At 68.8% G+C, this 57,548-nt stretch carries 45 protein-coding genes, 2 tRNA genes and 2 pseudogenes (2 of these 49 running past the window's edge); 21 read left to right on the plus strand and 28 right to left on the minus strand.

The genetic code is table 11. The features are described 5' to 3' along the window. Positions 1-86 carry the 5' portion of an ABC transporter ATP-binding protein gene (locus EIK80_RS24200; protein ID WP_125159570.1) on the minus strand. The gene continues 793 nt to the left of window position 1, outside the view, so only the first 86 of its 879 coding nucleotides appear in the window; its start codon is at positions 84-86; the stop codon falls past the left edge of the window. 209 nt (positions 87-295) lie between these two features. On the opposite strand from EIK80_RS24200, the gene EIK80_RS24205 reads away from it, so the two are divergent. Genes EIK80_RS24205 through EIK80_RS24215 form a run of 3 tightly spaced genes read left to right on the plus strand, consistent with a single transcriptional unit; the run spans position 296 to position 2,254 of the window. Next, on the plus strand, positions 296-976 hold the full coding sequence (locus tag EIK80_RS24205) for a fumarylacetoacetate hydrolase family protein (RefSeq protein WP_125159571.1): 681 nt from the start codon (positions 296-298) through the stop codon (positions 974-976). 12 nt (positions 977-988) lie between these two features. Next, the gene (maiA, locus tag EIK80_RS24210) at positions 989-1,621 is read left to right on the plus strand and encodes a maleylacetoacetate isomerase (RefSeq protein ID WP_125159572.1); all 633 of its coding nucleotides are present in this window, start codon (positions 989-991) and stop codon (positions 1,619-1,621) included. Beyond that, entirely contained in the window at positions 1,622-2,254 is a 633-nt protein-coding gene (locus EIK80_RS24215; protein WP_125159573.1) for a carbonic anhydrase, read from the plus strand. Here the strand turns inward: EIK80_RS24215 and pbpC are convergent. The 4 genes and pseudogenes from pbpC to EIK80_RS24235 form a co-directional block, all read right to left on the minus strand. Further along, a pseudogene (pbpC, locus tag EIK80_RS24220) lies at positions 2,241-4,354 on the minus strand (penicillin-binding protein 1C). The gene EIK80_RS24215 and the pseudogene pbpC sit on opposite strands and share 14 nt — an antisense overlap. An 87-nt stretch (positions 4,355-4,441) precedes the next feature. Further along, the gene (locus EIK80_RS24225; RefSeq protein ID WP_125159575.1) at positions 4,442-9,508 is read right to left on the minus strand and encodes an alpha-2-macroglobulin; all 5,067 of its coding nucleotides are present in this window, start codon (positions 9,506-9,508) and stop codon (positions 4,442-4,444) included. Between the two features lie 156 nt (positions 9,509-9,664). After that, a complete protein-coding gene (locus EIK80_RS24230) occupies positions 9,665-10,498 on the minus strand; it encodes a carbonic anhydrase (RefSeq protein WP_125159576.1) in 834 nt (277 codons plus the stop codon). A gap of 80 nt (positions 10,499-10,578) precedes the next feature. Beyond that, positions 10,579-11,052 carry an Lrp/AsnC family transcriptional regulator gene (locus tag EIK80_RS24235; protein WP_125159577.1) on the minus strand — a complete coding sequence of 158 codons (474 nt, stop codon included), beginning with the start codon at positions 11,050-11,052 and terminating at the stop codon, positions 10,579-10,581. Positions 11,053-11,172: 120 nt separating this feature from the next. Here EIK80_RS24235 and ald point away from each other — a divergent pair, with 120 nt between their 5' ends. Then, positions 11,173-12,285, plus strand: coding sequence for an alanine dehydrogenase (gene ald / locus EIK80_RS24240; RefSeq protein WP_125159578.1), 1,113 nt, complete (start codon positions 11,173-11,175; stop codon positions 12,283-12,285). A gap of 64 nt (positions 12,286-12,349) precedes the next feature. Here ald and EIK80_RS24245 read toward each other — a convergent pair whose 3' ends face one another. Both EIK80_RS24245 and EIK80_RS24250 read right to left on the minus strand, forming a co-directional pair. Further along, a complete protein-coding gene (locus EIK80_RS24245) occupies positions 12,350-13,054 on the minus strand; it encodes a glycosyltransferase family protein (RefSeq protein WP_125159579.1) in 705 nt (234 codons plus the stop codon). Between the two features lie 166 nt (positions 13,055-13,220). Then, positions 13,221-14,099, minus strand: a complete 879-nt coding sequence (locus tag EIK80_RS24250; RefSeq protein ID WP_125159580.1) for a bifunctional regulator KidO — start codon at positions 14,097-14,099, stop codon at positions 13,221-13,223. Here EIK80_RS24250 and EIK80_RS24255 point away from each other — a divergent pair. Then, positions 14,092-15,185 (plus strand): annotated as a pseudogene (locus tag EIK80_RS24255) (XdhC family protein). The gene EIK80_RS24250 and the pseudogene EIK80_RS24255 overlap by 8 nt on opposite strands. Here the strand turns inward: EIK80_RS24255 and EIK80_RS24260 are convergent. Next, positions 15,182-15,937 carry a creatininase family protein gene (locus tag EIK80_RS24260; protein WP_125159582.1) on the minus strand — a complete coding sequence of 252 codons (756 nt, stop codon included), beginning with the start codon at positions 15,935-15,937 and terminating at the stop codon, positions 15,182-15,184. The pseudogene EIK80_RS24255 and the gene EIK80_RS24260 overlap by 4 nt on opposite strands. A 198-nt stretch (positions 15,938-16,135) precedes the next feature. Between EIK80_RS24260 and EIK80_RS24265 the strand changes: the two genes are divergently transcribed. The 5 genes from EIK80_RS24265 to EIK80_RS24285 all read left to right on the plus strand — a co-directional run bounded on the left by EIK80_RS24265 (position 16,136) and on the right by EIK80_RS24285 (position 21,843). Continuing rightward, complete coding sequence (locus tag EIK80_RS24265) at positions 16,136-17,095, plus strand: GAF domain-containing protein (RefSeq protein WP_125159583.1); 960 nt, start codon at positions 16,136-16,138, stop codon at positions 17,093-17,095. Positions 17,096-17,209: 114 nt separating this feature from the next. After that, positions 17,210-18,730 (plus strand): aldehyde dehydrogenase, encoded by a 1,521-nt coding sequence (gene adh / locus EIK80_RS24270; RefSeq protein WP_125159584.1) that lies wholly within the window; start codon positions 17,210-17,212, stop codon positions 18,728-18,730. A 113-nt stretch (positions 18,731-18,843) separates the two neighbouring features. Next, positions 18,844-20,787 (plus strand): acetate--CoA ligase, encoded by a 1,944-nt coding sequence (gene acs, locus EIK80_RS24275; protein ID WP_125159632.1) that lies wholly within the window; start codon positions 18,844-18,846, stop codon positions 20,785-20,787. A gap of 70 nt (positions 20,788-20,857) precedes the next feature. Then, positions 20,858-21,418 carry an SRPBCC family protein gene (locus EIK80_RS24280; protein WP_370450258.1) on the plus strand — a complete coding sequence of 187 codons (561 nt, stop codon included), beginning with the start codon at positions 20,858-20,860 and terminating at the stop codon, positions 21,416-21,418. Then, positions 21,415-21,843, plus strand: a complete 429-nt coding sequence (locus EIK80_RS24285; RefSeq protein WP_125159585.1) for a thiol-disulfide oxidoreductase DCC family protein — start codon at positions 21,415-21,417, stop codon at positions 21,841-21,843. The genes EIK80_RS24280 and EIK80_RS24285 overlap by 4 nt, the downstream gene beginning before the upstream one ends. Here EIK80_RS24285 and EIK80_RS24290 read toward each other — a convergent pair. The 3 genes from EIK80_RS24290 to EIK80_RS24300 form a co-directional block, all read right to left on the minus strand. Then, positions 21,840-23,345: a serine hydrolase gene (locus EIK80_RS24290; RefSeq protein WP_125159586.1), complete on the minus strand. Its 1,506-nt coding sequence runs from the start codon at positions 23,343-23,345 to the stop codon at positions 21,840-21,842. The genes EIK80_RS24285 and EIK80_RS24290 overlap by 4 nt on opposite strands. A gap of 157 nt (positions 23,346-23,502) precedes the next feature. Next, positions 23,503-26,037 carry an HWE histidine kinase domain-containing protein gene (locus tag EIK80_RS24295; RefSeq protein WP_125159587.1) on the minus strand — a complete coding sequence of 845 codons (2,535 nt, stop codon included), beginning with the start codon at positions 26,035-26,037 and terminating at the stop codon, positions 23,503-23,505. Continuing rightward, a complete protein-coding gene (locus tag EIK80_RS24300; protein WP_125159588.1) occupies positions 26,006-26,593 on the minus strand; it encodes a biliverdin-producing heme oxygenase in 588 nt (195 codons plus the stop codon). Before EIK80_RS24300 ends, EIK80_RS24295 begins: the two co-directional genes overlap by 32 nt. Before the next feature lie 161 nt (positions 26,594-26,754). On the opposite strand from EIK80_RS24300, the gene EIK80_RS24305 reads away from it, so the two are divergent. After that, on the plus strand, positions 26,755-29,634 hold the full coding sequence (locus EIK80_RS24305) for a pitrilysin family protein (RefSeq protein WP_125159589.1): 2,880 nt from the start codon (positions 26,755-26,757) through the stop codon (positions 29,632-29,634). Positions 29,635-29,669: 35 nt separating this feature from the next. Further along, on the plus strand, positions 29,670-30,902 hold the full coding sequence (locus EIK80_RS24310; RefSeq protein WP_125159590.1) for an NAD(P)/FAD-dependent oxidoreductase: 1,233 nt from the start codon (positions 29,670-29,672) through the stop codon (positions 30,900-30,902). On the opposite strand, the gene mscL is transcribed toward EIK80_RS24310, so the two are convergent. From mscL to aroA, 5 genes are all read right to left on the minus strand, one after another. Further along, positions 30,892-31,314, minus strand: a complete 423-nt coding sequence (gene mscL / locus EIK80_RS24315; RefSeq protein ID WP_125159591.1) for a large-conductance mechanosensitive channel protein MscL — start codon at positions 31,312-31,314, stop codon at positions 30,892-30,894. The two genes, EIK80_RS24310 and mscL, sit on opposite strands and share 11 nt — an antisense overlap. 82 nt (positions 31,315-31,396) lie before the next feature. Further along, positions 31,397-31,687, minus strand: coding sequence for an integration host factor subunit beta (locus EIK80_RS24320; protein WP_010921415.1), 291 nt, complete (start codon positions 31,685-31,687; stop codon positions 31,397-31,399). A 224-nt stretch (positions 31,688-31,911) separates the two neighbouring features. Continuing rightward, on the minus strand, positions 31,912-33,621 hold the full coding sequence (gene rpsA, locus EIK80_RS24325) for a 30S ribosomal protein S1 (RefSeq protein ID WP_125159592.1): 1,710 nt from the start codon (positions 33,619-33,621) through the stop codon (positions 31,912-31,914). A 151-nt stretch (positions 33,622-33,772) separates the two neighbouring features. Continuing rightward, on the minus strand, positions 33,773-34,417 hold the full coding sequence (cmk, locus tag EIK80_RS24330; protein ID WP_125159593.1) for a (d)CMP kinase: 645 nt from the start codon (positions 34,415-34,417) through the stop codon (positions 33,773-33,775). Position 34,418: 1 nt separating this feature from the next. After that, positions 34,419-35,750, minus strand: coding sequence for a 3-phosphoshikimate 1-carboxyvinyltransferase (gene aroA / locus EIK80_RS24335; RefSeq protein WP_125159594.1), 1,332 nt, complete (start codon positions 35,748-35,750; stop codon positions 34,419-34,421). 117 nt (positions 35,751-35,867) lie between these two features. On the opposite strand from aroA, the gene EIK80_RS24340 reads away from it, so the two are divergent. The 4 genes from EIK80_RS24340 to EIK80_RS24360 all read left to right on the plus strand — a co-directional run bounded on the left by EIK80_RS24340 (position 35,868) and on the right by EIK80_RS24360 (position 37,600). Then, on the plus strand, positions 35,868-36,332 hold the full coding sequence (locus tag EIK80_RS24340) for a TIGR02300 family protein (RefSeq protein ID WP_125159595.1): 465 nt from the start codon (positions 35,868-35,870) through the stop codon (positions 36,330-36,332). 230 nt (positions 36,333-36,562) lie between these two features. Continuing rightward, a tRNA-Ala gene (locus tag EIK80_RS24350) sits at positions 36,563-36,638 on the plus strand. Positions 36,639-36,814: 176 nt separating this feature from the next. Continuing rightward, positions 36,815-37,243 carry an Hsp20 family protein gene (locus EIK80_RS24355; protein ID WP_125159596.1) on the plus strand — a complete coding sequence of 143 codons (429 nt, stop codon included), beginning with the start codon at positions 36,815-36,817 and terminating at the stop codon, positions 37,241-37,243. 84 nt (positions 37,244-37,327) lie between these two features. Next, on the plus strand, positions 37,328-37,600 hold the full coding sequence (locus tag EIK80_RS24360) for a DUF1150 domain-containing protein (RefSeq protein ID WP_125159597.1): 273 nt from the start codon (positions 37,328-37,330) through the stop codon (positions 37,598-37,600). Between the two features lie 33 nt (positions 37,601-37,633). Here EIK80_RS24360 and ptsN read toward each other — a convergent pair whose 3' ends face one another. The 9 genes from ptsN to EIK80_RS24405 form a co-directional block, all read right to left on the minus strand. Continuing rightward, positions 37,634-38,098 (minus strand): PTS IIA-like nitrogen regulatory protein PtsN, encoded by a 465-nt coding sequence (gene ptsN / locus EIK80_RS24365; RefSeq protein ID WP_125159598.1) that lies wholly within the window; start codon positions 38,096-38,098, stop codon positions 37,634-37,636. An 86-nt stretch (positions 38,099-38,184) separates the two neighbouring features. Continuing rightward, the gene (gene hpf, locus EIK80_RS24370) at positions 38,185-38,817 is read right to left on the minus strand and encodes a ribosome hibernation-promoting factor, HPF/YfiA family (protein ID WP_125159599.1); all 633 of its coding nucleotides are present in this window, start codon (positions 38,815-38,817) and stop codon (positions 38,185-38,187) included. 63 nt (positions 38,818-38,880) lie between these two features. Then, positions 38,881-39,492 (minus strand): exopolysaccharide biosynthesis protein, encoded by a 612-nt coding sequence (locus EIK80_RS24375; RefSeq protein WP_125159600.1) that lies wholly within the window; start codon positions 39,490-39,492, stop codon positions 38,881-38,883. 36 nt (positions 39,493-39,528) lie between these two features. After that, positions 39,529-41,028: an RNA polymerase factor sigma-54 gene (gene rpoN, locus EIK80_RS24380; RefSeq protein ID WP_125159601.1), complete on the minus strand. Its 1,500-nt coding sequence runs from the start codon at positions 41,026-41,028 to the stop codon at positions 39,529-39,531. Between the two features lie 221 nt (positions 41,029-41,249). Further along, complete coding sequence (gene lptB / locus EIK80_RS24385; protein ID WP_125159602.1) at positions 41,250-42,008, minus strand: LPS export ABC transporter ATP-binding protein; 759 nt, start codon at positions 42,006-42,008, stop codon at positions 41,250-41,252. Positions 42,009-42,016: 8 nt separating this feature from the next. Next, positions 42,017-42,586, minus strand: coding sequence for an LptA/OstA family protein (locus EIK80_RS24390; RefSeq protein ID WP_199743614.1), 570 nt, complete (start codon positions 42,584-42,586; stop codon positions 42,017-42,019). Between the two features lie 61 nt (positions 42,587-42,647). After that, positions 42,648-43,310 (minus strand): LPS export ABC transporter periplasmic protein LptC, encoded by a 663-nt coding sequence (gene lptC, locus EIK80_RS24395; protein ID WP_125159604.1) that lies wholly within the window; start codon positions 43,308-43,310, stop codon positions 42,648-42,650. After that, positions 43,277-43,894: a ribonuclease D gene (locus EIK80_RS24400; RefSeq protein ID WP_125159605.1), complete on the minus strand. Its 618-nt coding sequence runs from the start codon at positions 43,892-43,894 to the stop codon at positions 43,277-43,279. The genes lptC and EIK80_RS24400 overlap by 34 nt, the downstream gene beginning before the upstream one ends. A gap of 155 nt (positions 43,895-44,049) precedes the next feature. Further along, positions 44,050-44,136 (minus strand) — tRNA-Leu (locus EIK80_RS24405). A 168-nt stretch (positions 44,137-44,304) separates the two neighbouring features. On the opposite strand from EIK80_RS24405, the gene EIK80_RS24410 reads away from it, so the two are divergent. Then, positions 44,305-45,264, plus strand: coding sequence for a complex I NDUFA9 subunit family protein (locus EIK80_RS24410; protein ID WP_125159635.1), 960 nt, complete (start codon positions 44,305-44,307; stop codon positions 45,262-45,264). Positions 45,265-45,347: 83 nt separating this feature from the next. On the opposite strand, the gene EIK80_RS24415 is transcribed toward EIK80_RS24410, so the two are convergent. Then, entirely contained in the window at positions 45,348-46,151 is an 804-nt protein-coding gene (locus EIK80_RS24415) for an undecaprenyl-diphosphate phosphatase (RefSeq protein ID WP_125159606.1), read from the minus strand. A gap of 229 nt (positions 46,152-46,380) precedes the next feature. Between EIK80_RS24415 and EIK80_RS24420 the strand changes: the two genes are divergently transcribed. Continuing rightward, the gene (locus EIK80_RS24420; RefSeq protein WP_125159607.1) at positions 46,381-47,829 is read left to right on the plus strand and encodes an NAD(P)-dependent oxidoreductase; all 1,449 of its coding nucleotides are present in this window, start codon (positions 46,381-46,383) and stop codon (positions 47,827-47,829) included. A gap of 18 nt (positions 47,830-47,847) precedes the next feature. Continuing rightward, positions 47,848-52,371 (plus strand): glutamate synthase large subunit, encoded by a 4,524-nt coding sequence (gltB, locus tag EIK80_RS24425; protein ID WP_125159608.1) that lies wholly within the window; start codon positions 47,848-47,850, stop codon positions 52,369-52,371. A gap of 62 nt (positions 52,372-52,433) precedes the next feature. Here the strand turns inward: gltB and EIK80_RS24430 are convergent, their stop codons facing one another. Then, entirely contained in the window at positions 52,434-52,865 is a 432-nt protein-coding gene (locus EIK80_RS24430) for a PaaI family thioesterase (RefSeq protein ID WP_125159609.1), read from the minus strand. A 120-nt stretch (positions 52,866-52,985) separates the two neighbouring features. Here EIK80_RS24430 and EIK80_RS24435 point away from each other — a divergent pair, with 120 nt between their 5' ends. Together EIK80_RS24435 and EIK80_RS24440 are read left to right on the plus strand one after the other, a co-directional pair. After that, entirely contained in the window at positions 52,986-54,599 is a 1,614-nt protein-coding gene (locus EIK80_RS24435) for a cisplatin damage response ATP-dependent DNA ligase (RefSeq protein ID WP_125159610.1), read from the plus strand. Positions 54,600-54,657: 58 nt separating this feature from the next. Continuing rightward, positions 54,658-56,412: an ATP-binding protein gene (locus EIK80_RS24440; RefSeq protein WP_125159611.1), complete on the plus strand. Its 1,755-nt coding sequence runs from the start codon at positions 54,658-54,660 to the stop codon at positions 56,410-56,412. On the opposite strand, the gene EIK80_RS24445 is transcribed toward EIK80_RS24440, so the two are convergent. Next, positions 56,413-57,548, minus strand: partial view of a multidrug effflux MFS transporter gene (locus EIK80_RS24445; RefSeq protein ID WP_125159636.1) — the 3' portion only. 82 nt of this gene lie beyond the right edge of the window; 1,136 of the gene's 1,218 nt are visible here — the last part of the coding sequence; its start codon lies off the right edge, out of view — the gene reads right to left on this strand; the stop codon is at positions 56,413-56,415.

Genomic DNA, 57,548 nt, shown 5'->3' on the forward strand with positions numbered 1-57,548 from the left:
ATGCCGCGCGGGATCGTCAGGCTGACCTCGTCCAGGGCCCGCGTGCCGTTGCCATAGACATGGGTCAGGTTCTCGATGATCAGCATGAACAGCCCCCAGAAAAAAAACGCGCCCAATACCCCATCGCCGACATGACTCGACGGCGACGATTGGGGCAAGTGAAAGAACGTTTAGGCCATGGGTTCAACCGCGGGATTTCTGAACAGCGGCCACTTTGCGGCTGTTGGCGCTCATCGGCGTCGTTTGAGCCGCACAGGGGTTTTGGGCAGCGGCTTTTAGGTCTAAACGAGGCGCCATGACGACCTACGCCTTTCCCCCGCACGCCATTCCGACGGTTCCGGTGGAGGGATCGGACGCGGCCTTCCCCGTTCGCCGGATTCTCTGCGTGGGGCGCAACTACGCCGCCCATGCCCGCGAGATGGGCGCTGACAGCCGCGATCCGCCGTTCTTCTTCAGCAAGCCCGCCGACGCGGTGGCCCCGCTGAAGGGCCAGATCGCCTATCCGCCGGCGACCGGCGATCTGCATCACGAGATCGAACTGGTCGTGGCCCTCAAGAGCGGCGGCGCCAACCTTTCGGTCGAGCAGGCGCTCGAGACGGTGTTCGGCTACGCGGTCGGCGTCGACCTGACCCGCCGCGACCTGCAGGGCGCGGCCAAGGCCAAGGGCCAACCCTGGGAGGCCGGCAAGGCCTTCGACGAAAGCGCGCCGATCACCGCCATCCGCGTGATGGACGCCCCGCCGCCCGAGGCCGCCGTCACCCTGTCGGTCAACGGACAGGAACGCCAGCGCGGCGAGGTGGGCGACATGATCTGGAACGTCGGCGAGGTGATCGCCAAGGCCAGCGAACTGTGGACCCTGGCCGCCGGCGACCTGATCTTCACCGGCACCCCCGAAGGCGTCGGCGCCATCGTCCGCGGCGACAAGGTCGTCGGCGAGGTCGAAGGCGTCGGACGTCTTGAGTTCACGCTCGTCTAGGAGAACGCTTCGATGAAGCTGGTCCTGCACAGCGCCAAGCGCGCCAGCGCGCCCTATCGGGTGCGCATCGGCCTTAACCTCAAGGGCCTTCCCTACGAGCTGCGCCCCGTCGACCTGGTGGCCAACGGCCATCACGAGGCCAGCTATCGCGCGCTCAACGCCCAGGCCCTGGTGCCCACGCTCGAGGTCGATGGCCGGCCGCTGACCCAGAGCCTGGCCATCCTGGAGTGGCTGGACGAGGTCTCGCCAGAGCCCGCCCTGCTGCCCCACACGGCCTATGAGCGGGCCATCGTCCGCGGCATGGCTGAGATCATCGCCTGCGACATCCACCCGCTGAACAATCTGCGCGTCCTGCGCCAGCTGACGGCCCTGGAGATCGGCGAGACCGACCGCAACGCCTGGGTCGCCCGCTGGATCAGCGACGGCTTCCGGGCCCTGGAGCCGATGGTCGCCGCGCATTCGGGCGGCTTCGCCTATGGCGACGCGCCGGGCCTCGTCGACTGCCTGCTGGTGCCGCAGGTGTTCAACGCCGGCCGCTTCAACGTCGACCTGTCGCCGTTCCCGGCGATCACCAACGCCGCCGCCCGCGCGGCCAAGCACCCGGCCATCGAAGCCGCCCACCCCGACCACCAACCGGAGCGCTAGATGCTTGAGGACCTGAAAGCCAACAACGCCGCCTGGTCGGAACGCAAGACCCAGGTCGATCCGGACTTCTTCAAGCGCCTGGAAGGTCAGCAGAGCCCGGAATATCTCTGGATCGGCTGCAGCGACAGCCGCGTGCCCGCCAACGAGATCGTCGGCCTGGATCCGGGCGAGCTGTTCGTCCACCGCAACGTCGCCAACCTGGCCCCGCCGCAGGACGCCAACTATCTGTCCGTGCTGCAGTTCGCGGTCGAGGTGCTGAAGGTCAAGCACGTCATGGTCGTCGGCCACTACGGCTGCGGCGGCGTGGCGGCCGCCATCGACGGCCAGCGCCGGGGCCTGGTCGACCACTGGCTGCACCCGATCCGCGAGATCCACGCCGAGCACAAGCACGAACTGGAAGCAATCCCCGAGCAGCGCGCCATGCTCGACCGCCTGACCGAGCTGAACGTCGCCCGGCAGGTGCGCAACGTGGCCGCCGACGTCTTCGTCCAGGACGCCTGGGCGCGCGGCCAGGACCTGTCGGTGCACGGCTGGGTCTATTCGTTGCACGACGGCCTGGTGAACGATCTCAACATCGGCATCAGCAGCCTGGCGGACTACGAGCGGATGATGGCGGACTCTAACCGCCCCTGATCCGCACCCGCGCCTGGGCCTTGCGGCCTTGCGCGTCGACCACCGACAGCTTGTAGAAGCCCGGCGCGGCCGGCCTCCAGATCGCGCGGCCGCTGACCGGATCCAGGCCCAGCGGCCGGCCTTCCACGTACCAGCTCAGGCCCTCACCCTCGGCGGCCAGCACCAGGCCCCGCCCCCGGGCGCCCAGGGCGTCGACCTGCACCGAGGCGCCGTCGGGCGGGAAGATCAGGCGCGGCCCCTCGGCGGCGGCGCGCAACGTCCGCAAGGCGAGCGGGGCGGACTTCGGCGCGATCGGGCGCGGCGCCGAGGACTGGGTTCCGATGGCGTCGGCGACGTCGAACAGCAGCGGCAGGGCGGCGTCGCGTCCCGTCAACCCGCCACGCGCGCCGCCGTCGGCCCGACCCGTCCAGACCAGGATCGCATAGCCGCCGACCACCCCGGCCGCCACGGCGTCGCGGAAGCCGTACGAGGTGCCGGTCTTGAACGCCATCGACGGTCCGCCGCGGGTCAGGGCCGAGGGCGCGCGGCCCCTCGGCGCCGGGGCTTCGCGGAGAATATCGAGCACCTGCCGGGCCGCCTCGGGCCGGACCAGACGCGTCCCGCCGGAGCGCTCGCGAGCCTTGGCCTCGTCCTCGGTCCAGGCCAGCGGCTTGGCGATGCCGCCGTCGCCCAACGCGGCGTACAGCATGACGAGGTCGCGCCAGGTGATCCCTTCTCCGCCGAGCGCCAGGGCCAGGCCTGCTTCCTTCAGCTGCGCCTTGGGTCGCGCCAGATGCGCGCCGGCGGCCTCGATGCGGCCGGCGAAAGCCTCGGGACCCAGCTTCTCCAGGGTGGCGACGGCCGGCACGTTCAGCGAGTGAGCCAGGGCCTCGCGCACCGTCACCTTGTCGTGGAACACCCGGTCGAAGTTCTCGGGCTGGTAGTCGGCGAAGCGGGTGGCGTTGTCCTGCAGCTGGGTGTCGGGCGCGACCAGGCCGTCGTCCATGGCCATGGCGTAGATGAACGGCTTCAGGGCCGAGCCGGGCGAACGCAGCGCCCGTGTCATGTCGACCCAGCCTCCGGCCCGGTCGCGGCCCGCCGAGCCGACCGAGGCGCGGACAGCGCGGTTCTTGATCTCGACCACCAGGATGGCGGCGGTGGCGTCGGGGCCCTGAGCGCCCGCCACGGCGGCGGCCATGGGCTCCAGCCGCGACTGCAGGTCGGCGTCGAGGGTCGAGACCACGCTGGCCTGGCCTTGCGGAGCATCGCGGGCCAACTCGCCCGCCGCGTGCCAGGCCAGGGTCGGGAACGGCGCCCGCCGCGGCAGGGGCTCGTTCTCGGCCTCGAAGGCGGCGGCCTCGGTGATCGTCCCGGCACGGACCATCTTGTCCAACACCCCGCGCCGGGCGGCCTTGGCGGCGTCGGGACGACGGTCGGGACGGCGCGCCTCCGGCGACTGCGGCAGGGCGATCAGCAGGGCCTGCTCGCCGTCGGTCAGGCTGGACGGCTCGTGGCCGAAATAGCTGAGGCTGGCCGCCCGCGCGCCTTCCAGATTGCCGCCGTAGGGGGCCAGGGTCAGGTACAGCGCCAGGATCTCGCGCTTGGACAGTCGCGACTCCAGCTGCACGGCGCGGACCATCTCGATCAGCTTCGAGCCGAGATTGCGCGGGCGGGGCTCCAGCAGGCGCGCGGTCTGCATGGTCAGGGTCGAGGCGCCCGAGGTGGCGTGGCCATGGACCACCGCCGAGCCGACGGCGCGGATCAGCGACAGCGGATCGACGCCCAGGTGCCACCAGAACCGCGCGTCCTCGGTGCGGATCAGGCGCTTCTGGAAGGTGGGATCGGTTCGCGAGAGGTCGGCGCGGATCCGCCAGCGGCCATCCTCGACCGGCAGGGCCCGCAGCCACGCGCCGCGACGGTCCAGGGTGACCGGCGAGGAGTGCCGGGCGCGGGTCATGTCCGGCGGGAACACGGCGCCGAGGGTGGCGAGGACGACCTCGGCGGCGAGGACGCCGACGAGGATTTTGGTCAGGCGGGGGACGTGATCGCCCTTCTTCCCCCTCCGGGGGAAGCGGATGCGCAGCATCCGGAGGGGGCGAGTTAGCGCCCCACCGGAAACATCGGATTCCTGCACCTACTGGCCCCCTCCGGGCCTGGCGGCCCTCCTCCCCCGGAGGGGGAAGAAGGCCTCTCGATAGCTCGACGCCATCACGGCCCCGGCGCGATGGTCGCGCGCGAGGCCTCGGAGCGCGCGTTCACCGCCGGGCGATACATGTCCTTGGCCACGGCGCCGGGCAGGAAGAAGCTCCCCGGCGTCACGGCCCGGGCCACATAGGCCAGGGCGAAGCCCTTGTTCCCTTCCAGGTCCAGCGCGGCGATGAAGCGGTCGTCGCGGCTTTCCTGGACGTCGGCGGCGGTCAGTTCGCCGAGGAACTTGAACGGACCGTTCTGGGCGTCGTCGGCGCCAAGCGTGGTCTCGATCTCGAAACCGGCCGGCAGGGCGTCGTCGACCACCAGGGCGGTCGAGCGGGCCTGCATCGAGCGGCCGGAGACCAGCACGATGATCCGGTCGCCCTGGCGGATGGTCGCCGGATCGATCGCCCCGCCGCCCATCGACAGCAGGCGCTTGGACACCGACAGGCCGCTGGCCGAGGCGCCCGGGGCCGAGACCGGCGTGCCGCGCACGCTGACCGTCCGCCACAGGGCGCCCTTGCCGGCGTTGACGAAGTGGGCGTCGGTCAGCTTGCCCACCGCCCAGCGCGGCGCGCCGCCGGCCGGCGGCAAGGGCGTGGCGCCCGTCGCGGTGATCGAGATCGGACCCGAGGCCCGGATCAGGGCGTTGGCCGCGTGCAGCAGCGCCGCCTGTTCCTGGGTGTTCAGGGCGTCCGGATCCTTGCTGACGTTCTCCAGCCGGCCTTGCAGCTGGCGGGCCACATCCATCATCCCGGACTCGGCGGCGAGCGCCGTCAGCACGGCCGTGTCACGCAGCGGCGTCTGGTACCAGTCCTGCTCGTCCCTGTAGCCGAGGCTCGACACCGCCTGGCGCATAGCCGAGCGGGCGCGGGCGTTGTCGCCCATGCGAGCCAGGCCGGCGGCGACATAGGCCTTGGCGATCGGCTGGCTCTCGTCCTTCATCTGCACGTCATGCCACCAGCGCAGGCGCGCCAGGTCGCCCTTGCCGGCCTTGGCCATCACATAGAGGGCGTAGGCCGAGGCGCGGCGGCGCATGCGCTCCGTCGCCTTCTTCGAGGCGTCCTCGTTGCTCGCCCACCAGCCCGGATATTCCATGCGGTAGGCGACCGACGAGAAGCCCTCGGGCCGGCTGACCTGGCGCATGGCGCCGACCGCCTTGTCGATGGCGTTGTCGGGCACGGCCACGCCCTGCGCCTTCGCCTCCAACAGGAAGTCGACGACATAGGCGCCGAGCCAGGGATCGGCCTCGCCGTCGCCGACCCGCCACAGGCCGAAGGCGCCGTCCAGGGTCTGGCGGTCCAGCAGCTTGCCCACGGCCCCGGCCAGGGCCGCCGGCGTGCGCTTCAGCTTCGGATCGTTCGAGAAGGTCTGGGCGTAGAGCAGCGGATAGGCCGTCGAGACCAGCTGCTCGGTGCAGCCATACGGATAGCGCTGCAAGGCCACCGCGATCGCCGACGGGTCGAAGCCCCGGATCGGCGAGTAGCTGACCTGCAGGGTCACGTCGCCCGCCGCCAGGCCCGCCAGCAGCGGATACGAGGGCGTGAAGCTCTCGCCCGGCTTCTGGATCTCGGTGGTGGTGCGCACGATGTCGCCCCAGCCCAGGCGGGTCTGGATCGGATAGTCCTTCTGGGTCTGGAAGCCCGGGCCGGCGACCTTGAAGCCGATCTTGCCGATCCCGGTCACATCCGGGGCCAGGAAGGGGATCTTCTCGGCGATTCGCTGGCCCAGGATCAGCTGGAACACCTTCTTGAAGGCCACCTTCAGCCCGTTGGTCGAGAAGGCCTCGGCCGTATAGGCGCCCGGCTTGCCCTCGACATTGTGCAGCTCCAGCGTGGCGTAGGCCTGGTCGCCCGGCGCCAGGAAGCGCGGCAGGTTCAGGTCGGCCACCACCGGCTGGCGCACGGTCAGGGGCTTGGAGGCCGAGCCGACGGCCGTGTCGGTCCAGGCCACCGCCTGGATGCGCAGCTCGCCGTTGAAGTCGGCGGCCGGCAGCTTGATCACCGCCTTGCCGTCGAGACCGGTCTCCACGATCCCGGACCACAGGGCCACGGTCTTGATCGGGGTGGTGGTCAAGCCCTCGCCGCCGACCTCGTCGCCGCCGAAATTGACATTGGCCGGCGCGCCCAGGTTCGGGTCGAGCAGGCGGCCGTAGTCGTCGCGATAGTTCAGGGTCAGGGCGCGCTTGCCGAAGTACCACTTCACCGGATCGGGGCTGTCCTGGTGGGTCAGGCGCAGGATGCCCTCGTCCACCGCCGCGATGGTGACCTTGGCCTTCTGGCCAAAGCCAAGGCCGCTGACCTTCACCGGAATCTCGACCGGCGCCTTGCTGTCGATCTTGCTCGGCGTGCCAAGATCGACCGTCAGCTTGCGGTTCTTGGGATCGATCGGGACATAGACCAGGCCCAGGGCGCGACGCGGCTTGGGCGAGGCGACCGGGTCGCGCGGCTGGATGACGCTGACCATGACATAGGCCCCGCCGCCCCAGGCGGCCGAGGTCTTCAGGCGCACGGTCGTCCCTTTTTCGCCGACGCTGACGGTCTTGAGATCGATCAGGCGATCGGTGGCGACCGCGATCTGCGCCTCGCCGGCATAGGGCGGCTTGAGCGTGATCTCGACCGTGTCGCCCTGGGCGTAGGTCTGGGTTCCGGCGGACACCCGGACCACGTCCGGCGCCTCGCCTTCGCGCGCCGGAGCGCCCCAGCCGGCCGAGAAGCGGGTGACGGTCCTGGCGCCGTCCGCGCCCTCGACCTCGAGGCGATAGTCACCCCAGCCCAGGCGGCGGGTGAACCTGGCCGGCGAACCGGCGCCGATATTGACCTGCGCCTTGGCGACGATGGCGTCGCGGCTGCTGCGCCGCCACTGCCAGCGGCCGTTCTGCTGGAACCAGTCATAGTCCCAGCGCTCGGCCACCAGGGTGTAGGTGGCGGTCGCCCCGATGCGCTGGCCGGCGGCGTTGACGGCGATGATGTCGAGGCTGACGGGCGGATCGCCCTTCCCGGCCTCGCCCTGGTCGACCTTGACCCCATAATAGATCGACTTCGGCCGGACCTTCAGCTCCAGCCCCTCGCGGACCGGACGACCGCCCGGCTCGAAGACCGAGGCGGTGACCGAGGCCACCAGCGGCTGGGCGGTGTCGCCGGCTTCGGTGGTGGACACCGACAGGATCGCGTGGCCTTCGCCGTCGGTGACGGTCGAGCCGAGATCCAGATACTTCTCGTCGAACGGCTTCCCCTGGTCGCCCCATTCGAAGCCCTTGTAGGCCGGGAACGGGTCGGTATCGGCGCGTAGGCGGGCCTCGCCTTGAGTCTGCAGGCCAGCGCCCGGCGCGCCGTAGAGGAAGCGGGCCGAGACATCGACCTTGCGGGCCTCGCCGGCGCCGAGGGCGACGGAGTCCTGGCCCGTGGCGGTGACCGCCAGGCGCTGCGGCGCGAAGTCCTCGACCGAGAACGACAGGCTGCCGGTCGCCTCCTCGATGCCCTCGATATGCAGCTCGGCGGTCCAGCGGCCGCGCGGGGCCGAGCGCGGCAAGACGATGTCGGCCGGCACGGCGCCGGCATTGGCCTGGCTGAACGGATAGCGCTTGAACTCGACGCCCGACGGCCGCTTGACGAGGATCTCGCCCTTGCGGTCGCTGACAGCCTTCGCCATCCGATCGCGGACCATGGCTGTCAGGTGGACGGTCTCGCCGGGCCGATAGATACCGCGGTCGGCATAGAGGTAGCCGTCGATATCGGCCGCCACGCTGCGTCCGTCGACGCCGCCCTCGGTGCGGCCGCCCACGCCCTGCTTGGACAGATCGACGGGCGAGCGGTCGAGATCCAGCACGGCCAGGTCGCCTTGCGGACCATAGGCCATGACCATCTTGGCGCGCTCGGCGCCCTGGCCTTTCAGCAGCGGACGCAGGAAGCGCACCCGGCCGTCGGCGTCGCTCTTGGCCTCGGCCAGAGGCTCGCCGTCGGCGGCGACCAGGTTGACGGTCACGCCCGACAGGGTCTTGGCGCTCTTCAGCGAACGGACCACCACATCCAGGCTTTCCGAGCCGTCATAGGCCAGCATGGCCATGTCGGTGAACACGATCCAGCGGCGGGCCTGGGCCGGATTGTTCTCGCTGTCGTCGGGGTCGCGGCCGCCCGAGGCGTCGCGCGCCTTGATGACATAGGCGCCGGCCTTCATCTCCTTCAGCACCGCGCCCAGCGGGAAGACGGTGGTGGCCTTCTGGCCGGTCGCGCCGCCGGTGACCTGCACCACGCCCTTCCAGACCCGGCGGCCGTCGTCGCCCACGGCGTCCTCGCCATAGTCGCCAGCCCAGTCGCCCTCGCCGGTCGGATCCGGAGCGGTGATCGACTTGCGGACCAGATTGCGGTCCGGCACGCGCCAGACTTCGATGGCCAGGGCCTGGACGTTGATCGTCTCGATGCCGACGCCGTCCGACTCCTCGCGCGGCAGGATCACGCCATCGCCGGCGAAGCCCACATACGGAGGCTTCTCGCCGAAGGTGAAGTCGACGTCGGCATTGGCGCCGAGCGTATCGCCGCCCTTGGCGGGCAAGCCCTTGAGCAGGGTGATGCGGTGATCGGTGAAACCGATCCCGCCCAGGCACAGCTCGTCGCCCTTCACCCGCACCGAGGGCTGGCGGCCGAGATCCGGCGAGACCAGCACGAAGTCGGCATAGGCCTTGGACGGGTCCAGGTCCTTGCTCATGCGAATGCAGGCCAGCGGATCGGAACCGCTGCTGTCGACACGGGTCTGCCAGACCGCGAAACCCTCGGGCTTGGGAATCCCGCGACGGGGCGCGTTGGCCGAGCGGGGCTTGCCGAACAGCGACCAGGCCTCGCCCTTGACCGCCGTCGCGCCAGCCGGCTTGCCGCCGCCGAAGAACAGGCCGCCCTTGCCGACCGCGAAGCCGCCGCCGAAACCGAGGACCAGCGCCCCCGCCACGGCGATGGCCACCGGGCCTTTCAGCGCGGCGGGCCAGCGCTCCGACACGGTTCGACGAAAGCCTTCCCAGCGATCGCGCCAGGTGTTTTGCCGGGGACCTTGGATGTCGGGACCGCCTTCCGGCGGCGTCTCGTCCGTCGACATCCGTTGTCTCCCACTGATTTGCGCTTGGTTCAGGCGAATTGAACCTAAGCGCGATCAGGGGTCAACGGCGGTCGAATGACAGTCACGACCGATGCTCAAGCTTGCGGGCGATCGCTCAGCGTCGCTCGCTCCGCCAAAGCGGCGGCCAGCCCCGCTCTAGGCGTCGAACGCCACCACGCCCGTGGACAGGTCGTAGCAGGCCGAGACAACCTTCAGCCGTCCCTCCTCGATCCGCTCGGCCAGGATGCCGTCGGCGACCTTCAGGCGGCCGGCGATGTCGCGGACATTCCGGCGGATGGCGGCGTCCTGCAGATCGACCGGGTGGGTCTCGTCCGCTTCGAGCACGGCCGGGATGATCGGCAGCACCATCTCGTACAGCGCCCCATGCAGGTCGGCGTGCTTCTTGGCGACGTCGACCGCCGCGCCGACCGCGCCGCACTTGGTGTGACCCAGCACGACGATCAGCGGCGCGCCCAGGTGCTCGACGGCGTAGACGATCGAGCCCAGGCCCTCGCGGCCGACGGTCGAGCCGGCCACGCGCACGACGAACAGTTCGCCCAGATTGCAGTCGAAGATCAGCTCCGGCGCGGCGCGGCTGTCGGCGCAGCCGATCACCACCGCGAACGGCTTCTGGCCCTTGGACAGCTCGGCCACGCGCGCCAGGGTCGGCAGCATCAGATTGGCGCCGCCGCGGGCGAAGATGGCGTTGCCTTGCTTGAGGCGACCCAGCGCCTCGTCGGGCGCGATCTCCTGCCCGGGCCCGGCGTGTGCGGCCGGGGCGTGAGCGGGATCGGCCTCCAGCGGCTTGACGCTGGCCATGGCCTTGTCGAGCGCGGCCTTGTCGGCGGCCTGGTGCTTCAGGGCGCTGGAGGTCCGGCGCCCCTTCTTGGTCAGCAGACTGGGATGGGCCGGACCGTCGCCCTCGGCGAAGGCCAGGGCCGGCGCAGCCAAGCCCGCCAGGGCGCCCAGCAGAAGTCGTCTCGAAACCATTTCGTCCCCCCAACGTGGCTTGATGTCGGCGGAGAGCGTATCCGGTTTCGGTTAACCGGGATTAACAGCAGCTCGAAGTCTCACAGCGGCAGTTCGACGCGCTTAACGACCGTTCGCATGGCGATACTGCTGCTGACGCGCACCACGCCCGGGATCCGGGTCAGTTCCTGGGCGTGGACCCGTTCCAGGTCGTCGACGTCGCGCACCACCAGTCGCAACAGGTAGTCCGAGCCGCCGGTCATCAGGTAGCACTCCGCCACCTCGCGAACACTTGCGATGGCCTTCTCGAAGGCGCTCAGCGCGGCCTCCGCCTGCGACGATAGGGTCACCGTGACGAAGACGCTGAGCGGCAGGCCCACCGCCCGCTCGTCGATCACCGCCGCGTAGCGCCCGATGACCCCGGCCTCCTCCAGCGCCCGCACGCGACGCAGGCACGCGGACTCGGAAAGATTCACCGCCTCACCCATTTCCACATAGCTGGCGCGGCCCCGCCGCTGAAGCAGGCGGAGAAGCTTCCGGTCGAAGCCGTCGAGGTTCACAGGAGGTTTCTTCACCTGAACATACCTTTCACGCAGGATTCCTGCATACCACGGTTCTAGTTGCATGAAATCCCCAGGGAACCTGCGGGCCGCGAGGCGTAAACCGGCGTCAAATCGCTTCTGGAGGAAAGCACCATGCGCGTAGGCGTCCCTTCCGAGATCAAACCGGGCGAACACCGGGTGGGCCTGACCCCCACGGCCGTCCGCGAATATGTCGGCCACGGCCACACCGTCCTTGTCCAGTCGGGCGCTGGCCTGGGCGCTGGCTATGCCGACGAAGTCTATGTCAAAGCCGGCGCGGCCATCGCTCCCGACGCTACGGCGGTCTTCGCCGGCGCGGACATGATCGTGAAGGTCAAGGAACCGCAGAAGGTCGAGTGGGAAAAGCTCGAGCCTCGCCACATCCTCTTCACCTACCTGCACCTGGCGCCGGATCCCGCCCAGACCGAAGGCCTGCTGAAGAGCGGCTGCGCGGCCATCGCCTATGAGACCGTCACCGACGCGCGAGGCGGCCTGCCACTACTGGCCCCGATGTCGGAAGTGGCCGGCCGGATCGCCGTGTTCTCGGCGGCCGAGACCTTGCTCAAGCACAATGGCGGCATGGGCCTGCTGCTCTGCGGCGTGCCCGGCGTGCCGCCGGCCCGCGTGGCCGTGCTGGGCGGCGGCGTGGTCGGCAGCAACGCCGCCCGCATGGCCGCCGGCCTGGGCGCCGAGGTCGTGGTGCTGGAACGCTCGATCCCGCGCATGCGCGAACTGGACGACCTGTACCAGGGCCGCATCCTGACCCGCTATTCGACCTTCGCCGCCGTCGAGGACGAGATCCTCAAGGCGGACGTCATCATCGGCGCCGTGCTGACCGCCGGCGCGGCCGCGCCGAAGCTGGTGCGTCGCGAGCACCTGAAGCAGATGAAGCCGGGCTCGGTGCTGGTGGACGTCTCGATCGACCAGGGCGGCTGCTTCGAGACCAGCAAGCCGACCACCCACGCCGAACCGACCTATACGGTCGACGGCGTCGTCCACTACTGCGTGGCCAACATGCCGGGCGCGGCCCCGCGCACCTCGTCGGAAGCCCTGGGCAACGCCACCCTGCCGTTCGGCCTGGCCCTGGCCGACAAGGGCCTGGACGCCCTGAAGGCCAACGTCCATCTGGCGCGCGGTCTCAACGTCCTGAACGGTGAACTGACCCATCCGGCCGTGGCCGAGGCGCTGGGCAAGACCTCGGTCGATCCCTACGGGGCCTGGAAGTAGTCCAGAACGTGAAAGGGCGCCGCGCGGCTTCGCACGGCGCCCTTCCTGTATCCGCGCCTTGGGATCACGCCGCGAAGCGGGCGATGTCCAGGCGGCTCTCGACCATGTCCAACACGTCGGTCATCCGGAAGTCCGGGTCGACCGGGTGCAGGGCGTCGTAGACCGAGCGGGCGAAGGCCAGGTCGGCGGCGGTCTTGACCCGCCAGTCCAGGCGCGACCAGTCCCGTGGGGCCTTCAGGTGGGCCTGGCTCCAGCGCTGGGGCTGGTTGCGGATGGCGGCGGTCGGCGAGATGCGGGCTTGCGGGTCACGTTCCTCGGCGGCGGCGGCGCGCAGCGCGGCGGCCGTGATCACCTCGACCTCGAGACCGGCCGGGAAGGTGCGATGCACGCGGTTGGACGTGTAGTCGGCGCCGCTGGACAGGGCCATGCGGACGGCGTCGTCGATGATTCCCGGGTCCATGAACGGCGCGTCGCCCTTCAGCCGCACCACATGGCTGACCGAACTGATCGCCTCGGCGCAGCGGGCGATGCGGGCCAGAATATCGGCGCCGGCCCCGCGATGGACGGTGTGGCCGCGCGAGACGAGGAAGCCGGCCAGGGCGTCGTCGACCGTCTCGCTGCTGGTCGCCACGATGATCTTGGACAGGCAGCGGGCGCCGCGAAGGCGCTCCAGCTGGCGCACGATCATCGGCTCGCCCCGCAGGGTGGCCATCGACTTGCCCGGCAGTCGGGACGAACCCATGCGGGCCTGAAGCACGGCGAGGATCATGACGCGTCTCCCTTCGTTGAGAGGAAACTAGACCATATTCATAAAACCCCGATGAATCAGAACCTTACGCGAGATTAATCGGCAGGCTTAATCGAAGCTCAACGACGCGCGAAATCGCGCCCGTCCTCGAGCATGACCTATTGTCGGGATTGATTCCGGGTGGGCGTCAGGCGACCCAACGTCGCGGGTCGAGCGCGACGGGATCGTCGATCGCCATCTCGTCCCAGTCGAGGTCCGGCGGCGGGCTGGAGGCGGCGGCGACCACCGCCGAGAGCTCGGCGGCCGAGTTGACGCCGACCAGCACGGCCGAGCCTTCCGGGCGCGACAGGGCGAAGCCCAGAGCGGCCTGGAGCGGATCCGAGCGGCCCTCGGCGATCATCCGGCGTACACGCGACAGGCGGCCCGAGGCGCCCTTCAGCTGGGCCGGAACCCGATCGGGCGGCAGGAACAGCAGGCCATTGAGGAAGATCGAGCGCAGGTGCACCTCGACGCCCATGCCGGCGATGCGTTGCAGCGAGCCATCGGCCAGCAGGCGCTGGTCGAGCAGGCTGGCCGGAGCCTGCAGGATATCGGGCTTGAAGCGGCGCGCGACGCCGACCGGGTCGTCCGTGGCGTGGGCGGCGATGCCGATCTTGGCGAACAGGCCCTGGTCCTTGAGACGCAGCAGGCGGTCCCACAGGGCCGCGCCGTGCGCGCCGAACAGTTCCGAAGGCGAGTGAACGACGATCGAATCGGCGCGCTCGACGCCGATGCGGCGCAGGGCGGCGCGGGCCTCGGCCTCGACATAGTCGGGACCGCGATCGGCGCGGGCCGTGGCCAGGCAGACGCGGAACGGCACCGGACGCGGGATCAGGTCGCCCAGCAGGGTCTCGGCGCGGCCGAACAGACCCGAAGCGTCCAACACCGACAGGCGGGCGCGGGCGGCGATATTGAGAATGTCGCGCGCTTCGGCTTCGGGCGAGCGACCGCGCGGCGCCGACGAGCTACCGCCGTCGAGGCCGAATTGGGCCGCAGCCAGACCGAGTTTTGTGACCGAAATGGACATCGCCATCCGTGCGCGAAAACATCAACAGACGCGAACGGTACGCGCCAAGGTTTGAACATCCGGTTTCTGGAACCTTGCCGAGGGGTTAAAGTCGCCGGGATGACGACCGACCGTTCAGACGACGCCGCCGACTCTCCCTGGCCCATGCACGGCATGGCCGACGACGCCCGCCCCACCTTGGCGGCGGCCCTTTCCAGGGGCCCCGCGGCCCTGGCCACCATCATCGCCCTGGGCGGCGGCGGGCCCCGTCCGGTCGGCGCGCAGATGGTGTTCGGCGAAAATATTCTTTCGGGTTTTTTGTCGGGCGGCTGCATCGAGGCGGACGTCGAGATCCACGCGCGGGCCTGCCTGGCCGACGGCCAGCCGCGCCGCCTCGTCTACGGCGAGGGCAGTCCCTGGCCGGACATCCGCCTGCTGTGCGGCGCGCGGATCGAGATCCTGGTCGAGAAGATCGCCCCCGACGACCCAGCCGCCCGGACCCTGCTGGACCTGGCCAACGCCCGCGCGCCCGCCTTCTGGATCAGCGACGGCGCGCGCCGGCTGTGCGTCGAGGAGCCGCAGGCCCCGTGGCCCGGAGCCTTCGAGCGCGCCCATGACCCGGCCCCGCGGCTGGTGGTGCTGGGCGGCGACCCCACCGCGCTGGCGGTGGCGAGCCTGGGCGCGCAGTCGGGTTTCGAGACCCATCTGGTGCGCCCCAAGGGTCCGGCCTCGCCGCCGCCCCTGCCGAACGTCGCCTATCGCCGCGAGGCCGCCGACGAGGCCCTGGCCGCGATCGGCCTCGACGCCTGGACGGCCGTCGCCGTCTGCGGCCACGACCTGGAGATCGACCACGCCGCCTTGATGGCCGCCCTGCCCTCGCCCGCCCCCTATGTCGGCCTGCTGGGCGCGCGACGGCGGCTGCCGGAGCGGATCGCGCGGCTGAGGGCCTCCGGCCTGAGCGACCGCGACCTGGCCAAGCTGCGCGCGCCGATCGGCCTGGATCTGGGCGGCAAGGCGCCGTTCGAAGTGGCCGTGGCGGTGATCGGCGAGATCATGGCCACCCGACATGGCCAGCCGACCTTGGCGCGACGGATGGTCGAAGCCTAGGTCGGAGTCTTCTCGGCCCCGAACGCGGCGATGTCCTCCAGCAGCGCGTTGACCGCCATGTCGACCAGCTCGCCGCCCTTTTCGGGCGTGGCCTGGGCCGGATCGGAACCCATGCGGCCGTCGGCGTAGCGGGCGCGGAAGTCCAGGGCCTCGCGGATCGGCCCCGACGGCGCGATCTTCGGCTCATAGGCCGTCGTCTTGATCGTCTCCGGATAGGCCCACTGGGTCACGGCGATCTCGGAGGGCGTCGCGTGGGAACCGTGGCCGATGGGGAATTGGCGGTTGGCCAGGGCGTTGACGCCGGCCAGATCCCACCAGTTCTTCAGCTTCAGGGCGAACGGCGCCCGCTCTTTCCGGAAGCTGTACTCGGCGTAGATCTCCGAGAAGGCCGCCTCGATCGAGGCGACGTTGCCGCCGTGGCCGTTCAGGAAATAGATCCGCGTGAAGCCGTGCGCGCCCAGCGACCGCACCCAGTCGCCGATCGCGGCGATGAAGGTCGACGGGCGCAGGAAGATGGTGCCTGGAAAGGCCAGGTGGTGCTGGGCCATGCCGATGTTGAAGGTCGGGGCCACCAGGATCCTGTCGCCCGCCCGCTTGCTGGCCTCGTGGGCGATGATCTCCGGGCACAGCCAGTCGGTGCCGAGAAGACCCGTCGGACCGTGCTGCTCGTTGGAGCCGATCGGCACCACCACGCTCGTGCTGCTCCGCAGGCGGGCTTCGATCTCGGACCAGGTGGACAGGGCCAGCAGCATGGGACGCTCCTTCAACAGCAACGTCCCGGCTTTACGCCCAAACGCGCGAGCGTGGCAGCCGAAAGTGTGAGCGGCCGCAGCGCTCGCCACGCGCCACCTTCAATGCGCCGACCGCAAAATGCCGCACTTGCGCCGGAGCTTGTCGTGGCGTCATGTTTCGACAAGAGGCGGATGAAATCCGGCCGTGGAGGAAGCGCGATGGCCGAACCGGGCCATGCCGAACGGGTTCTGTCAGTGCTGAGCGACGGCGCGGCGACGCCGCTGGCCGCCTCGTGGCGCCGCAGCCTGACCCAACATCGCCTCGACCCCGAGAACCGCAGGCCGCCCGAGACCCTGTCCGGCGCGGAGCTGCGCGAGGCCCAGGACCGCATGGGCCCGCTGCTGGCCGCCGCCCAGGACAATCTCGACGCGCTCTTCCAGGCCGTCGGCGACGGCGGCTGCTGCGTGCTGCTGACCAATGCCGAGGGCGTGCCGGTCGATCGCCGCGGCGTGGCGGCCGACGATCCGGTGTTCCGCCGCTGGGGCCTGTGGAACGGCGCGGTGTGGAGCGAGGCGCGCGAGGGCACCAACGGCATCGGCACCTGCCTCGCCGAGCAGCGGGTGCTGACCATCCATCGCGACCAGCATTTCCACACCCGCAACATCGGCCTGTCCTGCACCGTCGCGCCGCTGTTCGACCCGACCGGACGCCTGGCGGGGGCGTTGGACGTCTCCTCGTGCCGTTCGGGGCTGGAGGGCCTGACCGGCCTCGTCGAGCGCGCCGTCACCGACGCGGCCCGCCGCATCGAGGCCCGCGCCTTCCGCGAGGCCTTCCCCCAGGCGCGGATCGTCCTGCTGCCCGAGAGCTCGGCCGATCGCGCGTCCGTTCCGATGCTGGCGGTCGACGGCGACGACGTGGTGATCGGCGCCACCCGCGCCGCGCGCGTAGCCCTGAAACTGACCGATGAGACCCTGAAGCGCGGCCTGCCCTCGCCCGATCGCTCCGCCGATCTTGCCTCGCTTGATCTGGATAGGGCGGAACGCGCCGCCGTTCGCCGCGCCCTGACCCAGGCCGGCGGCAATGTCTCGGCCGCCGCCGGCCTGCTGGGGCTGTCGCGCGCCACCCTCAACCGCAAGCTCAAGCGCCTGGACCTGGCGCGCGGACGGGAATTCCACTGAAGCTGTCTCAGATCTGAGACACTCGGCTCACCGTGCGCCAGTCGGCATGCGCCATCGCGCCCGCGCCGCGCCAGTCTCGCCTCCAAGACGCCGTCAGGCGCATGGAGGAAACTCATGACCAAACCCGAATTCATTGAGTCATTGTCGCGTCCGCCGTTCAAGGCGCGCTATGACAATTTCATCGGCGGCCAATGGGTCGCCCCGGCCGACGGCCGCTACTTCGACAACAGCTCGCCGATCCACGGCCGCAAGATCTGCGAGATCGCCCGTTCGCAGGATGTCGACATCGAGCGCGCCCTCGACGCCGCCCACGCCGCCAAGGCCGCCTGGGGCAAGACCAGCGCCGCCGACCGCTCGCGGATCCTGCTGCGCATCGCCGACCGCATGGAGGAGAACCTCGAGGTTCTGGCCACCGCCGAGACCTGGGACAACGGCAAGCCGATCCGCGAGACCCTGGCGGCCGACATCCCGCTGGCCATCGACCACTTCCGCTATTTCGCCGGCTGCCTGCGCGGCCAGGAAGGCTCGATCTCCGAGATCGACCACGACACCGTCGCCTATCACTTCCACGAGCCGCTGGGCGTGGTCGGCCAGATCATCCCGTGGAACTTCCCGCTGCTGATGGCCTGCTGGAAGCTGGCCCCGGCCCTGGCCGCCGGCAATTGCGTGGTGCTCAAGCCCGCCGAGCAGACCCCGGCCTCGATCATGGTCTGGGCCGAGCTGATCGGCGACCTGCTGCCCGCCGGCGTGCTCAACATCGTCAACGGTTTCGGCGTCGAGGCCGGCAAGCCGCTGGCCTCCAGCCCGCGCATCGCCAAGATCGCCTTCACCGGCGAGACCTCCACCGGCCGGCTGATCATGCAATACGCCAGCCAGAACCTGATCCCGGTGACGCTGGAACTGGGCGGCAAGTCGCCGAACATCTTCTTCGACGACGTGGCGCGGGAAGACGACGACTTCCTCGACAAGGCCCTGGAGGGCTTCACCATGTTCGCCCTGAACCAGGGCGAGGTCTGCACGTGCCCCAGCCGGGCGCTGGTCCAGGAGTCGATCTACGAGAAGTTCATGGAAAAGGCCCTCAAGCGCGTCAACGCCGTGGTCCAGGGCAGTCCGCTGGATCCGGCCACCATGATCGGCGCCCAGGCCTCCGAAGAGCAGCTGAACAAGATCCTCGGCTATATGGACATCGGCCGGAACGAGGGCGCCAAGCTGCTGGCCGGCGGCCATCGCAAGATCCTGCCGGGCCAGTTGGCCGACGGCTACTATGTCGAGCCGACCGTGTTCGAGGGCCACAACAAGATGCGGATCTTCCAGGAGGAGATCTTCGGCCCGGTGCTGGCGGTCACGACCTTCAAGACCGAAGAGGAGGCGCTGGCCATCGCCAACGATACCGCCTTCGGCCTTGGCGCGGGCGTGTGGAGCCGCGACGCCAACCGCTGCTACCGCTTCGGCCGGGGCATCGAGGCCGGCCGCGTCTGGACCAACTGCTACCACACCTATCCGGCCCACGCGGCTTTCGGCGGCTACAAGCAGTCGGGCGTGGGCCGCGAGACCCACAAGATGATGCTCGACCACTATCAGCAGACCAAGAACATGCTGGTCAGCTACAGCCCCAAGGCGTTGGGCTTTTTCTGATCCCGACCAATAACCGTCCGCCAGTCGCTTGAGCGCGAGAAACCACAATGGTCTTCTTGCGCCGGGCGGCTGGCTTCGCCTATTCCGGCGACCAACGATATAAGGGAGTGCGGCTGGTGAGTGACGGACAGGTTTTCCCGGTTCCAAAGGCGCTGGCGGAGCACGCGCACATCGACGCCGCCGCCTATGCGGCCGCCGTGGCCCGGGTCGAGGCCGACCCCGAGGGCTACTGGCGCGACATCGCCGCCCGCCTCGACTGGATCAAGGCGCCGACCAAGATCAAGGACGTCTCCTACGACAAGGACGACTTCCGCATCCGCTGGTACGAGGACGGGGTGCTGAACGTCAGCGCCAACTGCCTCGACCGCCACCTGCCGGCCAAGAAGGACGACATCGCCCTGATCTTCGAGGGTGACGAGCCGGGGACCTCCGACACCCTGACCTATGGCCAGCTGCACGAGGAGGTTTGCCGCATGGCCAACGTCCTCAAGGTCCAGGGCGTCCAGAAGGGCGACCGGGTGACGATCTACCTGCCGATGATCCCGATCGCCGCCATCGCCATGCTGGCCTGCGCGCGGATCGGCGCGGTCCATTCGGTGGTGTTCGGCGGCTTCTCGCCCGACAGCATCGCCGGCCGCATCCAGGACTGCGCCTCCCACTTCGTGATCACCGCCGACGAGGGCAAGCGCGGCGGCAAGCGCATCCCGCTGAAGGCCAATATCGACGAGGCGCTCAAGCACTGCCCCTGGGTGGGCAAGGTGCTGATGGTCCGCTGGACCGGCGCCGACGTGCCCCTGGTCAAGAACCGCGACATCGTCTGGCAGGATGTCCGCGAGGCGGTGTCGACCGACTGCCCGCCCGAGCCGATGCACGCCGAGGATCCGCTGTTCATCCTCTACACCTCGGGCTCGACGGGTAAGCCCAAGGGCGTGCTGCACACCACCGGCGGCTACCTGGCCTGGGCCTCGTGGACCTTCTGGGCGGTGTTCGACTACAAGCCGGGCGAGGTGTTCTGGTGCACGGCCGATGTCGGCTGGGTCACCGGTCACAGCTATGTCGTCTATGGCCCCCTGGCCAACGGCGGGACCAGCCTGATCTTCGAGGGCGTGCCCAACTATCCCACCCCCAGCCGCTTCTGGGAGGTGATCGACAAGCACAGGGTCGAGATCTTCTACACCGCCCCCACGGCCCTGCGGGCTCTGATGCGCGAGGGCGACGACTACGTGACCCGGAACGATCTGTCGTCCCTGCGCGTGCTGGGCAGCGTCGGCGAGCCGATCAATCCCGAGGCCTGGCTCTGGTACCACCGCGTGGTCGGCAAGGAGAAGCTGCCGATCGTCGACACCTGGTGGCAGACCGAGACCGGCGGCATGCTGATCACCCCCCTGCCCGGGGCCACCGACCTCAAGCCCGGCTCGGCCTCCAAGCCCCTGCCCGGCGTCAAGCCGCAGCTGGTCGACGCCGAGGGTGGCGTGCTGGACGGCGCGACCGAGGGCAATCTGGTCATCACCGACAGCTGGCCGGGCCAGATGCGCACGGTCTATGGCGACCACCAGCGCTTCTTCGAGACCTATTTCTCGACCTATCCCGGCAAGTACTTCACCGGCGACGGCTGCCGGCGCGACGCCGACGGCTACTACTGGATCACCGGCCGGGTCGACGACGTCATCAACGTCTCGGGCCACCGCCTGGGCACCGCCGAGATCGAGAGCGCCCTGGTGGCCCACGAGACCGTCGCCGAGGCCGCCGTGGTCGGCTATCCCCACGACATCAAGGGCCAGGGCGTCTACGCCTATGTCACCCTCAACGCCGGGGTCGAGCCGACCGAGGACCTGCGCAAGGCCCTGGTCCTGTGGGTCCGTCACGAGATCGGCCCGTTCGCCGCGCCCGACGTCATCCAGTGGGCCCCCGGCCTGCCCAAGACCCGCTCGGGCAAGATCATGCGCCGCATCCTGCGCAAGATCGCCGAGAACGAACTGGGCAGCCTGGGCGACACCTCCACGCTGGCCGATCCGTCGGTCGTCGATGATCTCGTCAGAAATCGAGCCGGGGCCTGAAGCCGACCGTCATCGCCAAAAAGGCGGTGACGGCGCCTGACGAAAGCCACATCGGCGCGTTAGCTTCAGCATGATGCGCCGGCTGGTCCCTTTCGCCCTCTTCATCGCCCTGGCGGGGCCCGCCCGGGCCGACGCCGAGTGGGAGACGAAGGGCGACGGCATCGCGGTCGAGGCCCACGCCGACAACCACGGGCGCGGCATGGTGCGGGCCAATGTCGAGATCGACGCGCCGCCGGCCGTCGTGTTCCGCGTCATCCTGGACTGCGACCGCGCGGCCCGCATGAGCCCGGGCGTCAAGAGCTGCCGCGTCGTCTCGCGCGCGGCGGACGGGACGGAGATCCGCGAGCACACGGTCAAGTGGAGCTTCTTCCTGCCGAGCCTGCGCTCCACGTCGCGCGTCACCCTGGAGCCCGACCGGCTGATCCGCTTCACCTGCATCGGCGGCGACATCCGGGCCTGCGAGGGGGCCTGGCGGCTGGAGCCGCTGGATGGCGGCGCTCGCACGCGCGTCACCTACGACCTGTGGGCTACCGCGCCCTTCGCCGCGCCCGCCGGCCTGATCAGCGCCATGATGCGCCGCGACGTGCCCCAATCCCTGAAGGCCCTGCGGCGAGAGTGCGAGGGACGATGAGCGAGGACGGCCTGATGCTGTTCGACGGCGTCTGCGCGCTCTGCGACGGGACCGTCCGGACGGTGCTGCGCCTGGACCGCCAAGGCGCGATCCGCTTCACCCCGATCCAGTCGCCCTATGGCCGGGTGCTGGCCGCTCGGCATGGCCTGGATCCCGATACGCCCGCGAGCTTCCTGTTCCTCGACAACGGCCGTCCCCTGACCAAGACCGCCGCCATCGGCGCGCTGCTGCGCCGGCTGCGCGCCCCCTGGCGTTGGCTCGCCGTCATCGATCGCCTGCCGAGAGGGCCGATGGACGCGGCCTACGACTGGATCGCGGCCAACCGTTACCGGCTGACGGGCAGGAGGGACCGCTGCAGGGTTCCGACACCGGAGCAGCGCGGGCGGTTCGTGCTGGATCTGGAGGATTCGAAAAGCCGTCCTTAACGGGGCGCCCGGAGGAAGGTCCGCCCTTCGAAGACGAGGCTGTCGGGTCCCGCGAACGTGATCGCCTCACCCTGAAGCGGCGAGAGCTCCACGCGGATGGTCTCCGGTTTGGTGAAGGCCTCGGCCAGGGCCGACATGACGCCGATCCGGACCTTCATGAGGCCGTTCGCCTCCGAGATCTCCATCCGTCCCATGGCCGGGTCGACATAGGTCCCGACATAGGCGCTGGTCGGCCGCGAGAGCGGCCAGGGTCGCGCCGCGCGCTCGGCGCGGCTCGCCGACAGGCCCGCCAGGCGCTTGTCGCGGCGCGCCGCCAGAGCGGCCAGCTCGGCGTCATAGTGAGCCTCCAGATCGGGACGCCCGGCGAACCGGTCATAGACATAGTCGGCCAGCAGATCGACCAGCTCTCCGGCCATGAAGTCCTCGTTGGCCATGATCGCCACGCCCAGCCGCCGGCCGGGCATGAAGGAAACGTGGGTCCTTGAGCCGGCGAAGTTGCCGAAGTGGTGGATCAGCACGTCGTCGCCATAGCGCCCCGTCTGCCATCCCAGGCCATAGCCGTCGCGGCTATAGGGGCCGAACACGGCCTTCTGGGCGACGCGCGGGCGGTGCGTCGCGTCCACCAGCCCGGCGGGGAACACGCGCCGGCCATCCAGCACGCCATCATTGATCTGGAGCTCCAGCCAGCGGGCCATGTCGTTGGCGCTGGACATCAGGCCGCCCGCCGACTGCATCGTGGCGTCGACTTTCTGCAGCGAACTGGGTGACGAGGCGCCGTCGGGGCCGGGCGTATGGCCCACCGCGACCACGCCGCCCCTCCGCGCTCGCGAAACCCACGCCGTGGTCTGGGTCAGGCCCGCCGGGACCAGGACCTCCCGGCTCACCAGGGCCCGCCAGTCGGGGCCGAAGCGCTGCTCGATCAGGGTGGTGGCGAGATTGTAGCCGGTGTTGGTGTAGCGAAACGTCCCATGGGGCGTGTCGGCGCTCTTCACCGTCTCGGCCAGGAGCGCCTGCATCAGCCTTGGCGAATGATCGCCGGACATCGCCGCGCGGAAGGCGATCGGATCGTTCTCGACGCCGGATCGGTGGCTGAGCAAATCGGTCAGGGTGATGGACCGGGCGATGTCGGGCGGGAGCTTGGTTGATCCGGCCCAATCCGCCACGGGCGTATCCAGCTCCACCGCGCCGCGGGCGGCCATCGCCGCGATCGCGAGCGCGGTGAACGACTTGGTGGCGGAGGCGACGTAGAAGCGGGTGTTGGCGTCGACCGCGACGCCCGTCTCGACATTGGCGACCCCGAACCCGGCGGTGATCACGGGCTCTTCGCCGCGGACCACGGCGAGAGAAAGGCCGGGAACGACGCCGATTCGCGCCAGGGCCTTGCGCGTGAAGACATCGATGTCCCTGGCTTCCGGGCCGGGAACGGGCGCGGCGGACGCCACGGGCCCCCACAGGAGGGCGGCGGTGAAAAAGGCGGCCGTCAACGCACTCGGAAAGTTCATGCATGCCCCACGACTGAAGCGATCGGCCAGCCTTTCGGCCGGCGCTGATCTATGATCGGAGCATGCCGACCGGCGTCGGAAAGCGGTCTCCTCCCGTTAGAGGCTTTAGCGCCGTCGTTTGGAGGCAGGCCTTACGAACTTTTCTGAAATCGGTCGCCTAGAACAACGCCGCCACGCTCTCGGCGCTGTAGGGCTTCTGCAGCACGGGCGTATCCCGGAACCGTTCCGGGAAGGCGGCGCTGTCGCCGAAGCCGGTGCCGAAGGCGAACGGCACGCCAGCGTCCTGCAGGGCCTCGGCCACCGGGAAGCTGGTCTCCTGGCCCAGATTGACATCCAGGATCGCGAACGGCGGCTTCTCGTCGTTGATGGCCTCGAACGCCTGGGCGACGCTGGAGGCGACGATGACCTGTTTGACGCCCAGCCGGACCAGCATGTCCTCGAGATCCAGCGCGATGATCATGTTGTCCTCGAGCACCAGCATCCGCTCGGGCGCCCGCACCGGCGTGTCGGCCCGGCGCGGCTGGCTCACGGCGGCGGCCGCGCTCTCGCTGGAGACGTAGCGGCCAGGAATACGGATGCGGGCCTGCAAACCCTCGGTCCGATAGTCCAGGGCCACCTCGCCGTTCAGGTCGTGGGGGATCGAGTGCTCGATGATGGTCGAGCCAAAGCCCCGGCGGGTCGGCGGCTTGACCGGCGGACCGTCGCGCTCGCGCCAGTCGATGATCAGGTCGCCCTTGACGTCGCGCGTCCAGTCGATGGCCACGTGGCCGCGCTGGTCGCATAGAGCGCCGTACTTGGCCGAGTTGGTCATCATCTCATGGATGACCAGGGACAGGATCGAGAAGGCGTCCGGCGCCAGGGCGATCGGCGCGCCCTTGAGGCGAACCCGGTCGGCCTTGGTGGACAGATAGGCCTCGGCCTCGGCGGTGATCAGGTCGCTGAGCGCCCCCGGCCCCCATTGGTGGCGGGTGATCTGGTCGTGAGCCCGGGCCAGGGCCTGGACGCGGCCGCCGACGACCTCGGCGAACGCCTCGACGGTCGAGACCCCGGCCTTGCTCTGGCTGATCAGGCCGCGGATCAGGCCCAGGATGTTGCGCACCCGGTGGTTCAGCTCGGCGATGAGCAGCTCCTGGCGCTGGTTGGCGCGCTGGCGCTCCTCGTCGGCCAGGTCGGTCAGGCGGAAGACGATCTCCAGCAGGCTCCCCCGCAGGCTCTCGGCCAGCGAACGTTCGACCGTGGTCCACGGCCGGCTCTGGCCGCGCACCGTCTCTTCCCAGGCCTCGAAACTCTTGCGCGGGGTCAGGCGGTCGCCCAGGGGGCCGACCTGGACCAGTTTGGCGGGCTTGCCGGCCCAGACCACAGTCTTGGCTTCCTCCTTGCGGAAGAAGATCAGGTAGTCGCGCGGCGTACGCGACAGCGGCACGGCCATCATGCCCGCCGCCTTCTGCGACCAGACGGTCGCCGAGGGCAGCAGGCCGGCGATCTCGTTGGTCGCGAAGACCGAATGGGTGTCCTTTTCCCGCAGAATGCGCAGCAGAGTGTGGACGTCGCTGGCGTCTGGCGTGGAGTCGCGCAGGGTCAGCCGCCCCTCGAGCCACAGGGCCAGGCCATCGCAGCCGACCAGGCGGCACAGGTCGTCGAGGAACGGGATCAGACTGTCCGCCCCCTGGGGAGCGCTGACCACGGCGCTCATCATCCGGTCGTGCAGGTTGCGCGCCTCGGCCATGCGCCGGGTCTCGATCTCGCGCTCGCGGCTCTCCAGGGTCAGGGAAAACAGCTGGCCGAACAGCTCGGCGGCCGTGCGGCGCTCGTAGCTGATGTGCTTGGGCGCGTAGTGATGGCAGGCGAACAGGCCCCACAGCTTGCCGTCGCGCAGGATCGAGATCGACAGCGAGGCGGCCACCCCCATGTTGCGCAGATACTCGATGTGGATCGGCGAGACCGCGCGCAGCATGCTCATCGACAGGTCGACGGGCTCGCCCGCCGGGCTGGTCGGCGGGATGATCGGCGAGACCTCGGCGTCGACGTCGGCGATGATCCGCAGCCAGTTGCGTTCGTAGAGGGCGCGGGCCTGCACGGGGATGTCCGAGGCCGGGTAGCGCTGGCCCAGGAACGAGCCAATGCCCGGCCGCACCGACTCGGCGATCACCTCGCCGGCGCCGTCATGGGCGAAGCGGTAGACCATCACCCGGTCGAATTCGGTCAGGGCCCGCACCTGGCGGGCGGCCTCGTGGCAAAAGTCCTCGAACGTCGGTCGCGCGGCGATGCGGGTCGTCATCGAGCGCACGGCCGAGGCGGCCTCGATCAGGACATCGGGATGGCTGGGCTCGCCCTCGATGATCAGCAGACGGCCGGAATAGTGCAGGGCGAGGTCGAAGTCCTCGCCGCCGTCGACCAGGGGCTGGCCGAACATCCGCTCGACCGCGTCAGCGCCGCGCATGATCTGCAGGCGGCCGCGGATGTTGTGGAGGGCGTGGCCGCCCAGCACTTGGCTCAGGGGCTTGCCGATCAGGTCGGCGGGGGCCAGGCCCAGATAGCGCAGGGTGGTGGTCGAGGCATGGATCACCAGCCAGTCGGAATTGACCGCCAAAAGAAAGCCGAACGGCTGCACCGAGCCGAGAATGTGGATCGGCTCCCGATCGCAGTTGGTCAGGTCGACTTCAAACCCGGACATGGGCGCCGGTTCGGACATTCAGGGCTCCGGGCGGGACTATCGTCTCGAACACGTCCGAGAAGTACTGAAAGCCATATCGCGCTCCGGCCTCTACCTCGTCTGTCCGAGTCCCGACATTGGGTTTCTCAAGCCAAGCAAGAAATGTTCGCCAGAGGTCATCGCCCTCGCCCTGGGTCAGATAGGCCAGGGGCAGGTCGTGGCCGGACGCGCTGACCTGGCGGGCCAGGACGCGGGCGCCCAGACGCGAACCTTCCAGGACATAGAGCAGGCCGGCTCCGAAGTCCGGCGATGGAACGAGAGCCGTGGCGAACGGCGGGATTTCCAGGCCGAGGGCGGCGAGATCTCCGGCCAGGGCGGTGCGGCGGACGCGCCCGGGCCAGTCGGGCAGCCATTCGGCGACCCCGGCCCGTTCCAGAGCCCGTTCCAGCGGCGCTATGGCCAGGGCCGAAGCCGAAAGGAACGCGCCATATCCCACAGTCGTCTCGATACGCCAGGCGGCGACCTGGGCGTCCAGAGCGGCATGGCTCTCGGAGGTGGCCGCGCGCAGGCGGTCGCGAAGCGAACTTTCGGACAAATTTCCCCCAGCCGGATCGAACCCGTCACGCGGAAGGGGCGACACAATCCGTCGTAACACTGACGTCGCCGATTGGTTCCGCCCACATGACAGGACAGTAAGGTTTACCACGTCGGGCGCGATGCTAGGGTCGAGCCCGACTGTTCAGGAGATCTTCTCGCATGATCCGCACCGCCAAGCTGGCCTTCGTGGCCGCGGCCTTTTCCACCACGGCCCTCTCCACGCTGGGATGGGCGCCGATGGCCATGGCGGCCACGAAGGCCAAGCCTCAGGCGAGGCCGGCCGTCGCCGCGGCGCGTCCGCCGATCACGGTGCCGCCGATCGTCTACCAGCAGCGTGTGCTGGCCAACGGCCTGAAGGTCTACACCTCGCGCGACACGACCACGCCGAACGTCTCGGTTCAGGTCTGGTACGGCGTCGGCTCCAAGGACGACCCGCGCGGACGGTCGGGATTCGCGCACCTCTTCGAACACCTGATGTTCAAGGCCACCCGCAACATGCCCAGCGAGACGCTGGACCGCCTGACCGAGGACGTGGGCGGCTTCAACAACGCCTCCACCTGGGACGACTTCACCAACTATTACGAGGTCGCGCCGGCCAACCACCTGGAGCGTCTGCTCTGGGCCGAAAGCGACCGCCTCAAGTCGCTGGTCATCGACGAGGCGGTGTTCGCCTCCGAACGCGACGTCGTGAAGGAAGAGCTGCGCCAGCGCGTCCTGGCCGACCCGTACGGCCGCTTCTTCGCGCTGTCGATCCCGCAGCAGTCGTTCACCACCCACCCCTACCAGCGCCCCGGCATCGGCTCGATCGAGGAGCTGGACGCGGCGACGGTCGACGACGTCCGCGCCTTCCACGCCACCTACTACCGGCCGGACAACGCGGCCCTGATCGTCGTCGGCAATTTCGATCAGGCCAGGCTGGACGCGATGATCGACCAGTATTTCGGCCCCCTGAAGACGCCGGCCGGAACGATCCCGAAGGTGACCGTGGTCGAACCGCCCCGCACCGGCCCCAAGAGCGTCAACACCTACGGTCCCAACGTGCCGCTGCCGGCGCTGGCCATCACCTGGCTGGCCCCGGCCGCCGCCGACAAGGACACCCCCGCCCTGACGGTGCTGGACGCGGTTCTGTCGGCCGGCAAGTCCTCGCGGCTCTATGACAGCCTGGTCTACGACCAGAAGATCGCCCAGTCGGTGTTCTCCAGCGCCCCCAACAACGCCCAGCCGGGCCTGTTCTATGTCGGCGCGGTGATGGCCGGCGGCAAGACGGTGGCCCAAGGCGAAGCGGCCCTGCGCGCCCAGGTCGCCCGCGTCCGCGATGGCCTGGTCACCCCCGCAGAGCTCGCCGAGGCCAAGGCCGGCCTGCTGGCCGACGCCGTCCGCCGCCGGGAGGAGATCGACGGCCGCGGCTTCGCGCTCGGCTACGCCCTTGAGACCGAGGGCGATCCGGCCGTCGCCAACACCGCCCTGGCCAAGCTGCAGGCCGTCACCGCCGCCGACATCCAGCGCGTGGCGAAGAAGTATCTGGCCGACGACCGCCGCACGGTGATCCGCTACCTGCCGGAAAAGGACCGCCCGGCCGGCGAGAAGGACGCCACGCCGCCGATCCCGAAGGTCGCCTCGGTCAAGTTCGACGGCGCGGTCACCACGCTCGCGCCGGAAGGCGAACGCGAGACGCCGCCCGCCATCGGCGCGCCGGTGCCGGCCGTGATGCCCAGCCCGGCCGAGAAGACCCTGGCCAACGGCCTGCGGGTCATCGTCGCCAAGTCCAGCGACCTGCCGCTGATCACCGCCGACCTGACCGTCAAGGGCGGGGCCAGCTCGGATCCCGCCGGCCTGGCCGGCACGTCGAACCTGACCTCGGAGCTGCTGACCGAAGGCACCACCACGCGTTCGGCCACCCAGGTCGCCCGCGAGACCGAGGCCCTGGGCGCCAATCTGGAAGCTGGCTCCGGCTGGGAGGCCGCCTCGCTGACCCTCAGCGTCACGGCCAACAACGCCGCCCCGGCCATGGCCATCATGGCCGACGTCGCCGAGCACCCGACCTTCTCCGCCGAGGAGCTGGACCGCGTCCGCACCGAGACCCTGGACGGCCTGTCGGTCTCGTTCCAGCGTCCGGGCACGCTGGCCGCCTTCGCCACCGCGCCCGTGCTCTACGCCGGATCGGCCTATGGCCACGTGGCCGGCGGCACGCCCGGCTCGCTGCCGAAGATCAAGCGCGCGGATCTGGCCAAGACCCATGCCGCCTACTGGCGTCCGGACAACGCCGTGCTGGTGCTGACCGGCAACCTGACGCCGGAGGCCGGCTTCGCCTTGGCCGAGAAGGCCTTTGGATCGTGGAAGAAGCCCGCCGCGCCGCCGCCGGCCCCGCCGGCCGCGCCGACCGGCTACGCGCCGCGCAACGTCGTCATCGACCTGCCCGGCACAGGCCAGGCCGCCGTGGTGCTGGCCAAGCCAGCCATCACCCGCGCCGACCCGAACTACTACCAGGGCGTGGTCGCCAACACGGTGCTGGGCGTCGGCTTCAGCTCGCGCCTGAACCAGGAGATCCGCATCAAGCGCGGCCTGTCCTACGGGGCCGGCTCCAGCCTGACGCCGCAAGGCCGTTTCGGCGGCTTCTCGGCCCGGGTGCAGACCAAGAACGCGTCGGCCGGCGAGGTCGTCACCCTGACCCGCGCCGAGCTGACCCGCCTGGGCGCCGAACCGGCCTCGGCCGGCGAACTGGCCGCGCGCAAGTCGGTGCTGGTCGGCAACTTCGGACGGGACCTCGGCACCTCGGAAGGCCTGGCCAACATTCTGGGCAACTACGCCGTCTACGGCGTGCCCCTGACCGAGATCCAGAGCTACGCCGCCAAGGTCGAGGCCGTGACGCCGGAGGAGGTCCAGGCCTTCGCCAAGGCCAAGCTGGACCCGGCCCAGATGAGCGTCATCGTCGCCGGCGACGCCAAGGCCATGGGCGCGGACCTGGCCAAGGCCGCGCCGAACGCCACGGTGATCCCGGCCGACAAGCTGGACCTCGACGCGTCGAGCCTGACCAAATAAGGGAACGGCTGGTCCCACGATCCGATTGAGGTCTCATGGACGAGGTCGACATCGCGATCGTGGGCGCCGGCGCCGCCGGGCTCGCCGCCGCCGAGGCCGTGGCCGCCAGCGGGCTCAAGGGTGTCTTGCTGGAGGCTCGCGACCGTCTCGGAGGCCGCGCCCATACGATCCCCACCTCCGTCGGCCCCATCGATCTGGGCTGCGAGTGGCTGCACTCTGCCGACGTGAATCCTCTGGTCGCCAGGGTCGAGGCCCTGGGCCTGACGCTCGACAAGACCCCGCCGCCCTGGGCCAACATCGCCGACAGCCCGGACTTCAGCCGCGAAGAACGCGCCGCGTTCGGCGAGGCGTTCCTGGCCCTCGACGCCCGGCTCGAGGCGGCCGCCAAGGACGGCGGCCCCGACCGCCCGGCCTCGGACCTGATGGATCCCGACAGCCCCTGGACCCCGCTGCTGAACGCCTTCAGCGCCTTCTACAACGGCGCGGAGTTCGATCAGGTCTCGCTGCGCGACTACGCCGCCTATGAAGACACCGAGGTCAATTGGCGGGTGGCCGAAGGCTATGGAACAGCCATTTCGCGCCTGGGCGGCGGCCTGCCGACGCGCCTGTCCTGCCCCGTCTCGATGATCCGCCACGACGGTCCGCGCGTGGTGCTGGAGACGGCGCTGGGCGCGCTTTCGGCCAGGACGGTGATCGTCTGCGCGCCCACCGCGATCCTCGCCGCGGGCGCCTTGCGATTCATGCCCGCCCTGCCCGACAAGCTGGACGCCGCCGCCGGCCTGCCGCTGGGCCTGGCCGACAAGGTGTTCCTGAAGCTGGACGAGCCGGACATGTTCCCGCCGGAGACCCAGCTCTATTCCGACCCTCGCGTCACGGCGACCGGCGCCTATCACCTACGGCCGCTGCACAGGCCGATGATCGAGGTGTTCCTGGGCGGCGCCCACGCCCGCGCGCTGGAGGGCCAGGGACCCGGCGCGGCGGCGGCCTTCGCGGTCGACGGGCTGGTCGGCGTGTACGGCGGCGGCATCCGATCGAAGGTCCACGTGATCGCCGAGACGCACTGGGCCGCCGACCCTTTCGCCGGCGGCTCCTATTCCCACGCCCTGCCCGGCCATGCCGGCGCAAGGGCCGTGCTGGCCGCGCCGGTCGACCAGCGCCTGTTCTTCGCCGGCGAGGCCTGCAGCCCCAACTTCTTCTCCACCGCCCACGGCGCCTGGCTGACGGGCCAGGCGGCGGCGCGGGCGGCTATCGAGAGCCTCAAGCCTTAGGCTTGGCCAGCAAGTCGCGGATTTCGGTCAGCAGCTTCTCTTCCGGCGTCGGAGCCGGCGGGGCGCTGGGCGCGGGCTGCTCAGCGTCCTGGCGGCGGATGCCATTGACCACCTTGACCAGCAGGAACACCACCATCGCGACGATGAAGAACTGGATCAGGGTGTTGATGAAGGCGCCGTACATGATCGAGACCTTCTCGACCGCCTCGGTCGCCGGATCCTCGGGCCGCAGCACCCATTCCAGCTTGGAGAAGTCGAGGCCGCCGGTCAGCAGCCCGATCGGCGGCATGATCACCTGGTCGACCAGACTCTTGACGATGCCGTTGAACGCCGCTCCGATGATCACACCGACAGCCAGGTCGATGACGTTGCCCCGGGCGATGAACTCGCGGAATTCCTTGACGACGCTCATGACAAAACTCTCGCTGCCTCGAATACGGCGCGAAGGCTGAAGGCGTTCGCCGTCCAGGGTCAACCCCGGGTCACGATTGTTGTTATTCGTCGCCGTCGGCGTTGAGGCGGGCGCGCAGTTCCTTGCCGCTCTTGAAGAACGGCACGTGCTTGGCGCGGACGTCCACCGCCTCGCCGGTGCGCGGGTTACGACCGGTGCGGGCGGGGCGCGAGCGGACCGACAAGGCCCCAAAACCGCGCAGCTCGACGCGGCCGCCGTCCTCCAGGGCTCCGATCATGCGCTCAAGGATCACGCCGACCACGCGTTCGACGTCTTTCTGCGTCAGGTGCGGATTTTCATTCGCGAGCCTGGCGATGAGTTCAGACTTGATCATCGATATCCCCGGAACGCCCTTGGGAGGAGAAAGGCGCGAGCGGACCTTTGCCCAACGATGGCTGAGTCTTCAAGGGGTTGCGTGAGATTCTCGAACGGGGTTCGGTTAACGGCCGCCCTTCGCCAACCCTTCGCCGCGCGGATGACCACGAACTGCCCGGCAAAAGAAAACGGCGGCCGGATCGCTCCGGCCGCCGCTGACTTCAACCCACAAGGGGAGGAAGACTATTCCTTGGAAGCGCGCTCGCGCAGAGCGGCGCCCAGGATGTCGCCCAGCGAAGCGCCGGAGTCCGACGAGCCGAACTGCTCGATGGCTTCCTTCTCTTCGGCCATTTCCAGCGACTTGATCGACAGCGACACGCGGCGAGCCGCCTTGTCGATGTTGGTGATCTGAGCGTCGACGCGGTCACCCACGGCGAAGCGCTCGGGGCGCTGTTCCTGACGATCGCGCGACAGGTCCGACTTGCGGATGAAGGCGGTCATCGGAGCGTCGTCTTCACCGAAGCGGACTTCGATGCCGCCCGACGTGACTTCCGTGACGGTGACGGTCACGGTCTGGTTCTTGCGGTAGGTGTCGCCCGACATCGGGTCGCCAGCCAGCTGCTTGATGCCCAGCGAGATGCGTTCCTTCTCGACGTCGACGTCGAGAACCTTCGCCTTGACCACGTCGCCCTTCTTGTAGCGGGCCATGGCTTCTTCGCCCGGGACGCTCCAGTCGATGTCCGACAGGTGCACCATGCCGTCGATGTCGTTGTCGAGGCCGACGAACAGACCGAATTCGGTCGCGTTCTTGACTTCGCCTTCGACGGTCGAACCGACCGGGTGCGCTTCCAAGAAGGCTTCCCACGGGTTGGCCAGGGCCTGCTTCAGGCCCAGCGAGACGCGGCGCTTGGACGGATCGACGTCCAGGACCACGACGTCGACTTCCTGCGAGGTCGAGACGATCTTGCCGGGGTGGACGTTCTTCTTGGTCCACGACATTTCCGAGACGTGCACCAGGCCTTCGACGCCGGCTTCCAGCTCCACAAAGGCGCCGTAGTCGGTGATGTTGGTGATGCGGCCCGTGAACTTGGCGCCGACCGGGTACTTGGCTTCAACGCCGTCCCACGGATCCGACTGCAGCTGCTTCATGCCGAGGCTGATGCGCTGGGTGTCCGGGTTGATCTTCACGATCTGGACCTTAACGGTGTCGCCCACGGCGAGCACTTGGCTCGGGTGGTTGACGCGCTTCCAGCTCATGTCGGTGACGTGCAGCAGGCCGTCGATGCCGCCCAGGTCGACGAACGCGCCGTAGTCGGTGATGTTCTTGACGACGCCTTCGCGGATTTCACCCTCTTGCAGCTGCGACACCAGTTCGGTGCGCTGCTCGGCGCGGGCTTCTTCCAGGATGGCGCGACGCGAGACGACGATGTTGCCGCGCGGACGGTCCATCTTGAGGATGGCGAAGGGCTGTTCCTTGCCCATCAGCGGGCCGACGTCGCGGACCGGACGGATGTCGACTTGCGAGCCCGGCAGGAAGGCCGAGGCGCCGCCCAGGTCGACGGTGAAGCCGCCCTTCACGCGGCCGACGATGGCGCCCATGACGGGTTCGTTGCGGGCGTAGACGCCTTCCAGACGGGTCCAGGCTTCTTCGCGCTTGGCCTTTTCGCGGCTGATGACCGCTTCGCCCATCGCGTTTTCGAGGCGTTCCAGGAAGACTTCGACGGTGTCGCCGGTCTTGATGGTGGCCTTGCCGTTCTCGTCGACGCCGAATTCCTTCAGCTGGACGCGACCTTCGGTCTTCAGACCGACGTCGATGATGGCGAAGTCCTTTTCGATCCCGACGACCTTGCCCTTGACGACGGTGCCTTCCGCGAAATCGCGGCCGCCCATCGAGTCATTCAGCAGCGCTTCGAAATCGTCGCGCGTCGGGTTGAAGCTCATATCGTCAGCCATGCTGATCTTTAGTCTCGTAGGTTGGGGGAAGCCCTGTGATGAGCGCCGCTGGAGAAAGCGGTTCTCGGGATTCCGGATGAAATGGGTTTGTCTGCGGTCCCGCGATGTTCTCTCTATCGCGGCGAGGTCGGCGGTGGATTTGCCCTACCGGCTAGAGCCGGTGGTGGGCGCGCGCGTCCTCGACGATACGGCGGGCCGCATCGAAGGCCTGCTCTATAGTCATTTCCGACGTGTCGAGCAAGACGGCGTCTCGCGCCTGAGTCATCGGCGCGTCCTTGCGGCCGCCGTCTCGCGCGTCGCGCTTGTGGATATCGGCCAGGATGTCCTCGAAATCCACGGCCTCGCCCTGGCCCGTCAGCTGCTTCCAGCGCCGCTCGGCGCGGATCTCGGGACGCGCGGTGACGTACAGCTTGGCCGGCGCGCCGGGGGCGATCACCGTGCCGATGTCGCGCCCATCCAGCACCGCGCCGGGCTCGCGGCGGGTGAAGTCGCGCTGCAGGTCGAACAGGGCCGCCCGAACGCCGGGATGCACGGCCACGCGGCTGGCGGCCTCGCCGGCCGCGCGCGTCCGCACCTCGGCGCGGTCCAGGTCCGAAAGATCCAGGGCGCGCGCCACGCCCTCGGCCGCGATCGGGTCGTCCAGGTCTCCCGCCCCGGCGAGCACGCCCACGCCCACGGCGCGATACAACAGGCCGGTGTCGAGCAGGGGATAGCCATAAAGCGCCGCCAGGCGTCCGGCGATGGTGCCCTTGCCCGAGGCGGCGGGGCCGTCGACGGCGATGACGAAGCCCGCCACGTCAGGCCTCCGCCAGGGTCGCGCCCAAGCCGCGCATCAGGTCGCCGAAGCCCGGGAAGCTGGTGGCGATCATGCCCGGCTCGTCGACGGCGACCGGAGCCTGGGCGGCCATGCCCAGGATCAGGTGGCTCATGGCGATCCGGTGGTCGCCATGGGTCTCGACGGTCGCCCCGCCCCGCGGCGGCTGGCCGGTCCCGCGGACGATGAAGCCCTCCGGCTCCTCCTCGACGTCGACGCCGCAGGCTTCGAGACCCGCCGCCGTCAGGGCGATGCGGTCGCTTTCCTTGACGCGCATCTCGCCGACGCCGCGCATCACCGTCTCGCCTTCCGCGAAGGCGGCGGCGATGGCCAGGATCGGATATTCGTCGATCATCGACGGCGCGCGCTCGGGCGGGACGATCACGCCCTTGAGCTTGGAATAGCGGGCGGTGATGTCGCCGACATCCTCGCCGCTGGCGACGCGCCGGTTCGAGATCACCAGGTCCGCGCCCATTTCCTGCAGGGTCGCGAAGAGGCCGGTGCGCAATTCGTTGAGCATCACGCCCTCGACCGTCACTTCCGAGCCGGGGACGATCAGCCCCGCGACCAGCGGGAAGGCCGCCGACGACGGGTCGCCCGGAACGGCGACATGCGCGCCAGTCAGCTTCTGGCCTTCCGGCAGGCGAATGTGGCGGAAGGTCTTCTCGCCGACGACCCGGTCCTCGACCATCACCTCGGCCCCGAAGGCGCGCAGCATGCGCTCGGTATGGTCGCGGGTGGCTTCCGGCTCGATGACCTCGACGCCGCCCTCGGCGTGAAGGCCGGCCAGCAGCACGGCCGACTTCACTTGGGCCGAGGCCATCGGCAGGGTGTAGTTCAGGCCGCGCAGATTGCCGCCCTTCAGCGTCAGGGGCAGACGGCCCCTGTCGCGACCCAGCCAGGTCGCGCCCATGCGGGCCAGCGGATCCAGCACCCGGCTCATCGGACGGCTGCGCAGCGAACTGTCGCCGGTGAAGGTCGCGCAGATCGGAAAGCCCGCCGCCGCGCCCATGATCAGGCGCACGCCGGTGCCGGCGTTGCCGCAATCGATCACGTCGGCCGGCTCCTCGAACCCGCCCTTGCCCTCGATGCGCCAGCGGCCAGCGCCTTCCTGCTCGACGCGCGCGCCGAAGGCCCGCATGGCCCGCGCGGTGGCGAGCACGTCGTCGCCTTCCAGCAGGCCTTCCACCGTCGTCGTCCCGGTCGCCAGCGCGCCCAGGATCATCGATCGGTGGGAAATGGACTTGTCACCCGGGGCCCGCACGATCCCTCGCAGAGCGCCTGCGGGTGCGCTCTTTAATCCAGCCGACGACATGCCGAAACCGGCTCCTTGGTGCTTGGTGGTTTTCGCGAAGGGGTTTGCTTTTGACAGCGGGCTCTCGTCATGGCAAGTGACCGGCCGCTTTTCCCATCCGGATCAAAGGGTCGCCACTTGGCCAATCCCGAATTGGGCGCAAAACAAATTTGCCCCAACTGCCAATCCAAATTCTACGATCTCGGCCGCCGTCCGGCCGTGTGTCCCAAGTGCGGCGAGTCGTTCGACCCGGAAGAGGCGCTGAAGTCGCGCCGCGTCCGCGCTCGTTCGATCACGCCGGACTATGACGCCGAGGACGAGAAGCCCGCCCCCGCGCCCAAGGACGAGGACGGCTTCGAGGACGAAGTCGATGAAACGCCGGAAATCGACAAGGTCGAGCCGGACGTCATCGAGACCGACGACGAAGACGTCGAGCCCGGCGCCGCCCCCGCGGGCGGTGACGACCTGGGCGTCGACTTCGCCGAGGACGAGGATCTCGCCGAGGACGAAGCCGACGACGTTCCGTTCCTGGAGGACGAGGACGACGACGACAATCTCGACGACGAGATCGAAGGCCTGCCCGGCGAGGGCGACGACGACTGATCCTTGAGGTCGGCCACGTGATGGATAGCCGGGTTCGGATCCCCGAAACCGGCTATCCACAGGGGTTTTCCGGGGTGCGACACTTTTCTCGAAAAAAGTTCGAGAAGAGGCTTGATCCCAAAAAAATCCCGGACTAGTTTCCGCGCCTCTTCGGGGGGCGACGCAAGTCGGAAACGCCTAAGAGACCAAGGATTTCCGAGAGTTACCTCCGGGTTCTCGAAGAAAAATTTGGGGCTATAGCTCAGCTGGTAGAGCGCTTGAATGGCATTCAAGAGGTCAGCGGTTCGACTCCGCTTAGCTCCACCATCAAGGCCCGGACGGAAACGTCCGGGCCTTGTCCATTTCCGGGCCCCGCCGCCTTGGCCCCCCTTCCCCTTGAAGTGATCGCCCCCGGCCTCCACATCTGAAGTCGTGTCGTGGGGATCGGCGCCGATCCTCGGGTTTATCTCCGCGAACGAAGTCGCTTGAGCGAGGACTTCGCGATGAACCGGACCATCATGTTCGACAGCCCCTTCCTGCTGGGCTTCGAGCACACTCGAGACCTGATCGAGCGCGCCGCCAAGGCCGCGTCGGAAAGCTATCCGCCCTACAATGTCGAGCAGGCCGACAACGGCGGCGTGCGCATCACCCTGGCCGTGGCGGGCTTCTCGCCCGACCAGCTGCAGGTGACGGTCGAGGGCGGCCAGCTTGTCGTCGCCGGCAAGCGCGACAGCGCCGACGGCCGCGGCGATGCCGAGCGGGCCTTCCTGCATCGCGGGATCGCCGCGCGGGGCTTCGTGCGCACCTTCATCCTCGCCGAGGGCATGGAGGTGACCGCCGCGACCCTGGAGCATGGCCTGCTGCACATCGATCTGGCCCGGCCCGAACCCGAGCGTCTCGTGAAGAGAATTCCCATTCGCAGCGCGGGCTGAAACGCCGCGCGGAACCCGCCCCGCCGATCTGGGCTCTGAACCGGCCGGAGAAAGGCGCGTTCCCTAATCAAGGAGGTGGTCATCATGACGCCCAACACGCACTACAGCAGCCCGCTCTTCACCAGCGAAGCTTTCGCTGCCCTTGGCGCGCCCGACCTCGTCTATGTCCGGCCGATCAAGGCGGCCGAGATCCTCGCCGACGTCCCCGAGGGCGTGCAGGACTTCAACCTGGCGCCCGACCAGACCCTCTATGCCGTGTGCCGCGCGGATGGCGCGCGCCTGGCCGTGATGATCGACCGTGACACCGCGATCGCCGCCGCCCTCGCCCACGAACTGGCGCCGGTGTCCGTCCACTAGAGACTTGGAGGGCCGCCCCGCCGGGGCGGCCTTTCAGGCGGCCGTGCTGGTCGCTTCGTCGGTCAGCAGCACATGAATGGCGTCGGCCGAACGCGCCTGGCGCAACGCCGCCCGGGTTTCGGGCTGACGCATCATCCGCGCCACCCGCGCCAAGGCCCTCAAGTGTTGGGCGCTGGCGTCGCGGGGCGCGAACAGAGCCACCAGAAGATCGACAGGCTTGTCGTCCAGGGCGTCAAAGGCCACTGGCGTATCCAGGCGCACCACGACCGCGCGAACGCGATCCAGGCCGTCCACGCGCGCGTGCGGAATAGCCACGCCTTCGCCGACGCCGGTCGAGCCGGCGGCCTCGCGGTCCATCAAGCCTTCAAGGGTGGTGTGGGCGTCTACGCCCAGCACGCGGGCGGCGACATCGGCGACCAGGGAAAGAGCCTGGCGCTTGCCGGGCGCGCCAGCGCGCAGCGCCACCGCTCCGGGGTCCAGAAGATCGCCAATGGTCATGGACGTACAAAGCTCGCTAGATGCCGACCGCCTTGGCGCCGTCGCCGCGAATCCGCCGCGACGGCGCCAGACCATGAAGGATCCGGTTAGCTCGCGGTTGACCCGTGCCCGTTCAGCGACTTCGTGCGTTCGGGGTCGATCCAGCCGATATTCCCGTCTGGACGCCGATAGACCACGGACAACCCGCCGTGGGCGGCGTTCCTAAACACGATTGCCGGGTATGCGGTCAAGTCCAGTTCCATGACAGCCATGGAAACGGTCATTGTCTTCACCGCGGCCTGGGTCTCCGCGATGACCATCGCCGCGGGCGCGCCCGTCGGGTGGTCGGCGTCAACTTCCCAGTCGTGCTCTTCGCCCTCGTCGACTTCCGGGGCCTTCAGGACGAACATCGCGGCGTTCTCGACCTGCTTGGCCGTGGCCGCCGGCGAGTGGCTCTTCAGCCGCCGCTTGTACCGCCTGATGCGGGTGTCGATCTTGGCCAGGGCCGAGTCGAACGCGGCGTGCGCGTCGCCTCCCGATCCATGACTGATAAGCTGCTGACCCGAAGCCAGCTTTACCGAGCAATCGACACGGAAGGCGTAGCCATCCTTGCTGACCACGACCTCGGCGTTGCCGCCGCGATCGAAGTATTTCCCAATGCTCAGAGCGATTTCGTCGGAGACTCGCACTCGCAGAGCCTCACCAACGTCGACATGCTTGCCGGAGACTTGGACTTGCATGTGACTACAACGCGCCTGTCGCAGGCGGGTGTCAAGCGGCGCCTTAAAGGCCTGTGGACGACCTCAGAGAAGCCCCGAAAAGACGCTCAGGAGCTTGCGCACGGCCATCACGACGACGTGCGCGCTGACGAACAGAAGCGCCCCGCTGCCGATGGCCATCAGGTAGCCAAGCAGGGCCAGAACGCCGTCGCGCTGGAGCAGCGCGAGAGCCAGGACGGCGACCGTCGCGCCGGGCGCCAGGTTGCCCAACGGGATGGGCAGAACCAGCACCAGGGCCAGCACGGTGCAGACCACGCCGATCGCCCGCTCGCCCAGGGGTGCGAACATCGGTCGCAGGCGCGGACGGGTGATCAGCTCCATGCTGCGCACGATCGGCGCCAGTCGGCGGAAGAGCCCGCGCAGGTCGTCGCGCTTCAGGGGTTTCTCGATCAGCCCCCTGGGCAGCCACGGCGTATCCGCGCCCATGGCGATCTGCGGCGCCAGGAACAGGATCGGCAGCGACAGGATAGTGGAGGAGCCTGGCGGCAGCGGCAGGGTGTTGAGCAGGCCGAAGACCAGCAGCATCGCCCCGAAGGCGCGGCTGTCGAACGCCTCCAGCATCTCGCCCACGGTCAGGACCGGCCGACAGTCCTCGCCGAAACCCTCGATGACATCCGCGAGCGACTTCTCGTGCATTCCAACCTTCCAGGCGATAGTAAACGCGGAAGGGGACTAGACCGCTTCCTTCATCTGGCGGCGACGCTCCACCGATGACGGAATCCGCATGGCCTCGCGGTACTTGGCCACGGTCCGGCGGGCGATGTCGACCCCGGCGGCCTTGAGAATTTCGACGATGGCGTCATCGGAGTGGACGTCGGCCTCCGTCTTCTCGGCGTCGACCAGGCCCTTGATCTTGTGGCGGACGCTGGCGGCCGAGTGGGCCTCGCCGCCTTCCGACGACTGGATGGCCGAGGTGAAGAAGAACTTCAGCTCGAACACGCCGCGCGGGGTGGCGATGTACTTGTTCGAGGTGACGCGACTGACCGTGCTCTCGTGCATGCCGATGGCGTCGGCGACGGTCTTCAGGTTCAGCGGGCGCAGGTGCTCGACGCCGTAGGCCAGGAAGCCGTCCTGCTGGCGGACGATCTCGCTGGAGACCTTGAGGATGGTCTTGGCGCGCTGGTCCAGGCTCTTCACCAACCAGTTGGCCGTGGCCATGCAGTCCGAGACGAAGGTCTTCTCCTGATCGGTGCGCGCGCCCTTGGCGACGCGGGCGTGGTAGCGCTGGTCGACCAGCACGCGCGGCAGGGTGTCGGTGTTCAACTCGACATGCCACATGCCGCCCAGGCCCTCGCGGACCATGACGTCGGGCACCAGGGTCTCGGCCGGTTCGCTGTGATAGGCCGCGCCGGGACGCGGGTTCAGCGCGCGGATCTCGGCGACCATCTCGCGCAGGTCCTCGTCGTCGACGCCGCACAGCCGCCGCAGGGCGGCCATGTCGCGCTTGGCCAGCAGCTCGAGATTATCGAGCATGGCGGCCATGGCGGGGTCGTAGCGGTTCTGATCCTTCAGCTGCAGCGCCAGGCACTCGCGGACGTCGCGGGCGAAGACGCCGACCGGCTCGAAGCCCTGCAGGATGGCGAGCGTCTCCTCGACCATCTCCAGCGGACAACCGAGGCGCTCGGCCAGTTCGATGACGTCCAGACGCAGATAGCCCCCCTCGTCGACGGCGTCGATCAGGATCTCGGCGACGGCGTTGCGGGCGGGGCTGAGCGCCGCCTGGACCAGTTGCGCGCGCAGGTGGGCGGCCAAGGTCGGGACGTCGGTCAGGGCGCGCTCGTAGCCGTCGTCGCTTTCGAAGGAGCCGCCGCCGCCAGCGCGGGACCAGTCGATCTGACCGCCGGCGTGCTCGGCGCCGGCTTCCGCGCCGTCGCCGGTGGCGCGTTCGCCCGGCGAGACATCCTCGTGCGGCGTATCCATCTCGCGACCGGCCGTGGTGTCGGCCACGGCGTCGACATGGGTCAGGCTGGCGTCGCGGACGGCCTCGACCTCGCCAGCCGGCTCGTGCTCACCCTCGTCGCGTTGCAGGAGCGGGTTACGCTCCAGCTCCGCCTCGACGAAGGCGTCGAGCTCGATGTTCGACAGTTGCAGCAGCTTGATGGCCTGCTGCAGCTGTGGAGTGATGACGAGGCCCTGACCCTGACGGATCTCGAGGCGGTGGCTGAGCGCCAATGCGCCCTCCTGACAAATCGAATACTTCGATCGCCATTGAAGGGCCTGTTTGGTTAACGGGTCGCCAACGCCTGCAATTCTTGGGCCGGTGCGACGTTCCGTCTCGGAAAATATCGTGCGAGAGGCCTTAACCCTTGCGGGCCAAGGGCTTGACCCAGGCGCGGAGGCTGAACACGGAAGCCTTTCCTAGACTCCCGCGCGCCTTGATCGCCTCGTCTTTTTTAATCCCCGAGGCGGGGTTCGCTGAAGCTGTCGCCCAGATAGACGCGCTTTACTTCCGGGTTCTCGACGATCTCGCGCGGCGAGCCCTCGAACAGCACCTCACCGGCGTGGATGATCGAGGCGCGGTCGATGATGTCCAGCGTCTCGCGCACGTTGTGGTCGGTGATCAGGATGCCGATGCCACGGCTCTTGAGATAGCCGATCACGTCGCGGATGTCGGCGATGGCCAGCGGATCGATGCCGGCGAACGGCTCGTCCAGCAGCATGAACGACGGTTCCGAGGCCAGGGCGCGGGCGATTTCCACGCGGCGGCGCTCACCGCCCGACAGGGCGACGGCCGGCGACTTGCGGATGTGGGTGATGCGCAGCTCTTCCAGAATGCTGGTGACCTGCTCGCGCGCCTTGCGCGGGTCCTTCTGGCGCATCTCCACGACGGCCATGACGTTCTGCTCGACCGTCATGCCCCGGAAGATCGAGGCTTCCTGCGGCAGATAGCCGACGCCGAGACGGGCGCGCTGGAACATCGGCTGGGCGGTGATGTTCTCGCCGTCGAGATAGATCGCGCCGTAGTCGGCGGCGATCAGACCCGTGACCATGTAGAAGCAGGTCGTCTTGCCCGCGCCGTTCGGGCCGAGCAGGCCGGCGACCTCGCCGCGCTTGAGGCGCAGGGAGACGTTCTTGACGACCGGACGGTCGCCGAACGACTTGCCCACGGAATCGACGAACAGGCCGTCCATGTCGTTGGAGGTCAGGGTCATGGAGGATCCTAGCGCGGGGCGGCGGGCTGGGCGGGCGCGGCCGGCGCGTCGGTCTTCTTGTCGTCCTGATAGAACACCGCCCGCACCCGGCGCTGGCTCTTGCTGGCGCTGTTCGACTCCAGCCGGGCGTCGTTGGTCTTGGTGTTGACCGTCAACTTGTCGCCGCGCGCCACGTCCTTGCCCTTCACCAGCACCACGTCGCCGGTGACGATCGCGATATTGTTGTCGAAGGTGTAGACGGCGCGGTCGCCGCGGGCGGTCTGCGTGTCGCTGACCATATAGACGCCGCCCTCGGCCTCCATGCGCTGGGCCGCGCCGCAGGCGTTGGCCCCGTCCGCCGTCGTCCCGGCCTTGCGGGCGCTGTACACCGTCACCTTCTGGGCGCGCAGGCGCGAGCGGTTCTGCAGGATCTCCACATTGCCCGTGAAGATCGTGATGCACTTGCTGTTGATGGTTTCCTGGTTGTCGGCGGAAACATCGACCGGCGTGCTCGAGTCTTGGGCGTAGGCCGCGCCGCTGGCCCCAATCCCACCAAGGATCAACGCGGTCGTCACCGCCGCCGCCGTCCATCGCTTCATCAGAACCATGTCCTCATCCGTCGCGGCCGCATCCAAAGCGAACCTGCGCCATTGATCTTCTTTACTGCCGTTCGAACCGGGCGCGAACCCCACCCCGGAAGATGACGCGATCGCCCTTGTCATATACGGAGTAGGCGTTGGATTGCACCTGCCCGCTGGGGCCTTCGCCGTTCATTATCGTCTCGCCGGTGACATCGCCGGTCTTGGTGTCGACGAACGACTCCTCGGACGCGAAGCGATAACCGGCGCCATCGTCCAGACGGACATCGTCCTTCAGGCTCAGGCCGAAATTGTCCTGGCGGTAGACGCCGTGCTTGGCGGTCATCCGCGTCGGCGTGGGCGAGCCCAGGTCCAGGGTCAGCGCCGGCTCGTCCAGGATGATGCGGCGCGGGTCGTTGTCGTCGCGGATCGCCGAGCGCGCCGTGATCATGAAGCTGCGGCCATCGGTCGACTGACCGTAGAAGCGCGGGGTGATCAGGCGGATCTCGGTCTTGGCCTCGGTCGGCGGGTGGGTGGCGGCCATGTAGGTTCGCCAGCCGACCTGCGAGGCGACGATCAGCAACAGGCCCGCGATCGCGGCCGGCAGGATGATGCGCGCGGCCAGAACGCGGCGCGAGCGGCGACGCCAGCGCGCGAGGTCGGCGCTCATCGTTCGTCCGGTCATGACCGCGGTCGGTTGCATCGCGTCCGTCAGCTGTGGGCGAAGATGTCCATCTCTTCCCAGCCGGCCAGGTCGAGCGAGGCGCGGTGGGGGAGATAGTCGAAGGCGTGTTGCGCCAGGGCCATGCGGCCTTCGCGCTCGAGCATGGTGTTCAGCTTCAGGCGCAGCGCGTGCAGGTGCAGCACGTCCGAGGCGGCGTAGGCCACCTGGTCGGCGCTCAGCGACGGCGCGCCCCAGTCCGACGACTGCTGCACCTTCGACAGCTCCACGCCCAGCAGCTCGCGCGTCACGTCCTTCAGGCCGTGGCGGTCGGTATAGGTGCGGGCCAGCTTCGAGGCGATCTTGGTGCAGTAGACGGGCGCGGTCACCACGCCCAGATGGAGTTCGAACATGGCGATATCAAAGCGGCCGAAGTGAAAAAGCTTCAGCACGGCCGGATCGGTCAGCAGGGCCTTCAGGTTCGGGCAGTCATAGGTCGCGCGATTCAGGCGCACCACGTGCGCGTCGCCGTCGCCCGCCGACAGCTGGACCACGCACAACGGATCGCGGCCAAGGCGCAGACCCATGGTCTCCGAATCGATGGCGATGACGCCGGCGCCCGAGAAAACGCCGTCGGGCAGATCGCCCTCGTGAACGAAATTAGCCAAGTCTCAAACTCCGGCGATCACATCGCGCCCGCGCGAGCGCGTTCAACCACGCGCCCGATTGGAACGCGCGACACTTATACTCACGATGAACGAATTAGCATCCGGAGGATTTTTTGGCGCCACCCCCGCTTCTCGAAAGAAGCTCGGTAAAGGGGTGGTGCCCAGGAGAGGACTCGAACCTCCACGACCTTTCGGTCACTGGCACCTGAAGCCAGCGCGTCTACCAATTCCGCCACCTGGGCCCGCTGCGCAACCGGGTAGGTCGCTGCGAGGCCGGGACGTTTAGGGAAAGCTTCTGACGCCGTCAACAGACAAAAATCGATAAGTCGCGATTTCATTGCGAAGCCGCGCTCAGTCGTCTAATTCCCCCGTTATCGCGGTAGAGTCATCGCATGCGACGAGGAATGAAGATGCAAGGTCTGGTCACGGTGTTCGGCGGCTCCGGTTTCGTGGGCGGCCAGGTCGTGCGGGCGCTCGCCAAGGCGGGCCATCGCGTGCGGGTGGCCGTGCGCCAGCCCAATCTCGCCTATCGCATGCGGATGCTGGGCGACGTCGGCCAGATCGAGGTGGTCCAGGCCAATGTCCGCAATCCAGCCTCGATCGCCCGCGCCCTGGACGGCGCCGAGGCCTGCGTGAATCTGGTGGGCGTGCTCTGGGAGAGCGGTCGCCAGAAGTTCCAGTCGATCCATGTCATGGCCGCCCAGAACGTGGCCCAGGCCGCCGCCAAGGCCGGCGTGAAGCATCTGGTCCACATGAGCGCCCTGGGCGCCAACGCCGAGTCGGAGTCGAAGTACTTCCGCACCAAGGCCGAGGGCGAGGCCGCCGTCCGCGCCGCCTTCCCGGGCGCGACCATCGTCCGCCCGTCGCTGGTGTTCGGCGTCGATGACAAGTTCTTCAACAGGTTCGCCCAGATCGCCGCCCTGTCGCCCGTGATGCCGCTGGTCGGCGGCGACAGCCGCGTCCAGCCGGTGTTCGTCGCCGACGTCGCCGCCGTGATCGCCAAGGCCGCCGCCAGCCCCGCGGCCGTCGGCGTGACCTATGAACTGGGCGGGCCGACCGTCTACACGATGCGCGAGATCATGCAGCTCATCCTGACCGAGACCGGCCGCGCCCGGCCGCTGGCCCCGCTGCCCTGGCCGGTGGCCTCGCTGATCGGCGCGCTGGGCGACATGGTCGCCGGGATCCTGCCGCCGCCGCTGACCAGCGACCAGGTCGAGATGCTGAAGGTCGACAATGTCGCCGAGCACGGCCTGCCGGGCCTGGCCGAGGCCGGCGTGGTCGGCACGAGCGTCGAGGCCGTGGTCCCGACCTATCTCTACCGCTATCGTAAGGGCGGCCAGTACGCCGAGACCCCCGCGGGCGCGTTCTAGGCGACACGCGCCTCACCAAGACGACAAAGGGCGGACGCCGCGCGGCGTCCGCCCTTTTTCTTTCGCCGGCGTCGCCGGTTGGATCAGGAGCGCAGGTAAAGCACCGCCAGGCCGCCGACCCCCACCACGATCCGCCACCAGGCGAACGGGGCGAAGCCGCGCTTGCCGATGAAGTCGAGCATGTACTTCACGACCACCAGGCCCGACAGGAACGACACGACGAAGCCAATGGCCACCACGCCGACATGGCCGGCGTCCAGGGCGTCGCGGTTCTTGTAGACGTCCAGGGCGAAGGCCCCGACCATGATCGGGATCGCCATGAAGAAGCTGAACTCGGCGGCGGCCCGACGCTCGATGCCGAACAGCATGGAGCCGACGATGGTCGAACCCGAGCGCGACACGCCGGGGACCAAGGACAGGCACTGGAACAGGCCGACGATCAGCACCTTGTGCAGCGGCAGGTTCATGGCGTCGTGATCGACGGCCGGCGGCGCCTTCTTGTCGATGAACAGCAGGATCACCCCGCCGATCAGCAGCGACCAGCAGATGATCAGCGGGCTCTCGAACAGGAACGTCTTGATCATGTCGTGCAGCAGCAGGCCCGCCGCGAAGGCCGGGATCACCGCGATGATGACGCTGAGCGCGAAGCGCCGCGCCTCGGGCTTCGTGGGCAGGCCGATCAGCACGCCCCACAGCTTCTGGAAATAGAGGGCGACCACCGCAAGGATCGCGCCCAACTGGATCAGCACGATGAAGGTGTCCCAGGACGGGTCCTTCAGCCTCAGGGCCTCCTTGGCCAGCAGCAGGTGACCGGTCGAGGAGACGGGTATGAACTCCGTCAGCCCCTCGACCAGACCCAGAATGATCGCGCTCAGCCAGTCAGGCATTGTTCGGCTCCAAAATCCCGTACTGGCCTGCGCCCGACACGGTAAACAGGTCGTAAATCCACAAAGTAGACTATTATGAGGACGATTTGCGAGTCGATCTCAAAGACCGCACCCCTAACATGGATATATAAGTCTATTTATTTGACCATGACATTCTTCTTGCCTGAAAGAGTCCGTATGAGGCCGTCGAGAGCAATTTTTCTCCCGTCAGGGAGACGAGGGAAGTCGCATGGCCGAACGCATGCTGAAATTCACGACGGTAGCCCGCAAGACGCCTGAAAAGCGCGCGGCGACTGAGCGTTCGGGCGACTTCCACGAGATCTACGCGGACTTCATCGACGCGAAAGCGACCGAGCAGGCCTCGCGCTGCTCGCAATGCGGCGTGCCGTTCTGTCAGACTCATTGCCCGCTGCACAACAACATCCCCGATTGGCTGAGAATGACGGCCGAGGGCCGCCTGGAAGAAGCCTACGCCCTCTCGCAGGCGACCAATTCCATGCCGGAAGTGTGCGGCAGGATCTGCCCGCAGGATCGCCTGTGCGAGGGCAATTGCGTTATCGAGCAATCCGGTCACGGCACGGTGACGATCGGCTCGGTCGAGCGCTACCTGACCGACAAGGCCTGGGAGATGGGCTGGGTGAAGCCGCTGGTCGCCGGCGAAGCGCGCGGTCAGTCGGTCGGCGTGATCGGTGCGGGCCCCGCCGGCCTGGCGGCGGCAGAGATGCTGCGCGAGGCTGGCTACGACGTCACCGTCTATGACCGCCACGACCGCGCCGGCGGCCTGCTGATCTACGGCATCCCCGGCTTCAAGCTGGAGAAGGACGTCGTCGAGCGCCGCACCCGCCGCCTGGCCGAAGGCGGCGTCGAGTTCAAGCTGGGCTTCGAGGTCGGCAAGGACGCCACGCTCGAGGACCTGCGCGGAAAGCACGACGCGGTGCTGATCGCCGTCGGCGTCTACGCCGCGCGCGACCTGACCGTTCCGGGCGGCGGCAGCAAGGGCGTGGCGCCCGCCCTGGACTATCTGATCGCCTCCAACCGCGTGGGCCTGGGCGACAGCGTGCCGGTCTACGAGTCCGGCGAACTGAACGCCGAGGGCAAGGACGTGGTCGTGGTCGGCGGCGGCGACACCGCCATGGATTGCGTCCGTACGGCCATCCGCCAGGGCGCCAAGTCGGTCACCTGCCTCTATCGCCGCGACAAGGCCAACATGCCGGGCTCGATGCGCGAGGTTTCGAACGCCGAGGAAGAGGGCGTCACCTTCGAATGGCTGGCCGCGCCGCGCGCCCTGTCGGGCGAGGCCGAAGCCGTCACCGGCGTGCGCGCCATCCGCATGCGCCTGGGCGCGCCGGACGCCTCGGGCCGCCAGAGCCCCGAGGAAATTCCCGGCGGCGACTTCGACCGCCCCGCCCAGCTGGTGCTGAAGGCCCTCGGCTTCGAGCCCGAGAACCTGCCGGAAGCCTGGTCGGCCCCGGACCTGAAGGTCACCCGCTGGGGCACGGTGAAGGCCGACGTCCGCAATCAGATGACCAATCTGGACGGCGTGTTCGCCGCCGGCGACATCGTCCGCGGCGCTTCGCTGGTCGTCTGGGCGATCAAGGACGGCCGCGACGCCGCCGACGCCATCCACCGTTACCTGCAGGCCAAGGTCGGCGCGCCCGCGCTGATCGCGGCGGAATAAGAGAGAGGATCTAGAACCATGAGCGAGATGGACCTCTATCTGAAGAACCGTCAGGCCCTGATCGACGGCCACGCCTACGACCCCTCGACCGAGCGCGACGCGTGCGGCGTCGGCCTGGTCTGCGCCATCGACGGCCAGCCGCGCCGCGAGGTCGTCGAACTGGCGATCAAGGCCCTCAAGGCCCTCTGGCACCGGGGCGCGATCGACGCCGATGGCAAGACCGGCGACGGCGCCGGCGTTCTGGTCTCGGTTCCCCAGGACTTCTTCATCGACCAGGTGCGTCGCACGGGCCACGCTCTGCGGTCGGGTCCGATCGCCGTCGGCCAGATCTTCCTGCCCCGCACCGACCTGGGCGCCCAGGAAGCCTGTCGCACGATCGTCGAGGCCGAGGCCCTGCGCTTTGGCTTCTACATCTACGGCTGGCGCCAGGTGCCGGTCGACACCTCGGTGATCGGCGAGAAGGCCAACGCCACCCGTCCGGAAATCGAGCAGATCATGCTGGCCGGTCCGGCCGGCCTGGAAGGCGAGGCGCTGGAGCGCGCCCTGTTCCTGTGCCGCAAGCGCATCGAAAAGCGCGTCCACGCCCAGAACATCAGCGACTTCTACATCTGCTCGCTGTCGGCCAAGTCGCTGATCTACAAGGGCATGTTCCTCGCCGAGCACATCGACGAGTTCTATCCCGACCTGAAGGACGACCGCTTCGCCGCCGCCGTGGCGATCTTCCACCAGCGCTATTCGACCAACACCTTCCCGCAATGGCGCCTGGCCCAGCCCTTCCGGATGCTCGCCCACAACGGCGAGATCAATACGATCAAGGGCAACGTCAACTGGATGAAGTCCCACGAGATCAAGATGGCCGCCCAGGCCTTCGGCGAGTTCGGGGACGACGTGAAGCCGGTGATCCAGCCGGGCGGCTCGGACAGCGCCAACCTCGACAACACCTTCGAGGTGCTGGTGCGCGCCGGCCGCGACGCGCCGATGGCCAAGGCCCTGCTGGTGCCGGAGGCCGCCAATCCGAAGATGAAGGCCGCCCACAAGGCGCTCTATTCCTACTGCAACGCCGTGATGGAGCCGTGGGACGGTCCGGCTGCCCTGTGCGCCACCGACGGCCGCTGGGTCGTGGCCGGCAAGGACCGCTCGGGTCTGCGCCCGCTGCGCGTGGCCTATACCGACGACGGCCTGGTCATCATGGGTTCGGAAGCCGGCATGTGCGGCGTCGAGGAAGCCCGCATCACTCGCAAGCTGGCCATCTCGCCCGGCCGGATGATCGCCATCGACCTGGCCGAGGGCCGCCTGTACGGCGAGAACGAGATCATCGACGAACTGGCCGAACGCCACCCCTACACGGAATGGCTGGGCAACATGGTCGATCTCGAAAAGCAGATCGGCCCCGGTCCCGAGCCGCGCAAGTACGGCCGCGAGGAGCTGACCCGCCGCCAGGCCGCCGCCGGCTATAGCCTCGAGGATCTGGAAATGATCCTCGCCCCCATGGTCGAGGAGGGCAAGGAAGCCGTCGGCTCGATGGGCGACGATACGCCGCTGGCGGTGCTGTCGGAGAAGTACCGTCCGCTCAGCCACTACTTCCGCCAGAACTTCAGCCAGGTGACCAACCCGCCGATCGACCCCCTGCGGGAGACCGGGGTGATGAGCCTGAAGACCCGCTTCAAGAACCTCGGCAACATCCTGGCCCAGGACGCGGCCCAGGCCGACGTCTACGTGCTGGAAAGCCCCGTGCTGACCACCGGCATGTACGAGCGGATCCACGGCCTGCTGGGCGAGAAGAACGTCGCGGTCATCGACTGCACCATGCCGCTGCCCGCGCCCGAAGCCCGGGACGGCGACGCCCTGCGCGCCAATCTCGACCGCATCCGCGCCGAGGCCGAGGACGCCGTGCTGCGCGGCTGCGGCGCGATCGTCCTGACCGACGAGGCCAGCGCCGAAGACCGCGTCGCCCTGCCGATGATCCTGGCCACCGGCGGCGTCCACGCCCACCTGGTGGGCAAGGGCCTGCGCTCGTACGTGTCGATCATCGTCCGCTCGGCCGAGTGCCTGGACACGCACTATTTCGCCGTTCTGGTCGGCGTGGGGGCGACGGCGGTCAACGCCTATCTGGCTCAGGAAAGCTTCCAGGACCGCCTGGAGCGCGGCCTGCTCGGCGACAAGTCGCTGAAGGACGTGTGCCTGAACTTCAAGGGCGCCATCGAGGGCGGCCTGCTGAAGATCATTTCGAAGATGGGCATCAGCGTCATCTCCTCGTACCGCGGCGGCTACAACTTCGAAGCCGTCGGTCTGTCGCGCGCCCTGGCCGCCGAGTTCTTCCCCGGCATGCCCTCGCGCATTTCCGGCATCGGCCTGGCCGGCATCGAGAGCAAGACGGTCGAGCTGCACCGCAAGGCCTGGGGTCTGACGGCGGTCACCCTGCCGGTCGGGGGCCTCTACAAGGCTCGCCGTTCGGGCGAGGCCCATGCCTTCGAAGCCCGCCTGATGCACACCCTGCAGACAGCGTGCGACACCGGCGACTACGAGCTCTATCGCCGCTGGTCGAACGGCCTTCGCACCCAGAAGCCGATCCAGCTGCGCGACCTGCTGGACTGGCGCTCGGACCGCAACCCGATCTCGACCGACGACGTCGAGAGCGTCAACGAGATCCGCAAGCGCTTCGTCACGCCCGGCATGAGCCTGGGAGCCCTCGGCCCGGAGGCCCACGGCGCCCTGAACATCGCCATGAACCGCATCGGGGCCAAGTCGGTCTCGGGCGAGGGCGGCGAGGATAGCGCGCGCTACAAGCCGCTGCCCAACGGCGACAACCCCAACAGCGCCATCAAGCAGGTGGCCTCGGGCCGCTTCGGCGTCACCGCCGAATATCTGAACCAGTGCGTCGAGCTGGAGATCAAGGTCGCCCAGGGCGCCAAGCCCGGCGAGGGCGGCCAGCTGCCCGGCTTCAAGGTCACCGAGATGATCGCCCGCCTGCGTCACGCCACGCCCGGCGTCATGCTGATCAGCCCGCCGCCGCACCACGACATCTATTCGATCGAGGATCTCGCCCAGCTCATCTACGACCTGAAGCAGATCAACCCGGTCGCCCGCGTCACGGTGAAGCTGGTCGCCGCCACCGGCATCGGGGCCATCGCCGCCGGCGTCGCCAAGGCCAAGGCGGACGTGATCCTGGTCGCCGGCGGCGTCGGCGGCACGGGCGCCTCCCCCCAGACCTCGGTGAAGTATGCCGGCGGTCCGTGGGAGATGGGTCTTTCGGAAGCCAACCAGGTGCTGACGCTGAACAACCTGCGCCACTCCGTGGTCCTGCGGGCCGACGGCGGCATGCGCACGGGCCGCGACATCGTCATCGCCGCCATGATGGGCGCCGAAGAATTCGGCATCGGCACCGCCTCGCTGGTGGCGATGGGCTGCATCATGGTCCGCCAGTGCCACTCCAACACCTGCCCGGTCGGCGTCTGCACCCAGGACGAGGCCCTGCGCGCCAAGTTCACCGGCACGCCGGACAAGGTCATCAACCTCTTCACCTTCGTCGCCGAGGAGGTTCGCGAGATCCTGGCGGGCCTGGGCTTCCGATCCTTGCAGGAAATCGTCGGCCGCACCGATCTGCTGGCGCAGGTCAGCCGCGGCGGCGAGCACCTCGACGACCTCGACCTGAACCCGCTGCTGGTCCGCGCCGACCCGGGCGCGAACAAGCCCTACAACACGGTCGTCGGCCGCAACGCGGTGCCGGACACGCTGGACGCCCAGATCGTCCGCGACGCCGCCCCGCTGCTGGAACGCGGCGAGAAGATGCAGCTGACCTACACGGTCCGCAGCACCGCCCGCACCATCGGCACGCGCACGTCCAGCCACATCGTCCGCAAGTTCGGCATGAAGGGCCTGCCCGCCGGCCACCTGACCGTCCAGCTCAAAGGCTCGGCCGGCCAAAGCCTGGGCGCCTTCGCGGTCCAGGGCCTGCGCATCGAACTGACCGGCGAGGCCAACGACTATGTCGGCAAGGGCCTGTCGGGCGCGACGATCGTGATCAAGCCGGCTCGCGGCCTCGCGGCCCCGGAAACCAACACCCTGATCGGCAACACCGTGCTGTTCGGCGCCACCTCGGGCCGGCTGTTCGCGGCCGGACAGGCGGGTGAGCGCTTCGCGGTCCGCAACTCCGGGGCCACCACCGTGGTCGAGGGCTGCGGCGCCAACGGCTGCGAGTACATGACCGGCGGCCAGGTGGTGATTCTGGGCCCGACGGGCGGCAACTTCGGCGCGGGTATGACGGGCGGCATGGCCTTCGTGCTCGACCAGCACGACCGCTTCGAGGACAACATCAATCCCGACAGCATCGTCGTGCAGCGCCTGGCCTCTCCCTATTGGGAAGGCGTGCTGCGCTCGCTGATCGCCGAGCACGCTCGTGAAACGGATTCGGTGTTCGCCGAAACCCTGCTGCGCGACTGGGACCGCGTGCGGGATCAGTTCTGGCAGGTCTGCCCGAAGGAAATGATCAGCCGCCTGCCCCAGCCGCTGGCGTCCGAGCAAGCTGTGCACGAGCGGGCCTGATCCGCCTGACGTTCTGAAATGGAGACCGCCGCGAGGGCTTCGGCCTTCGCGGCGGCTTTCGTTCAGGGCGTCGCCCTGGTCTCCAGCGGCTTGAACGTCGCCCGCGCCCTGGCGACCGGAACGCCATCTGCGCGCACCGTGGCCTCGGCGAAGCAGATCGAGCGGCCCAGCTTGACGAAGTCGGTGTCGAACTCCAGCCACTGTCCCAGCTTGGCCGAACCCAGATAGTCCAGAGCCAGCGAGGCCGTGACGAGGCCGCCCGCCGCCCGGCCCGCGGCCGTCAGGTTCATGCCGACCGAAAGGCCCATGCCATTATCGGCCAGGGCGGCCAGAAAGCCGCCGTGCGGCATGCTCCGCGAGTTGCAGTGCTCGGTCCGGACGCGCACGCCCAGCACCAGCCGGTCCGGCATGGAGTGGGCATAGAGCGGCTCCCACGGATCGGTGAGCGGGCTCTTGCGGCTGTGAGCGACGAAGCCCTCGGGGATCTCGTCCATGCTGGCCTCGGGAAATTTCAAACAGTTGTTTCAATCTAGCATCGACCGACCCCTTGCGCGAGGGGCTGGCGCATCGCGTTATGGCGCGTAGCTGAACGGAAAGGGGCCGGCCGACATTCCATGTCCATGCGCGCCTTCGCCCACCTGCTCGACCGTCTGTCCCTGACCAGCTCGCGCAACGCCAAGCTGACCCTGATCGCCGACCACCTGCGCGACACCCCGGACCCCGATCGCGGCTACGCCCTGGCGGCCCTGACCGGGGCGCTGTCGTTCAACGCCGCCAAGCCGGCCTTCATCCGCAAGGCGGTCGAAGCACGGATGGACGCCCAGCTGTTCGCCTGGTCCTACGACTATGTCGGCGATCTCGCCGAGACCGTCGCCCTGGTCTGGCCGGAGAAGCCCGGGGCCAACCGGCCGCCGGAGCTGTCCGAAGTGATCGAGGCCCTGCACTCGGCTTCGCGCGCCGAGGTGCAGCGGCTGATCGAGGGCTGGCTGGACGCGCTGGACCCCGACGGCCGCTGGGCGCTGCTCAAGCTGATGACCGGCGGCCTGCGGGTCGGGGTCTCCTCGCGCCTGGCCAAGCAGGCCTGCGCCAATTTCGGCGGCGTCGAGATCGGCGAGATCGAGGAGGTCTGGCACGCGATGGAGCCGCCCTATGGCGACCTCTTCGCCTGGCTGGAAGGCCGCTCCGAGCGCCCCTCGCCCGACGCGCCGGGCCGCTTCCGGCCGGTGATGCTGGCCCAGCCGATCGACGAGGCCGTCGACTTCGCCAAGCTGGATCCGGCCGACTACGTCGCCGAGTGGAAGTGGGACGGCATCCGCGTCCAGGCCGTATCAGAGCGCGGTCAGCGGCGGCTCTACACCCGCACCGGCGACGACATCTCCGCGGCTTTCCCGGACGTGGTCGAAGCCCTGGACTTCGAAGGCGCGATCGACGGTGAACTGTTGGTGCTGCGCGACGGCGCCCTGGCCCCGTTCGGGGATCTGCAGCAGCGGCTGAACCGCAAGACGGTCGACGGCAAGCAGCTGGCGGCGTTCCCGGCCGGCATCCGCGCCTACGACCTGATGCTGGACGGCGAGGAGGACGTCCGGTCCCTGCCCTTCGTCGAACGCCGCGCCCGGCTGGAGGCGTTCGTGGCGCGCCTCTCCACACCCCGCATCGACCTGTCGCCCCTTCAACCCTTCGAGACCTGGGAGGCGTTGGCCGCCCTGCGCCTGGATCCGCCTGAAGGCGACGCCCGCCTTTCCGAGGGCCTGATGCTCAAGCGCCGCGACAGCGTCTACGAACCGGGCCGGCCCAAGGGTCCGTGGTTCAAGTGGAAGCGCGACCCGCACCTGATCGACGCGGTGCTGATGTACGCCCAGCGCGGCCACGGCAAGCGATCCAGCTTCTATTCCGACTACACGTTCGGCGTCTGGCGCGAGGACGAGGAGGGTCGCCGCGCCCTGACACCGGTCGGCAAGGCCTATTTCGGCTTCACCGACGAGGAGTTGAAGCGGATCGACAAGTTCGTGCGCGACCACACGATCGAGCGCTTCGGTCCCGTGCGCTCGGTCCGCGCCGACCAGGAGTCCGGCCTGGTGTTCGAGGTCGCCTTCGAAGGGCTGCAACGGTCGACGCGGCACAAATCGGGCGTCGCCATGCGCTTCCCGCGCATCAATCGCATCCGCTGGGACAAGCCCTCGCGAGAGGCCGACGAACTCAAAACATTGGAGTCCATGCTCGATCCATGATCGGCGTTCACCTCTCGTTTGCCATGTACCCCTACGCAAGGTTGCGAGGAGTACGCCGATGTCCCCCTTCCTTGCGTCCCTGCTGCCGCATCTGCGGGTCAACGCCACCGAACGCTACCGCCAGGTCTATTCCCGCGTCGGCCTGACCGCGCTGCTGAGCTGGGCGTTGAGCCTGATCGGCCGCGCCGACCTTATCCCGCTATGGCTGGCCGCCAGCCTGTCGGTGCAGGCGCTGGAGTTCTTCGCCGTCCGGCCGTTCGTCAAGGACCGCTTGCCCGAGCGCCATCTTCAGGCGCGGATCGTGCTGATGCTGGTCGCCATGGTGGCCATGGCCTCCGTGCACGCGGGCGCGGTGCTGATCTTCTGGCAGAGCGGCCAGCCGCCGCTGATGGCCCTGGCCCTGATGGTTCTGGTCGGCGGGGCGTTGAACAATGTCGCCTCGGGCGTCGACAGCCGGCCGCTGTTCTATCTGGGCGCGACGCCCTATGCGCTGAGCATGGCCGCCATGCCGGCCCTGGCCTGGAGCTCCGCCCACGAGCAGGTCACCATCCTGGCGGTGTGCGTCGGCTTTTTCATGCTGGCCGTCCACACGATCTGGGGCCGGATGCACAACGACCGCCGCGCCGTGGTCGCCGCCCGCGAGGAAGCCGACCGCCGCCGAGTCCAGACCGAGGAGGCCCTGTCGGAACGCACCGCCATGGCCGCCATCGTCAGTCACGAGCTGCGCACGCCGCTGTCGGCGATCCTGGCCGGCGCGCACATGATCCGCACGGGAACCACTCCGGCCCAGACGCGCGCCACGGCCGACCTGATCGTCGACGCCGGCCACCTGATGACCGGCCTGCTGACCGACATGCTGGATCAGGCCAAGATCGAGGCCCGGGCCATGAGCTTGGAGAACCGCGACTTCGACGTCCTTGGCGCGATCCGCGACGCCACCCGCTTCTGGAGCGCCAACGCCCGCGCCAAGGGCCTGACCCTGCGCGAGCCCCCCGGCGAGCAGCCCTCGGCCTGGGTGCGCGGCGACCCTTTCCGCCTGCGCCAGATCCTCAACAACCTGCTGTCCAACGCCGTGAAGTTCACCGAGGAAGGGGTGATCACGCTGCGTCTCCACGCCCAGCCCGCCGAGGACGGTCGGGTGCGGGTGGTTGTCGAGGTCGAGGACAGCGGTCCCGGCATTACCGAGGACGCCATGAGCCGGCTGTTCACGCCCTATACCCAGGCCTCGCAGGAAACGGCCCGGACCTATGGCGGCACGGGTCTGGGCCTGGCGGTCAGCCGCCAGTTGGCCCGGCTGATGGGCGGTGAGCTGGACGCCCGTCCTGGTCCGGAACGCGGCGCGATCTTCCGTCTGGCTCTGCTCCTGCCCGCCGGCCAGGCTCAGGAGGCCCCTCGCCCCATCGTCCAGCCCGAGGGCGCGACGCCGGACATCGGCGCCCTGCGAATCCTCGCCGTCGACGATCACGAGGTGAACCGCCGGACGCTCGCCCTGGTTCTGGAGCCCCTGGGGGTGGAGCTGACCACCGCCCTGGACGGGCTGGAGGCGCTGAAGCAGCTGGAGACCCAGGCCTTCGACGTGGTGCTGATGGACGTCAACATGCCCGGTCTCGACGGCCGTGAGGCCACGCGCCGCCTGCGGGCGGGTCGAGGCCTCAATCATGACACCCCGGTGATCGGCTTCAGCGCCGGGGTGGCGGACGACGAGGTTCAGGCCTGTCGCGAAGCCGGCATGACCGACTGGCTGGCCAAGCCGTTGGATATTCGGGCTCTCTACGCGGCGCTGGACCGCGCTCGGTCGAAAACCGCCGCTTGACTAGTGAGCGACGGCCGGAGCCGGCGCGGCCACGCCGGTCTGGAACAGCTTGCCCTTCTCGGTGACCAGCACCGTCATCAGCCCCGCCACGCCAAAGCCGGCGAAGCCAAGGGTCAGCGGCACGGTCGTGCCGTCGTACATCTGGCCAATGACGAAACCGAACAGCGCACCGCCGATCGTGGTGATGAAGCCCTGGATCGAGGCCGCCGCGCCGGCGACGTGACCCAGCGGCTCCATGGCGATGGCCCCGAAGTTCGACATGACCAGGCCGAAGCAGAACATCATGCCGGCCTGCATCAGGGAAAAGCTCAACAGGGTTTCGTGGCCGGTGATGGCGATCGCCGCGTGGGCGGCGGCGAAGGCGATGAAGCCGATCAACGCCCAGTGCGAGACCTTGCGCATGCCCAGCTTCCCGACGATCCGGGAGTTCAGCAGCGACGAGACCGCCATGCTTCCGGCGATGGCCGCGAAGATCAGCGGGAAGAGATCGCCCGCGCCCAGCACCTCGGCGAACACCTGCTGGGCCGAGTTGAGGAAGCCGAACAGGCCGCTCAGCACCAGGGCGGCGGCGATGGTGTAGCCCATGGCGATCCGGTCGGTCAGGGCGATCCTGAAGGCCGAGGTGACGCCCGCGACCGAGATCGGGATCCGGTCCTCCGGATGCTGGGTCTCGGGCAGCTTGACCGCCGCCCAGGCCATGACGACCAGGCCGAAGATCGACAGCACGCCGAAGATCCAGCGCCACGAGGCGAACAGCATGATCCCCTGGCCCAGCGACGGCGCGATGATCGGGGTGGCCAGGAAGACGATGAAGGCCAGCGACATCACCCGCGCCATCTGGCGGCCGGCATAGCAATCGCGGACGATCGACACCGACAGCACCCGCGTGGACGCCGCGCCCAGGCCGGTCAGGAACCGGGCGATCAGCAGCATCTCGAACGAGGTCGAGAAGGCGCAGAGGGCGGCGAAGAGCGTATAGAGCGTCAGTCCGACCATCAGCACCGGCTTGCGGCCGTAGCGATCGGCCAGCGAACCATAGGCCAGCTGCGCCACGCCGAAGCCCAGCAGGTACGAGGTGATCACCCACTGGCGGGCGTTGGGATCGTGAACGCCCAGCGCCTCGCCGATGCGCGGCA

Source organism: Caulobacter sp. 602-1 (assembly GCF_003931565.1).
Taxonomy (GTDB): domain Bacteria; phylum Pseudomonadota; class Alphaproteobacteria; order Caulobacterales; family Caulobacteraceae; genus Caulobacter.

Coding starts and splice junctions, on each gene's coding strand:
- EIK80_RS24205 (WP_125159571.1), top strand. CDS start 296: ATGACGACCTACGCCTTTCCCCCGCACGCCATTCCGACGGTTCCGGTG.
- maiA (WP_125159572.1), top strand. CDS start 989: ATGAAGCTGGTCCTGCACAGCGCCAAGCGCGCCAGCGCGCCCTATCGG.
- EIK80_RS24215 (WP_125159573.1), top strand. CDS start 1,622: ATGCTTGAGGACCTGAAAGCCAACAACGCCGCCTGGTCGGAACGCAAG.
- EIK80_RS24225 (WP_125159575.1), bottom strand. CDS start 9,508: ATGTCGACGGACGAGACGCCGCCGGAAGGCGGTCCCGACATCCAAGGT.
- EIK80_RS24230 (WP_125159576.1), bottom strand. CDS start 10,498: ATGGTTTCGAGACGACTTCTGCTGGGCGCCCTGGCGGGCTTGGCTGCG.
- ald (WP_125159578.1), top strand. CDS start 11,173: ATGCGCGTAGGCGTCCCTTCCGAGATCAAACCGGGCGAACACCGGGTG.
- EIK80_RS24245 (WP_125159579.1), bottom strand. CDS start 13,054: ATGATCCTCGCCGTGCTTCAGGCCCGCATGGGTTCGTCCCGACTGCCG.
- EIK80_RS24250 (WP_125159580.1), bottom strand. CDS start 14,099: ATGTCCATTTCGGTCACAAAACTCGGTCTGGCTGCGGCCCAATTCGGC.
- EIK80_RS24260 (WP_125159582.1), bottom strand. CDS start 15,937: ATGCTGCTGGCCCTGTCCACCTGGTCCGAGATCGAAGCCCGCCTGCGG.
- EIK80_RS24265 (WP_125159583.1), top strand. CDS start 16,136: ATGGCCGAACCGGGCCATGCCGAACGGGTTCTGTCAGTGCTGAGCGAC.
- adh (WP_125159584.1), top strand. CDS start 17,210: ATGACCAAACCCGAATTCATTGAGTCATTGTCGCGTCCGCCGTTCAAG.
- EIK80_RS24280 (WP_370450258.1), top strand. CDS start 20,858: ATGATGCGCCGGCTGGTCCCTTTCGCCCTCTTCATCGCCCTGGCGGGG.
- EIK80_RS24285 (WP_125159585.1), top strand. CDS start 21,415: ATGAGCGAGGACGGCCTGATGCTGTTCGACGGCGTCTGCGCGCTCTGC.
- EIK80_RS24290 (WP_125159586.1), bottom strand. CDS start 23,345: ATGAACTTTCCGAGTGCGTTGACGGCCGCCTTTTTCACCGCCGCCCTC.
- EIK80_RS24295 (WP_125159587.1), bottom strand. CDS start 26,037: ATGTCCGAACCGGCGCCCATGTCCGGGTTTGAAGTCGACCTGACCAAC.
- EIK80_RS24305 (WP_125159589.1), top strand. CDS start 26,755: ATGATCCGCACCGCCAAGCTGGCCTTCGTGGCCGCGGCCTTTTCCACC.
- EIK80_RS24310 (WP_125159590.1), top strand. CDS start 29,670: ATGGACGAGGTCGACATCGCGATCGTGGGCGCCGGCGCCGCCGGGCTC.
- mscL (WP_125159591.1), bottom strand. CDS start 31,314: ATGAGCGTCGTCAAGGAATTCCGCGAGTTCATCGCCCGGGGCAACGTC.
- EIK80_RS24320 (WP_010921415.1), bottom strand. CDS start 31,687: ATGATCAAGTCTGAACTCATCGCCAGGCTCGCGAATGAAAATCCGCAC.
- rpsA (WP_125159592.1), bottom strand. CDS start 33,621: ATGGCTGACGATATGAGCTTCAACCCGACGCGCGACGATTTCGAAGCG.
- aroA (WP_125159594.1), bottom strand. CDS start 35,750: ATGTCGTCGGCTGGATTAAAGAGCGCACCCGCAGGCGCTCTGCGAGGG.
- EIK80_RS24355 (WP_125159596.1), top strand. CDS start 36,815: ATGAACCGGACCATCATGTTCGACAGCCCCTTCCTGCTGGGCTTCGAG.
- EIK80_RS24360 (WP_125159597.1), top strand. CDS start 37,328: ATGACGCCCAACACGCACTACAGCAGCCCGCTCTTCACCAGCGAAGCT.
- ptsN (WP_125159598.1), bottom strand. CDS start 38,098: ATGACCATTGGCGATCTTCTGGACCCCGGAGCGGTGGCGCTGCGCGCT.
- hpf (WP_125159599.1), bottom strand. CDS start 38,817: ATGCAAGTCCAAGTCTCCGGCAAGCATGTCGACGTTGGTGAGGCTCTG.
- EIK80_RS24375 (WP_125159600.1), bottom strand. CDS start 39,492: ATGCACGAGAAGTCGCTCGCGGATGTCATCGAGGGTTTCGGCGAGGAC.
- lptB (WP_125159602.1), bottom strand. CDS start 42,008: ATGACCCTGACCTCCAACGACATGGACGGCCTGTTCGTCGATTCCGTG.
- EIK80_RS24390 (WP_199743614.1), bottom strand. CDS start 42,586: ATGAAGCGATGGACGGCGGCGGCGGTGACGACCGCGTTGATCCTTGGT.
- EIK80_RS24410 (WP_125159635.1), top strand. CDS start 44,305: ATGCAAGGTCTGGTCACGGTGTTCGGCGGCTCCGGTTTCGTGGGCGGC.
- EIK80_RS24415 (WP_125159606.1), bottom strand. CDS start 46,151: ATGCCTGACTGGCTGAGCGCGATCATTCTGGGTCTGGTCGAGGGGCTG.
- EIK80_RS24420 (WP_125159607.1), top strand. CDS start 46,381: ATGGCCGAACGCATGCTGAAATTCACGACGGTAGCCCGCAAGACGCCT.
- gltB (WP_125159608.1), top strand. CDS start 47,848: ATGAGCGAGATGGACCTCTATCTGAAGAACCGTCAGGCCCTGATCGAC.
- EIK80_RS24430 (WP_125159609.1), bottom strand. CDS start 52,865: ATGGACGAGATCCCCGAGGGCTTCGTCGCTCACAGCCGCAAGAGCCCG.
- EIK80_RS24435 (WP_125159610.1), top strand. CDS start 52,986: ATGTCCATGCGCGCCTTCGCCCACCTGCTCGACCGTCTGTCCCTGACC.
- EIK80_RS24440 (WP_125159611.1), top strand. CDS start 54,658: ATGTCCCCCTTCCTTGCGTCCCTGCTGCCGCATCTGCGGGTCAACGCC.